Annotated in this window: 52 protein-coding genes and 1 pseudogene (1 of these 53 only partly in view); 27 read left to right on the top strand and 26 right to left on the bottom strand. The window is 64.8% G+C overall.

Annotated features, from left to right (window positions below):
* The 4 genes from AB4Y34_RS27170 to AB4Y34_RS27155 form a co-directional block, all read left to right on the top strand.
* Positions 1–152 carry the 3' portion of an SDR family NAD(P)-dependent oxidoreductase gene (locus AB4Y34_RS27170; RefSeq protein ID WP_176381477.1) on the top strand. Its footprint begins 577 nt before the window's first position, so 152 of the gene's 729 nt are visible here — the last part of the coding sequence; its start codon lies beyond the left edge, outside the window; the stop codon is at positions 150–152.
* Positions 153–237: 85 nt separating this feature from the next.
* Positions 238–1,095, top strand: coding sequence for an IclR family transcriptional regulator (locus tag AB4Y34_RS27165; protein WP_176381479.1), 858 nt, complete (start codon positions 238–240; stop codon positions 1,093–1,095).
* 146 nt (positions 1,096–1,241) lie between these two features.
* A complete protein-coding gene (locus tag AB4Y34_RS27160) occupies positions 1,242–2,285 on the top strand; it encodes a rod shape-determining protein (RefSeq protein WP_013091688.1) in 1,044 nt (347 codons plus the stop codon).
* 22 nt (positions 2,286–2,307) lie between these two features.
* Positions 2,308–2,826, top strand: coding sequence for an SLATT domain-containing protein (locus AB4Y34_RS27155; protein WP_176105924.1), 519 nt, complete (start codon positions 2,308–2,310; stop codon positions 2,824–2,826).
* Positions 2,827–2,867: 41 nt separating this feature from the next.
* Here AB4Y34_RS27155 and AB4Y34_RS27150 read toward each other — a convergent pair whose 3' ends face one another.
* Together AB4Y34_RS27150 and AB4Y34_RS27145 are read right to left on the bottom strand one after the other, a co-directional pair.
* Entirely contained in the window at positions 2,868–3,563 is a 696-nt protein-coding gene (locus tag AB4Y34_RS27150) for a YceH family protein (protein WP_176125735.1), read from the bottom strand.
* Between the two features lie 132 nt (positions 3,564–3,695).
* Positions 3,696–4,091 carry a PaaI family thioesterase gene (locus tag AB4Y34_RS27145; protein WP_368717764.1) on the bottom strand — a complete coding sequence of 132 codons (396 nt, stop codon included), beginning with the start codon at positions 4,089–4,091 and terminating at the stop codon, positions 3,696–3,698.
* Positions 4,092–4,230: 139 nt separating this feature from the next.
* Between AB4Y34_RS27145 and AB4Y34_RS27140 the strand changes: the two genes are divergently transcribed.
* The gene (locus AB4Y34_RS27140; RefSeq protein ID WP_176381482.1) at positions 4,231–4,485 is read left to right on the top strand and encodes a BON domain-containing protein; all 255 of its coding nucleotides are present in this window, start codon (positions 4,231–4,233) and stop codon (positions 4,483–4,485) included.
* A gap of 30 nt (positions 4,486–4,515) precedes the next feature.
* Here AB4Y34_RS27140 and AB4Y34_RS27135 read toward each other — a convergent pair whose 3' ends face one another.
* Positions 4,516–5,661, bottom strand: coding sequence for an acetate/propionate family kinase (locus tag AB4Y34_RS27135; protein ID WP_368717763.1), 1,146 nt, complete (start codon positions 5,659–5,661; stop codon positions 4,516–4,518).
* A gap of 10 nt (positions 5,662–5,671) precedes the next feature.
* Positions 5,672–8,065, bottom strand: coding sequence for a phosphoketolase (locus AB4Y34_RS27130; RefSeq protein ID WP_176381486.1), 2,394 nt, complete (start codon positions 8,063–8,065; stop codon positions 5,672–5,674).
* Between the two features lie 223 nt (positions 8,066–8,288).
* Here AB4Y34_RS27130 and AB4Y34_RS27125 point away from each other — a divergent pair, with 223 nt between their 5' ends.
* Positions 8,289–8,417 (top strand): hypothetical protein, encoded by a 129-nt coding sequence (locus AB4Y34_RS27125; protein ID WP_255208912.1) that lies wholly within the window; start codon positions 8,289–8,291, stop codon positions 8,415–8,417.
* A gap of 114 nt (positions 8,418–8,531) precedes the next feature.
* Complete coding sequence (locus tag AB4Y34_RS27120) at positions 8,532–9,071, top strand: ankyrin repeat domain-containing protein (RefSeq protein ID WP_368717762.1); 540 nt, start codon at positions 8,532–8,534, stop codon at positions 9,069–9,071.
* A 63-nt stretch (positions 9,072–9,134) separates the two neighbouring features.
* Here AB4Y34_RS27120 and AB4Y34_RS27115 read toward each other — a convergent pair whose 3' ends face one another.
* The 5 genes from AB4Y34_RS27115 to AB4Y34_RS27095 form a co-directional block, all read right to left on the bottom strand.
* The gene (locus tag AB4Y34_RS27115) at positions 9,135–9,833 is read right to left on the bottom strand and encodes an HAD family hydrolase (RefSeq protein ID WP_176125729.1); all 699 of its coding nucleotides are present in this window, start codon (positions 9,831–9,833) and stop codon (positions 9,135–9,137) included.
* Between the two features lie 36 nt (positions 9,834–9,869).
* Positions 9,870–10,904: a phosphogluconate dehydrogenase (NAD(+)-dependent, decarboxylating) gene (gene gnd, locus AB4Y34_RS27110; protein ID WP_368717761.1), complete on the bottom strand. Its 1,035-nt coding sequence runs from the start codon at positions 10,902–10,904 to the stop codon at positions 9,870–9,872.
* A gap of 216 nt (positions 10,905–11,120) precedes the next feature.
* A complete protein-coding gene (locus AB4Y34_RS27105) occupies positions 11,121–11,885 on the bottom strand; it encodes an MFS transporter (RefSeq protein ID WP_368717760.1) in 765 nt (254 codons plus the stop codon).
* Between the two features lie 235 nt (positions 11,886–12,120).
* The gene (locus tag AB4Y34_RS27100) at positions 12,121–12,564 is read right to left on the bottom strand and encodes a hypothetical protein (protein WP_176381495.1); all 444 of its coding nucleotides are present in this window, start codon (positions 12,562–12,564) and stop codon (positions 12,121–12,123) included.
* A gap of 76 nt (positions 12,565–12,640) precedes the next feature.
* The gene (locus AB4Y34_RS27095; protein WP_176381497.1) at positions 12,641–12,937 is read right to left on the bottom strand and encodes a DUF2628 domain-containing protein; all 297 of its coding nucleotides are present in this window, start codon (positions 12,935–12,937) and stop codon (positions 12,641–12,643) included.
* A 172-nt stretch (positions 12,938–13,109) separates the two neighbouring features.
* Here AB4Y34_RS27095 and AB4Y34_RS27090 point away from each other — a divergent pair, with 172 nt between their 5' ends.
* From AB4Y34_RS27090 to AB4Y34_RS27080, 3 genes are all read left to right on the top strand, one after another.
* Positions 13,110–13,430 carry a thioredoxin family protein gene (locus tag AB4Y34_RS27090; RefSeq protein WP_368717759.1) on the top strand — a complete coding sequence of 107 codons (321 nt, stop codon included), beginning with the start codon at positions 13,110–13,112 and terminating at the stop codon, positions 13,428–13,430.
* A gap of 13 nt (positions 13,431–13,443) precedes the next feature.
* On the top strand, positions 13,444–13,863 hold the full coding sequence (locus AB4Y34_RS27085) for a secondary thiamine-phosphate synthase enzyme YjbQ (protein ID WP_176125723.1): 420 nt from the start codon (positions 13,444–13,446) through the stop codon (positions 13,861–13,863).
* Between the two features lie 97 nt (positions 13,864–13,960).
* Positions 13,961–14,980: a class I fructose-bisphosphate aldolase gene (locus tag AB4Y34_RS27080; RefSeq protein ID WP_368717758.1), complete on the top strand. Its 1,020-nt coding sequence runs from the start codon at positions 13,961–13,963 to the stop codon at positions 14,978–14,980.
* A 119-nt stretch (positions 14,981–15,099) separates the two neighbouring features.
* On the opposite strand, the gene AB4Y34_RS27075 is transcribed toward AB4Y34_RS27080, so the two are convergent.
* Positions 15,100–15,387: a hypothetical protein gene (locus AB4Y34_RS27075; RefSeq protein WP_176381503.1), complete on the bottom strand. Its 288-nt coding sequence runs from the start codon at positions 15,385–15,387 to the stop codon at positions 15,100–15,102.
* Between the two features lie 153 nt (positions 15,388–15,540).
* Positions 15,541–17,685 carry a response regulator gene (locus AB4Y34_RS27070; RefSeq protein ID WP_368717757.1) on the bottom strand — a complete coding sequence of 715 codons (2,145 nt, stop codon included), beginning with the start codon at positions 17,683–17,685 and terminating at the stop codon, positions 15,541–15,543.
* Positions 17,686–17,951: 266 nt separating this feature from the next.
* On the opposite strand from AB4Y34_RS27070, the gene AB4Y34_RS27065 reads away from it, so the two are divergent.
* The 5 genes from AB4Y34_RS27065 to AB4Y34_RS27045 all read left to right on the top strand — a co-directional run bounded on the left by AB4Y34_RS27065 (position 17,952) and on the right by AB4Y34_RS27045 (position 24,379).
* Positions 17,952–19,571: an FAD-dependent oxidoreductase gene (locus AB4Y34_RS27065; protein WP_368717807.1), complete on the top strand. Its 1,620-nt coding sequence runs from the start codon at positions 17,952–17,954 to the stop codon at positions 19,569–19,571.
* Positions 19,572–19,610: 39 nt separating this feature from the next.
* Complete coding sequence (locus AB4Y34_RS27060; protein ID WP_184227466.1) at positions 19,611–19,784, top strand: hypothetical protein; 174 nt, start codon at positions 19,611–19,613, stop codon at positions 19,782–19,784.
* A gap of 140 nt (positions 19,785–19,924) precedes the next feature.
* Complete coding sequence (locus AB4Y34_RS27055; protein WP_368717756.1) at positions 19,925–21,121, top strand: HlyD family secretion protein; 1,197 nt, start codon at positions 19,925–19,927, stop codon at positions 21,119–21,121.
* Positions 21,118–22,707 carry a DHA2 family efflux MFS transporter permease subunit gene (locus AB4Y34_RS27050; RefSeq protein WP_368717755.1) on the top strand — a complete coding sequence of 530 codons (1,590 nt, stop codon included), beginning with the start codon at positions 21,118–21,120 and terminating at the stop codon, positions 22,705–22,707. The genes AB4Y34_RS27055 and AB4Y34_RS27050 overlap by 4 nt, the downstream gene beginning before the upstream one ends.
* A gap of 70 nt (positions 22,708–22,777) precedes the next feature.
* Positions 22,778–24,379 (top strand): efflux transporter outer membrane subunit, encoded by a 1,602-nt coding sequence (locus AB4Y34_RS27045; protein WP_368717806.1) that lies wholly within the window; start codon positions 22,778–22,780, stop codon positions 24,377–24,379.
* 46 nt (positions 24,380–24,425) lie between these two features.
* Here the strand turns inward: AB4Y34_RS27045 and AB4Y34_RS27040 are convergent, their stop codons facing one another.
* The 3 genes from AB4Y34_RS27040 to glgX form a co-directional block, all read right to left on the bottom strand.
* Positions 24,426–26,489: an AI-2E family transporter gene (locus AB4Y34_RS27040; protein ID WP_368717754.1), complete on the bottom strand. Its 2,064-nt coding sequence runs from the start codon at positions 26,487–26,489 to the stop codon at positions 24,426–24,428.
* 94 nt (positions 26,490–26,583) lie between these two features.
* Positions 26,584–26,760: a DUF2934 domain-containing protein gene (locus tag AB4Y34_RS27035; protein WP_176105945.1), complete on the bottom strand. Its 177-nt coding sequence runs from the start codon at positions 26,758–26,760 to the stop codon at positions 26,584–26,586.
* A gap of 161 nt (positions 26,761–26,921) precedes the next feature.
* Entirely contained in the window at positions 26,922–29,135 is a 2,214-nt protein-coding gene (glgX, locus tag AB4Y34_RS27030) for a glycogen debranching protein GlgX (RefSeq protein WP_176381513.1), read from the bottom strand.
* Positions 29,136–29,429: 294 nt separating this feature from the next.
* Between glgX and AB4Y34_RS27025 the strand changes: the two genes are divergently transcribed.
* A complete protein-coding gene (locus AB4Y34_RS27025) occupies positions 29,430–29,852 on the top strand; it encodes a PRC-barrel domain-containing protein (RefSeq protein WP_368717753.1) in 423 nt (140 codons plus the stop codon).
* A 44-nt stretch (positions 29,853–29,896) separates the two neighbouring features.
* Here AB4Y34_RS27025 and AB4Y34_RS27020 read toward each other — a convergent pair whose 3' ends face one another.
* The 8 genes from AB4Y34_RS27020 to AB4Y34_RS26985 form a co-directional block, all read right to left on the bottom strand.
* Complete coding sequence (locus AB4Y34_RS27020; RefSeq protein WP_368717752.1) at positions 29,897–32,158, bottom strand: xanthine dehydrogenase family protein molybdopterin-binding subunit; 2,262 nt, start codon at positions 32,156–32,158, stop codon at positions 29,897–29,899.
* Complete coding sequence (locus AB4Y34_RS27015) at positions 32,155–33,162, bottom strand: xanthine dehydrogenase family protein subunit M (protein WP_368717751.1); 1,008 nt, start codon at positions 33,160–33,162, stop codon at positions 32,155–32,157. Before AB4Y34_RS27015 ends, AB4Y34_RS27020 begins: the two co-directional genes overlap by 4 nt.
* Positions 33,159–33,719 (bottom strand): (2Fe-2S)-binding protein, encoded by a 561-nt coding sequence (locus tag AB4Y34_RS27010; RefSeq protein ID WP_368717750.1) that lies wholly within the window; start codon positions 33,717–33,719, stop codon positions 33,159–33,161. The genes AB4Y34_RS27015 and AB4Y34_RS27010 overlap by 4 nt, the downstream gene beginning before the upstream one ends.
* A gap of 150 nt (positions 33,720–33,869) precedes the next feature.
* Positions 33,870–34,187, bottom strand: a complete 318-nt coding sequence (locus AB4Y34_RS27005; protein ID WP_368717749.1) for a hypothetical protein — start codon at positions 34,185–34,187, stop codon at positions 33,870–33,872.
* Positions 34,188–34,273: 86 nt separating this feature from the next.
* Entirely contained in the window at positions 34,274–35,140 is an 867-nt protein-coding gene (locus AB4Y34_RS27000) for a glucose 1-dehydrogenase (RefSeq protein ID WP_176105952.1), read from the bottom strand.
* A 269-nt stretch (positions 35,141–35,409) separates the two neighbouring features.
* The gene (locus tag AB4Y34_RS26995) at positions 35,410–35,886 is read right to left on the bottom strand and encodes a response regulator (protein WP_176381529.1); all 477 of its coding nucleotides are present in this window, start codon (positions 35,884–35,886) and stop codon (positions 35,410–35,412) included.
* 443 nt (positions 35,887–36,329) lie between these two features.
* Complete coding sequence (locus AB4Y34_RS26990; protein WP_368717748.1) at positions 36,330–38,009, bottom strand: ATP-dependent DNA ligase; 1,680 nt, start codon at positions 38,007–38,009, stop codon at positions 36,330–36,332.
* A gap of 10 nt (positions 38,010–38,019) precedes the next feature.
* Positions 38,020–39,102 (bottom strand): ligase-associated DNA damage response exonuclease, encoded by a 1,083-nt coding sequence (locus tag AB4Y34_RS26985; RefSeq protein ID WP_176381534.1) that lies wholly within the window; start codon positions 39,100–39,102, stop codon positions 38,020–38,022.
* Positions 39,103–39,261: 159 nt separating this feature from the next.
* Between AB4Y34_RS26985 and AB4Y34_RS26980 the strand changes: the two genes are divergently transcribed.
* The 7 genes from AB4Y34_RS26980 (at position 39,262) to AB4Y34_RS26950 (ending at position 46,349) form a co-directional block, all read left to right on the top strand.
* On the top strand, positions 39,262–40,164 hold the full coding sequence (locus AB4Y34_RS26980; RefSeq protein ID WP_176381536.1) for a YihY/virulence factor BrkB family protein: 903 nt from the start codon (positions 39,262–39,264) through the stop codon (positions 40,162–40,164).
* A gap of 99 nt (positions 40,165–40,263) precedes the next feature.
* A complete protein-coding gene (locus AB4Y34_RS26975; protein WP_368717747.1) occupies positions 40,264–42,099 on the top strand; it encodes a thiamine pyrophosphate-requiring protein in 1,836 nt (611 codons plus the stop codon).
* Between the two features lie 230 nt (positions 42,100–42,329).
* Positions 42,330–43,430 carry a cell division protein ZapE gene (gene zapE, locus AB4Y34_RS26970; RefSeq protein WP_368717746.1) on the top strand — a complete coding sequence of 367 codons (1,101 nt, stop codon included), beginning with the start codon at positions 42,330–42,332 and terminating at the stop codon, positions 43,428–43,430.
* Between the two features lie 221 nt (positions 43,431–43,651).
* Positions 43,652–44,758: a hypothetical protein gene (locus AB4Y34_RS26965; RefSeq protein ID WP_176381543.1), complete on the top strand. Its 1,107-nt coding sequence runs from the start codon at positions 43,652–43,654 to the stop codon at positions 44,756–44,758.
* Between the two features lie 63 nt (positions 44,759–44,821).
* A complete protein-coding gene (locus AB4Y34_RS26960) occupies positions 44,822–45,280 on the top strand; it encodes a VOC family protein (RefSeq protein ID WP_368717745.1) in 459 nt (152 codons plus the stop codon).
* Between the two features lie 139 nt (positions 45,281–45,419).
* The gene (locus AB4Y34_RS26955; protein WP_368717744.1) at positions 45,420–45,716 is read left to right on the top strand and encodes a hypothetical protein; all 297 of its coding nucleotides are present in this window, start codon (positions 45,420–45,422) and stop codon (positions 45,714–45,716) included.
* 159 nt (positions 45,717–45,875) lie between these two features.
* Complete coding sequence (locus AB4Y34_RS26950) at positions 45,876–46,349, top strand: YbhB/YbcL family Raf kinase inhibitor-like protein (RefSeq protein WP_368717743.1); 474 nt, start codon at positions 45,876–45,878, stop codon at positions 46,347–46,349.
* Between the two features lie 9 nt (positions 46,350–46,358).
* Here AB4Y34_RS26950 and AB4Y34_RS26945 read toward each other — a convergent pair whose 3' ends face one another.
* Positions 46,359–47,330 (bottom strand): AraC family transcriptional regulator N-terminal domain-containing protein, encoded by a 972-nt coding sequence (locus AB4Y34_RS26945; protein ID WP_368717742.1) that lies wholly within the window; start codon positions 47,328–47,330, stop codon positions 46,359–46,361.
* Between the two features lie 95 nt (positions 47,331–47,425).
* Here AB4Y34_RS26945 and AB4Y34_RS26940 point away from each other — a divergent pair, with 95 nt between their 5' ends.
* Positions 47,426–48,259, top strand: a complete 834-nt coding sequence (locus tag AB4Y34_RS26940; protein WP_368717741.1) for an oxidoreductase — start codon at positions 47,426–47,428, stop codon at positions 48,257–48,259.
* A gap of 423 nt (positions 48,260–48,682) precedes the next feature.
* Positions 48,683–49,321: an alkyl hydroperoxide reductase gene (locus AB4Y34_RS26935; protein ID WP_184227453.1), complete on the top strand. Its 639-nt coding sequence runs from the start codon at positions 48,683–48,685 to the stop codon at positions 49,319–49,321.
* Positions 49,322–49,484: 163 nt separating this feature from the next.
* Here AB4Y34_RS26935 and AB4Y34_RS26930 read toward each other — a convergent pair whose 3' ends face one another.
* The 3 genes and pseudogenes from AB4Y34_RS26930 to AB4Y34_RS26920 all read right to left on the bottom strand — a co-directional run.
* Positions 49,485–50,543 (bottom strand): hypothetical protein, encoded by a 1,059-nt coding sequence (locus AB4Y34_RS26930; RefSeq protein WP_368717740.1) that lies wholly within the window; start codon positions 50,541–50,543, stop codon positions 49,485–49,487.
* Positions 50,540–51,799: an MFS transporter gene (locus AB4Y34_RS26925; RefSeq protein ID WP_368717739.1), complete on the bottom strand. Its 1,260-nt coding sequence runs from the start codon at positions 51,797–51,799 to the stop codon at positions 50,540–50,542. Before AB4Y34_RS26925 ends, AB4Y34_RS26930 begins: the two co-directional genes overlap by 4 nt.
* 132 nt (positions 51,800–51,931) lie before the next feature.
* Positions 51,932–52,486: pseudogene (locus AB4Y34_RS26920) on the bottom strand (chromate resistance protein ChrB domain-containing protein); the annotation flags it as partial.
* A gap of 204 nt (positions 52,487–52,690) precedes the next feature.
* Between AB4Y34_RS26920 and AB4Y34_RS26915 the strand changes: the two are divergent.
* On the top strand, positions 52,691–53,752 hold the full coding sequence (locus tag AB4Y34_RS26915) for a DMT family transporter (protein WP_368717805.1): 1,062 nt from the start codon (positions 52,691–52,693) through the stop codon (positions 53,750–53,752).
* A 279-nt stretch (positions 53,753–54,031) separates the two neighbouring features.
* Positions 54,032–55,162, top strand: coding sequence for an IS110 family transposase (locus AB4Y34_RS26910; protein WP_368717738.1), 1,131 nt, complete (start codon positions 54,032–54,034; stop codon positions 55,160–55,162).
* Positions 55,163–55,554 lie beyond the last annotated feature (392 nt).

The raw sequence follows: 55,554 nt of genomic DNA, 5'->3' as shown, positions 1-55,554 counted from the left end.
GCCGCTCGCAGGCAATTCTCGAGCGCACACCGCTGCGTCGCTGGGGCACGCCGGAAGAAGTCGCGCAGGTCGCGGTGTTCCTCTGCACGCCGGCGGCGTCGTTCATGACGGGCGCGATCGTTCCGGTCGATGGCGGATATCTCGTCGCGTGAGCGAGTCGTTGCGTGAAGCGGCGTCACCGTCGATTGGGGCCATCGATAAAGGCATAATTGCGTACCCCTGCCCTGCCTCTGTGTAATGTCCAGTTCCGCTTCCAAACCCTCTTCGCGCGCTGGCGCGGCCCGCCATGATGCCGTCCGGCACGCTGAAAACAAGACCGACTGCAAGGCCGTCGCCGGCGCCGCCGCGTTCTCGAAGTTCATCGCGGTGCTACAACTGATCGCCGATGCGCCAACTCCGCCCAACGTCGCGAAACTGAGCGCGGCGAGCGGCTATCCTCGCCCGACCGTGCATCGCATCGTCGCCGCATTGCAGGCCGAAGGGCTGATCATCGCGAGCGGCAGCGGCAACACCTTCGGCCTCGGACCGCGCCTGATCAATCTCGCGAGCCATAGCTGGGAGCGCTCGGACCTGCGGCTCGCGGCCGTCGATGCGTTGATGGCGTTGCGCGACCTCACGTCGGAGACGATCCACCTCGCGGTGCCGAGTCAGGGCGAGATGGTCTACATCGAAAAGCTCGAAAGCCCGCACGCGGTGCGCATGGCCTCGCGCATCGGCACGCGCGTGTCGCTGACGTCGAGCTCGGTCGGCAAGGCGTATCTGGCGACACTCACGTTGCCCGAGCGCGAGGCGCTCCTGAAGAACGCGCCACTCGCGCGTTTCACCGAGCACACGCTGACCGACCTCGACGCCGTGCGCCGCGAGATCGATGCGACCGCGCAACGCGGCTACGCGGAGGATCGCGAGGAGAACGAAGCATCGATCTACTGCTATGGCGCCGCGATTCTCGGCCCGGACGGCCGTGCAGCCGGCTGCGTGAGCATCAGCATGCCGACCTTCCGCCGTCGCGACGATGTGCAAGCTACTTACATCGAGCCGCTGCTTGCGGCATGCCGCACGATCGCGGCGCGGCTGGGCCCGGCGAGCGGCAGATAGCGGACGATAGTGCGGCCGCAGCCGTCGATAAACTGCTATTCTTGCTGTCGCGCGGCCGCTCTGGCCGCCCGCCGCGTGCAAGCGGCAGACCCCGACAAGCTCCCGGCGGCGCTCGCGCGCCCGCCTTCGCAAAGACAGGAATACGCATGTTCGGTTTTCTGCGCGGCTACTTTTCCAACGACCTCGCGATCGACCTCGGCACGTCGAACACGCTGATCTACATGCGCGGCAAGGGCATCGTTCTCGACGAGCCGTCGGTCGTGTCGATCCGCCAGGAAGGCGGGCCGAACGGCAAGAAGATCATCCTCGCCGTGGGCCGTGAAGCGAAGCAGATGCTCGGCAAGGTGCCGGGCAACATCGAGGCGATCCGGCCGATGAAAGACGGCGTGATCGCCGATTTCAACATCACCCAGCAGATGATCAAGCGCTTCATCCAGATGGCGCACGAGTCGCGGCTCTTTGCACCATCGCCGCGCATCATCATCTGCGTGCCATGCGGTTCGACCCAGGTCGAGCGTCGCGCGATCAAGGAGGCCGCGCATAGCGCGGGCGCCTCGCAGGTCTATCTGATCGAGGAACCGATGGCCGCCGCGACGGGCGCCGGCCTGCCGGTGTCGGATGCGACCGGCTCGATGGTCGTCGATATCGGCGGCGGCACCACCGAGGTCGGCGTGATCTCGTTAGGCGGCATCGTGTACAAGGGCTCGGTGCGCGTCGGCGGCGACAAGTTCGACGACGCCATCGTCAATTACATCCGCCGCAACTACGGCATGCTGATCGGCGAGCAGACCGCCGAGGCGATCAAGAAGGAAATCGGCTCCGCGTTTCCGGGCTCCGAGGTCATGGAGATGGAAGTCAAAGGCCGCAACATGTCCGAGGGCATTCCGCGCAGCTTCACGGTGTCGAGCAACGAAATTCTCGAAGCGCTGACCGATCCGCTGAATCAGATCGTATCGTCGGTGAAGATCGCACTGGAGCAGACGCCGCCGGAACTCGGCGCGGACATCGCCGAGCGCGGCATCACGCTCGCCGGCGGCGGCGCGCTGCTGCGCGATCTCGACCGTCTGCTGGCCGAGGAAACCGGCCTGCCGGTGTTCGTCGCCGAGGCGCCGCTGACCTGCGTCGTCCGCGGCTCGGGCATGGCGCTGGAGCGGATCGAGAAGTTCGGCAGCTCGTTTTCCTACGATTGATGTGCGTGCCAACCACTGAACGATGACGACCCTGCCCGCCTACGAGCCGCCCGTCGACGAAACCGAGTTGCTGTTGAAATGGATTCGCCGCGCGCGCGAATCGCAGATGAGCCATTACGACATGGCGGATCTACTGTCGGCGCGCGAGCGCCGCATGGGCTGGCTCGTAACCGCGCTGACCGCGTTCGTCGGCACGGCGGTGTTCGCGTCGTTGAGCGTGCCGCCGGTGTCGTTCGAGATGCGGATATTCGTTGGGCTCGTCAGCGTGACGGCGGCGATTTCCGCGGCGTTGCAAACGTTCCTGCGCTATGCGGAGCGTGCCGAGAAGCATCGCGCGGCCGGTGCGCGCTATGGCGCGGTGCGCCGGCGGCTCGAAGCGGTGTTTGCCGGCGACGCCGATGCGCGCGAAGCGCACTACCTCACCGGGATCCGTACCGAACTCGACCGTCTCGCAGAAGACTCGCCGAACGTGCCGCCGCGGATCTTCTATCGCACGCAGCGCACGTTGCTGGCGGACAGGCCGCGTCGGCGCGATGCGTGAAACGGGCGGCTTTGCGTTTCCGTTTCCGTCTGCAATTCAGATCACAAATCGTCCGCGCTGATACCCAGCTCGGCCGCCATGCGCCGCACGACGGCCTGCAGACGGCTGACTTCATCGGCGAGACGCTTCTGCTCGGCCTTCAGCGCCTCGAATGCGGACAGCGGCACGCTGTCGTCCTCGGCAACCGCCGACTGCGCGGCTTCGCTGATGCTGACCTCGCCGCACAACAGATGCATCCAGCGATTTTCGCGCTCGCCCGCCATGCGCGGCAGCCGGACGACGCGAGGCGGATCGTTCGCGGCCAGTTCGTCGAGAAACGCTTCGACCGACGAGATATCGGCGAAACCATGCAGACGCGCGCTGTTCAGGCGCAATTCGGCGGCCGTTTGCGGGCCGCGCAGCAGCAGCGTGGTCAACAGCGCGATCGACTGTCCCGGCAGTCCGAGCACGCGGTTCATGTTGTGCTCGAAGCGCGGCACGCGGCTGCTGCTGCCCTCGAACACGAGGCTCAGGCGTTTCAAGCCGTCGATGGCGGTCAGCACCTCGGCCTCGGTCGCGTTCATCACTGGCGCGCGGCCGGTCTTCTGATTGCAGCCGAGCGTCAGCGCGTTCAGCGATAGCGGATAACTGTCGGGTACTGTGTTCTGTTTTTCGACGAGCACACCGAGAACACGTCCTTCGAGCGCGGTCAGCGCGCGCAGCGAGGGTCGGGAAGGAGCGTCGGGAGTCGAATTCATGGGGATGCGAGGTCTCGTGGAAGATGCGCGCGCCGTTCGCGGCTGGACGGCGCGTTCTGTCAGGTGGCCACTATGATAAACGCGGCGCGGTTCACGCGGTGCGGGAATCTGCGCTGCCGGCGGCGTCGCGCGTCAGGCGGTCTTCGAATACTTGAAGGTGCCCTGCGCGCTCGCGATCAGCAGCTTGCCGTCCACCCACGCTTCGGCGCGCGAAAAGAAAATGGAGCGGCCCGACCGTTCGAGAAAGCCCTTCGCGGTGACCGTCGCGCCGAGCCCCTTGTCCAGATAGTTGGTGGTCAGCGACAGTGTGAAGCCGTGCCGCGCCGGTTGTCCCGGGTGCGCATACAGGCCCGCGTAGCCCGCGGCGGCATCGAGCAGCGTCGCGATCGCGCCGCCTTGCAGCACGCCCTGACGATTGAGTTTGCTCGCGTCGATCGGCATCAGCAGCTCAGCGTAGCCGTCGCGCCATTGCGTCAGACGCACGCCGAGCGATTCGAGAAACGGGTTGTCGATGGGAAAGTCGGACATGATTCGGGCGTGGGCTCGGTCGGAACGAACCGTGAGCATACCCTTGAAACGCGCGCGGCAGCGGCCAGGCGCGCACGCGGGCAAATTCCGCCGCATCTGCTAGTGTGAAGGGATGGACATTCTGTTTCGTGGAGACTCCATGCGCTCCGCTAGCTCGAAATCTGGCGAGCCTGCCCGCCTGACCGATGCGCAGATCGCCGCGGAAGCGGCACGCCGTCTCGCGTGGGACTCGGCCGTGCCGCCGCGCGCGGTGCGCGTGAAGGTCACGCGCGGGCGCATCACGCTGTCGGGTGAGCTTCAGCGCGAAGCACAGCGCATCGCGATGCTCGAAGACGTGACGCGGTTGTTCGGCGTCACCGGCATCGCGGACCGGACCGTCGTCAAATCGGCATAACGCGGTTCAAGCGGATCAGGCGCGTCAGCTCTAGCCCGCTAGCAGCAGTTCCCGGCAATGCCGCGCGATCTGCTTCTCCTCCTCGGTGTGCAGCACCCTCACCTTGCCCGCCGGATCGCCCTCGACGAGCCCAAGAAACGCAAGCCCGTCGCATACGCGCCGCCGAACCTCGGCGCTGTGCTCGCCGATCCCGCCGGTGAACACCAGCAGATCGATGCCGCCAAGCAGTGCCGCGTATCCGCCGATCGTCTTGCGCACTCCGGTCGCAAACGCATCGAGCGCGAGCGACGCGTGCGCATCGCCGGCCGCAGCGCTTTTTTGCAGCGCTTGCATGTCGCTTTCGCCGTCCGCGTAACCGGCCAGACCGCTCTGGCGATTGAGCAGCGTGTCCAGCGCATCGGCGTCGAGCCGTTCCGCGCGCATCAGATACAGCAGCACGCCCGGATCGAGGTCGCCGCTGCGCGTGCCCATCGGGATGCCGCCGGTCGGCGTCAGGCCCATCGTCGTATCGACCGAGCGGCCGTCGAGCAGCGCGCACAGGCTCGCACCGTTGCCGAGATGCGCGAACACCGCGCGCGACGGCAAAGCCGCGCCGAGTTGCTTGACCAGCGATTCGTACGACAGCCCGTGAAAGCCATAGCGGATCACGCCGGCGTCCGCATAACGGCGCGGCAGCGGGAGCCGCGCGGCGCGCGGCGGCAGCGTCGCATGAAACGCGGTGTCGAAGCACGCGTAATGCGTAGCGTCGCGGAAAATCTCCGTGGCTTCGTTGATCAACTCGAGTGCCGGCGGGATATGCAGTGGCGCGAAGTGCAGCGCGTCGAGCAACTGACGCCGCACGTCGTCGGTGATGCGCTGGTGCGTGCGCAGATGCGGGCCGCCATGCACGACGCGATGCCCCACCGCCGAGGGCCGCGCATGATGCTGCTGCACGAGCAGTTGCGAAAGCTGTTGCAGCGCCTCGGTCTGCGAGTCGAGCTTCTGGTCCTGCTGCAACAGCACGCGGCCATCGGCCGCCTTGATCCGCAGGCGGCCATCGGTGCGGCCGATGCCCTCGGCCGCGCCTTCGAGCAGCAGCGTTTCGTCGTCGGCCGAGGGTGCGAAAAGCCCGAACTTCAGCGACGAGGACCCGCTATTCAACACGAGGATCGTGCGTTCCTGATCGTGGTCGTGCATGGTGTCCCCCTCAGCCTTTCCACGTCCAGTTGCGGATTTCCTCCTTGTCGATCCCCTCCTCGTGCGCATACGCGAGATGCTCGATGATCTGCCCGCGCAGCCACTCCTTCGTATGATCGCCGACACCGCGCAGCGTCGGCACGCGATCGATCGCATCGATCGCCAGCGTGAAGCGGTCGACGCCGTTGATGATCGCGAGTTCGAGCGGGGTATTGATGTTGCCCCTCTCGTTGTAGCCATGCACGTGCATGTTGCCGTGGTTCTTGCGGTTGTACGTGAGCTTGTGTACGAGCGCCGCATACGCGTGGAAGTTGAAGATCACCGGCTTGTCGGTCGTGAACAGCGAATCGAAATCGCGGTCGGACAGTCCATGCGGATGCGCACGCTCGGGCATCAGGCGGAACAGATCGACCACGTTGACGAAGCGGATCTTCAGCGTCGGGCAGTGCTCCTTCAGGATCTGCACCGCGGCGAGCGCTTCCATCGTCGCGATGTCGCCCGCGCACGCCATCACGACGTCCGGCTCGGCGCCCTGATCGGTCGACGCCCAATCCCAGATGCCGATGCCCTTCGTGCAATGAATGACGGCCGCGTCCATGTCGAGATAATCCAGATGCGGCTGCTTGTCGGACACGATCACGTTGACGTAGTCGCGCGAGCGCAGGCAGTGGTCCCCAACGCTCAGCAGACAGTTCGCATCGGGCGGCAGATAGATGCGCACCACTTCCGGGCTCTTGTTCGTGACCACGTCGAGAAAACCGGGGTCCTGGTGCGTGAAACCGTTGTGATCCTGGCGCCACACGATCGACGTGATCAGCAGATTGAGCGATGGCACCGGCTGCCGCCAGCCGAGCTCGCGCTTGGATTTTTCGAGCCATTTCGCGTGCTGGTTGAACATCGAGTCGATCACGTGCACGAACGCTTCGTAGGTCGCGAAGAGCCCATGACGGCCGGTCAGGTTATAGCCTTCCAGCCAGCCTTCGAGCGTGTGCTCGCTGAGCATCTCCATCACGCGGCCGTCGGGCGACAGGTAGCCTCCGTCGGCGTCGCTCGGTTCGAGGGGATCGAGCCAGGTCTTGCCCGACACTTCATAAACCGCATGCAGCTTATTGCTCGACGTTTCATCGGGACCGAACAGCCGGAAGTTCGACATGTTCTTGCGCATCACGTCGCGCAGGAAGGTGCCGAGCACCGCGGTCGGCGACGTATACGCCGCCGCCGGTTTCTTTACGGCCACCGCGTAGTCGCGGAACGACGGCATGTCGAGCATCTTGCACAGCAGCCCGCCGTTCGCGTGCGGGTTCGCGCTGATGCGGCGCGCGCCTTCGGGCGCGAGCGCGCGCAGTTCTTCGACGAGCCGGCCGTTCGCATCGAACAGCGTTTCAGGCCCGTAGCTGCGCAGCCAATCCTCGACGACCTTCAGACTCTTGCGATTGGTCACCGCATCGGCCACCGGCACCTGATGCGAGCGCCACGAGCCTTCCACCTTGTGACCGTCCACTTCTTTCGGCCCGGTCCAGCCCTTCGGCGAGCGCAGCACGATCATCGGCCAGCGCGGCCGCGTGGTGTCGTTGTTCTGCCGCGCGTTCTGCTGGATCGCGCGAATTTCGCTGATGCATTGTTCGAGCGTCGCCGCCATCTGCTGATGCATCGTGTCGGGATCGTCGCCTTCGACGAAATATGGCTTGTGCCCGTAACCGACCATCAATGCTTCGAGCTCTTCACGCGGAATGCGCGCGAGCAGCGTCGGATTGGCGATCTTATAGCCGTTCAGATGCAGCACCGGCAGCACCGCGCCGTCGCGGATCGGATTCAGGAATTTGTTCGAATGCCACGAGGTGGCGAGCGGCCCGGTCTCCGCTTCGCCGTCGCCGATCATCACGGTGACGATCAGCTCAGGATTGTCGAACGCGGCGCCGTAGCCGTGCGACAGGCAGTAGCCGAGTTCGCCACCTTCGTGAATCGAGCCCGGCGTTTCGGGCGTGCAATGCGAACCGACGCCGCCCGGGAACGAGAATTGCCGGAAAAAGCGCCGCATGCCGTCTTCGTCCTCGCTGCGGTCCGGATAGACCTCCGAATAGGTGCCTTCCAGATAGCAGTGCGCGAGACTCGCCGGCGCGCCGTGACCGGGGCCGGACAGAAAGATCATGTCGAGATCGTGTTTGCGGATCAGCCGGTTCAGATGCACGAGCACGAAGCTCTGGCCGGCGTCGGAACCCCAGTGGCCAAGCAGCCGGTTCTTGATGTGCTCGGGCTTCAGCGGTTCTCGCAGCAGCGGGTTGTCGCGCAGATAGATCATGCCGACCGACAGGTAATTGCATGCGCGCCAGTAGCGATCGAGGTTGCGCAGCGTATCGGGGTCCAGAACTTGCGGTGGGGTGGGATGCGAGGTTGCTTCGGCCATGGCGTCACTCCTCGAAAAGAACTGTCAGGCTGGTTGGCGGATGATGCGGTGCAATCGAAACGAAGCCGGGGGGCACGGGTCGAATGTACTAAGCTGCTCAAACCGGGGGCGAATGATTTTCTACCCCTCGCAGTATCTCGCGCTGAATGTGGCATTCGTACTGCAATTGCCTTGCGCTGTCTGCTTTCTTTTCGTGATCCTCTGTCTCAGGTCAATGGCCGCCATGTCGAGATCTCCCAGTGCGCTCAAAGTGCTGAAGGTTCTGGTCCTTACGCTCGTGTTGACGTTCGTGGCGGTCGGAATACCGATAGGCGTATTCGGGCTGCTGGTCAAGCTGTTCAGCCACGCCTAGCACAGCGGCGCCGCTGTCGGCACGCGGACGCGAGCGCCGCGGAATGTGTATGCTCTTTGCAAGACCGGGCGTGACAATTGCGTCGCGCCGCTCATTCAACGCAAGGAGAGAGCCTTGGCCAACCGCAGCGACCACACCAACAACCCGGCGGCTTCGCAGCCCGATCCTGAATTGCAGGCGCTCGCCCGCGAAGTCTTCGACCTCGCGCGACGCGGCGATGCGACGATGCTCGCCGCCGTCATCGAAAAAGGCGTACCGCCGAATCTGCGCAACGAACGCGGCGACAGCCTGCTGATGCTCGCGAGCTACCACGGCCACGTCGACGCGGTGCGCACGCTGCTCGAACAGGGCGCCGATGCGAACCTGCGCAACGATGCAGGACAGACACCGATCGCGGGCGCCGCGTTCAAGGGCTTCGACAACGTGATCGAAACCTTGCTCGCGCATGGCGCCGACGTCGAAGGCGCATCGCCCGATGGCCGCACCGCGCTGATGATCGCCGCGATGTTCAACCGCACCGCAATCGTCGATCTGCTGCTCGCGCACGGCGCGGACCCCCATGCGCGCGACGCGAACGGCGTCAGCGCGGCCGATGCCGCTGCACGGATGGGCGCCGCCGATACCCAGGCGCGCCTGAAAGCGCTGGGCGCTTGATCTCGCGACTTCACCCGCGGCTTCACCCCTGAAGCGGTGCCCGCACATCGCGCGCGGCGCCGCCTAGTTGCCCTTCCCGCTACGCAACAGCGTCTCCACGTCGATCTCCGCCAACTCGCCGATTCGCCCGACGCTCACGTCCGCGGGCGGATTGTTCGCGATCTCCTTCGCATCGAACGCATAGTGTCCCTGGCGCGGAAACACGGTCGTCAGCTCCGTGCCCCATGCCTTCTTCATCGCGCCCAGAATCCGCAGCTTGTCGTCGACCATCACGTAATGGCGCGCCGGATAGCAATCCATCACCTGATCGAGCATCAACTCCTTGTGGATGTAGATCAGCACGCGCCCTTCGACTTCGTCCCACAGGCCCGAGCGCGAAATCTTGCGCGGCTGGAACACGACGTCGCCGTCCGACAGGATTACCGTCGGCCCGTACTTGCCCACATGCCGCAGCGCGTCGAGCGCACCCGGATAGAGCCGGTTCGCAAACGGATACTCGATCAGGAACGACGACATCAGCAGCAGGCGCGTGTCGCGCGGATGCTCGGTCCGGTAGCGCTGCAGCGCGCCGAGGTAGTCGGCGTAGCCGAGTTCGGTGCGCAGGTTCTCGAAGATTTCCCAATAGCGCGCACTGTTCTCTTCGCCGAACTGCCCCATCATGTGCGCGCGCAGATCCTGCAGCACGTGATCGTTGTCGAGTAGCGTGTTATCGCAATCGAATAGAAATACGACGTCGTGCGGCGTGGCGGAAGTGACTGGCATCGCGGTTCCTCTTGGCAGGTTCGTGGATCGCCTCGGCTACTTCAGCCCGCCGTCCGGCGCGACGGGTTTTTCCGCATGGCCGCCGAAATCGTGCCGCATCGCCGACAGCACGCGGTTCGCGAAATCGGCTTCTCCGCGCGAACTGAAGCGCGCGAACAGCGCCGCGCTGAGCACCGGCGTCGGCACGCCTTCGTCGATCGCCGCGGCGACGGTCCAGCGCCCCTCGCCCGAATCCGATACGCGGCCCGCGTAGCTTTTCAGCTCGGTGTCGCTGGCGAGGGAGCCGGCGATCAGGTCGAGCAGCCACGAGCCGATCACGCTGCCGCGCCGCCACACTTCCGCGATGTCCGCGAGATTCAGATCGTACTGATACTGCTGGGGGTGGCGCAGCGGCGACGTCTCCGCATCGGCTTCGCGCGCGTGGCGGCCGGCGTCGGCGTGGCGCAGCACGTTCAGACCCTCCGCGTAGGCGGCCATCAGCCCGTACTCGATGCCGTTATGAACCATCTTGACGAAATGCCCCGCGCCTTGCGGTCCGCAATGCAGAAAACCCTGCTCGGCGGTGCTCGCGCCCGCCACGCGGCCCGGTGTCGCGCTCTCAGTGCCGACGCCGGGCGCCAGCGCCGAGAAGACCGGTTCGAGCCGTTTCACGACCTCGGCCTCGCCGCCGATCATCAGGCAGTAGCCGCGCTCGCGCCCCGCCACGCCGCCGCTCGTGCCGACGTCCACGTAGTGAAGCTGGTACGCGCTGAGTTGCTGGCCGCGGCGGATGTCGTCGTGATAGTAGGAGTTGCCGCCGTCGATCACGATGTCGCCCGGTTCGAGCAGCGGCACCAGCTTGTCGAGCGTCGCGTCGACCACCGCGGCGGGCACCATCAGCCACACGGCGCGCGGCCTGGCGAGCTTCGCGACGAGGTCTTCGAGCGAGCTGGCGCCGGCCACGCCTTCCTGCTTCAGCCTGTCGACGGCCGCCGGCTGCACGTCGTACACGATGCATTGCTGAGCACCGCTGGTCAGGCGCCGCACCATGTCGGCGCCCATCCGTCCCAATCCAATCATGCCTAGCTGCATAGCTCGCTCCGAAAGATGCTGCGTTGCGCTGTCCGATTTTCTGGTCGCCGTGTTGCGGCGGCGTGGTTGCCCTTAAGCATAGGCGCTGTGTCGCGAGGTGCGCCGAATGGGTCGAAACAAGCCGCACTTTTTTGCGGAAGTGCGGCGCGGGTCAAAGTTCCGCGCGGCTGGAGGCGTGCCGCATCCGCACGAAGGCGGATGCGGCGGTGTCGCGCGTCATTCGCTGCGCTCGGGCAGGCGCGTGCCGCGGCGCGCGGCCAGCTTCGCGTATTGCTCGGCCGCGAAGCGCTTCACCGCGCGCCACATCACCGGATAGCGATAGCCGGGCACCGCGAACAGCACGAGCGCGCACAGGCCCAGCAGTCCGCAAAACAGGAACGTGCCGCGATAGCTGAACGCCTGCACGAGCAGCCCGGACAGCACGCCCGACAGGATCGAGCCGACCCGCGCCGCATTGAAGAACAGCGCGGTCGCGCGCCCGGGCGAATGCGGCATCAGATCCTGCACGTAGGTCATGCCGAGGCAGGAGGTCACGGCGACCACAAACGCGTTCAGCATCTGCATCGGGATCAGCACGCTGACGTTGCCGGCGAGCGACATCGCGACGAAGTACACCGCATGCACGGCCGCGCACGCGGCAAGCCAGTTCGGCTTGTGCAGCGACGACGACTTCGCGCCGAGCGCGAGCATCATCGGGATCTCGGTCAGCGCGCCGAGACCGAGCATCACCGACACGTCGAGATGCGTGCCGTTCAGCCCGTGCACGATGTAGAGCGGCAGCACGATCATCGTCGCGTTCGCGGCGATCAGCGTCATGAATACGCCGAGCCGGAACGGCGTCATGCCGGCGCGTTCGATGCCGAACAGAGACAGATACGGTGCGGTGAAGGACATCGCCACACCGAGCATCAGGGTGGCGGCAGCGAGCGGCTTGAAGCCAGGAATGCGAAGCAGGTCGAAAAAACGCGCAGTTTTCAACACGGGGACGGAGGGTCAGGTGGAGCGGGCCTCGCTGCGCTTCGATGCGCTCGACGGCACGATGGGCGTCGCGGGCTCGGGGCCAAAACGACCGGGGCATTATCGACCCGGAGCGCGGCTCGCGTAAACCCGCGCACGGCCGTCCCAAATGTGGAATGCGCGCGCATGTGCGTAGTGCTGCGCGCGCCGTGCCGCGCCGATGCGTGCGGTTAGCGGCAAGCTGCCGGCACGCTCGCCGCTATTTGCCCTCAGTTGCGCGCATTTGCTGCGCCTGCGCCTTGTAGTCGTAGGTCGGATAGAACTCGGTGTGATAGCCGCCCCACGCGGTCGATTCGATCGCACGGTTCACTTCGCGCAACCGGCTCGCGGGCACGCGCAGCGTCACGACCTGTCCGATGCCCATCATCACGTACCACGACACGACTTCGATGCCGGGCGGCGGAAAGGTCTTGAAGAAGCCCTGCTCGCGCAGTTGATCGTTGATCTTCGGCAGCGGCTTCGATTCGTCGTGGCGCAGGAAGATCGTCAGCAGGAAGGTGTCGTCGGCGGGAGCGGACACCGGTGTGGCGGGGGTGGCGGCGAGCGTAGCGGGGGGCGCCGTGTCGGCGGCGTGGGCGAGCGGCGCGATGGCCAACATTCCCAACGACACGGCGAGGCCAGCGACTGTCGATGCAATGAGCATGAAACGCCTCCATCACGGATTGAACTCAGCTTCGATCACACGTCCGCGCAGCAATCCCCGCTCCAGCGTGAACGCATCACACGACGACGTAGCCGCGCTGTTCGAGCGTCCAGCGATGCCAACGGTTGCCATACGCGCCGCACGCGAACGCGAACAGGATCGACAGCACGAAGCCGATCAGGTCGGCCGTCTCGCCCCACAGACCGATGCCGAGCAGAATCACGTTGATGCCCAGCATCACGAACGCGGCGAACCACATTCTTTTCGACAGCGCCCAGATGAAGCCGAGCAGGCACGCGCCCCAGCTGAAGCCGGTCGCGACCGCGATTGCGTCCTTGTGCTGCGGATGTTGCAGATAGATTCGGGCGTTCATGTTTTGCGAGGTTCCGTGCGATGACGCGGCGCGTCGATCGGTCGAGCACGTGCGCACCGCTTTTTAACATGCCGCGGCGACATCACGCGCATCGGCTGCATACGGCCGCTGCGCTGACGATCCGCAGCATAGCTGCTACCCTTGGCAGATCAAGATCAAGAGCGGAGCACGCATGACCTCCTCGACAGCTTATTCCCCGAAAGCCCCTTCCCGCGCCGAGCTCGACTCGCTGCCCGGCGCCACCGTCGTCGAATTCGGCACCGACTGGTGCGGCTATTGCCAGAGCGCGCAGGCCTCGATCCGGCAGGCGCTCGCGCCGCACGCGGGCCTGCGGCATCTGAAGATCGAGGACGGTCCCGGCCGCCCGCTCGGCCGCTCGTTCAAGGTCAAGCTGTGGCCGACGCTCGTGCTGATGCGCGACGGCGCCGAGGTCGCGCGCGTGGTGCGGCCGCGCAGCGCCGAGGACATCGAGGACGCGTTCGCGTCGCTCTGAGATTCGTTCCATCATGCGCCAGGTCATCCATCATCTGCGTGTCCAGGCCCGTGGCCGCGGCCTGGTCGAATTTACCGACGACGCGCGCCGCTTCGTCGACGATACGGACATCCGTACCGGTCTCTTGACGGTGTTTTGCCGGCACACGTCGGCATCGCTGCTGATTCAGGAGAACGCCGATCCATCGGTGCGGCGCGATCTGCAGCGCTACTTCGAGAGCCTCGCGCCCGAGGACGACACGCGCTACGAGCACGACACCGAAGGCCCCGACGATATGCCCGCGCATCTGCGCACGGCACTCACGCAGGTGCAGCTATCGGTGCCCGTCGAGCATGGAAGAATGGTGCTCGGCACATGGCAGGGGCTCTATCTGTTCGAACATCGGCGTCAGCCACAGCCGCGCGATATCGTGTTGCATCTGCTCGGCGAATAAAGTCCGCTTTCGTACCCACCCGTCACGCAAAGGAAACCGTCACCGGCACTTCTCCGCACACCGCATCGTACGGAGCCTACCCAAGGGAGCACACCTCATGGACACCCGTAGCGAGCTGCAAGCCACCGTCAAGGCGATGATTCAACCGGGCAAGGGTCTTCTCGCCGCCGACGAAAGCGGCCCGACCATCGCCAAACGCTTCAAGACGATCGGCCTCGAATCGACCGAAGAAAACCGTCGCGCGTATCGCAACCTGCTGCTGACGACACCCGGCCTCGGCGAGTTCGTGAGCGGCGTGATCCTCTACCAGGAAACGCTCGGCCAGAAAGCCGACGACGGCACGCCGTTCCCGCAAGTGGCCGCGGCGAACGGCATCGTGCCCGGCATCAAGGTGGACCTCGGCAAAGTGCCGCTCGCGCTCGCTCCGGGCGACGAGATCACCGAAGGCCTCGACGGTCTCGCTAAACGCTTCGTCGATTACAAGCGCCAAGGCGCTCGCTTCGCGAAGTGGCGCGCGGTCTACAACATCAGCGCGAGCCTGCCGAGCCGGCTCGCGATCGAGGCGAACGCCGATTCGCTCGCGCGCTACGCGGCAATCAGCCAGGAGGCCGGCATCGTGCCGATCGTCGAACCCGAGGTGCTGATGGACGGCGATCACGCGATCGAACGTTGCGCCGAAGTGACCGAGGCCGTGTTGCACGAGGTGTTTCATTCGCTGCATCGGCATCGCGTCGTGCTCGAACATATCGTGTTGAAGCCGAGCATGGTGCTGGCCGGCTCCGAGCATGAGCAGCAGTCGAGCACCGCGCATATCGCGGCGGCGACCGTGCGCGTGTTGATGCGCACCGTACCCTCTTCGGTGCCGGGTCTCGTGTTCCTGTCGGGCGGACAGTCGCCCGAGGAAGCTACCGCCAATCTCAGCGCGATGAACCGGCTCGGCGCGCTGCCGTGGAATCTGAGCTTTTCGTATGGGCGCGCGTTGCAGGAGCCGCCGTTGAATGCTTGGCGCGGCCAGCCGGGCAACGTAAAGGAAGCGCAGCAGGCGCTGCTCAAGCGCGCGCGTCTGAATGGCGCGGCCGCGCTCGGCAAGTACGACCCGTCGATGGAAAAGGATTGAGCGCTGGCGGGCGCAGCGCGAATCGCCCGTCAGCACGCTCGTGCACAAAAACGCAGGAGCCGACACGCCAGGGGACCGGCGCGTGGCTCCTTCTGCACTTCTGCCTCAATACGCGGCGCTTACTGCCCCTTCGTATCGCTGCTCGCGTCGGCGCCCGGCATATTCGTCGAGTCGGTCATGGGCTTCTTCGACTTCGAGTGCTTCTTCATGTGATGGTGGGTCGCAGGCGTAGCCGTCGTCGCCGGGCCCGCATCGCCGCCCTCGCGTGACGAGGTCGCGGCGTTGGTGTTCGGGTCGGTGCCGGCCGGCCCCCCGCCGCCACCGGCGCCACCGCCGGCACCTTGGGCCATCGCGAGCGACGAAGCCGCGAGCAAGGTGGAAACGAGCACTGCGTGTCTGATCTTCATGGCGATTCTCCTGGGTGTCGAGAGTGTCGAAACGAAGTGGGCGCACGGCAGCCGCACGCGCAAACCTCGCACGCTTGTGAGCAAGGGCTGTGCCGCACCACAGCACGACAGGAAAAGCCCATGCACGCAATGCGCGAACGGCGTGCCGCGGCTTCAGGTGCCGCACGCCACCAGCGCATGCAATTCGTCGATATTGAACGGCTTCGAGAGGATTGCGATGCCGAGCCGACGCGCGCGGTCGAGCTCGTCGGCGTAACCGGTCATCAACGCGATCTTCTGCGACGGCCACGCGCTGCGGATCTTCTCCGCGAGGTCGATACCGTTCAGCTTGCCCGGCATCTGGATGTCCGACAGCACGAGCTCGAAGCGCTCGCCGGCGCTCAGCACGTCGAACGCCTGGTCGGCGGTCGGCTCGTGATGGACCTCGCAGCCGAAGGTTTCGAGCACCGCGGTCACGCCGGCCGCGACGTCCTCGTTGTCCTCGACGAGCAGTATGACCCCGGCCGCGCTCGGCAACGGCTGGCGCGCATCGACGCCGGCCGTTGCGGCGCGCTCGCGATAGCGCGGCAGAAACATCCGTACCGTCGTGCCGCTGCCCAGCACGCTGTCGATCTTCGCGGTGCCGCCCGCCTGCTCGGACATCGACAGGACCTGGGCGAGCCCGAGGCCGGTGCCCGAGCCGCGCAGCTTGGTCGTGAAGAGCGGCTCGAACGCGCGTCGCGCGACCGATTCGGGCATCCCTTCGCCGTCGTCGGAGCAGGCGATCAGCACGTACTCGCCGTCCGGCAGCAGCGTGTCGCTGCCGACCAGCCGATTGTTCTGGCAGCGGATCACAAAGCGCCCGCCGCGCGGCATCGCATCGCGCGCGTTCATCGCGATGTTCACGATCGCGAACTCGAGGTCGGTCGGATCGACGAGCACCTGCCACAGGCCCTCCGGTATGCGCAGCGCCAGCTCGATCGTGTCGCCGAGCGCCGCATTGATCAGCGGCACGGCGGCCGGCAGCCAGCGTGCCAGCTCGACGGGCTCCTGCTTCAGCGGCTGCTTGCGCGCGACGCTGAGCAAACGCCGTGTCAGCGCTTCGGCCGTGGCGGTGGCACGCTCGACCGCCTGCACTTCCTTCTCGAGATCGTTGTAATGCTTGAGCCGCGCTAGCTCGGTATTGGCCGACACCACCATCAGCAGATTGTTGAAATCGTGCGCGACATTGGCGACCAGATTGCCGAGCGCGCCCATGCGCTGCAGTTGCCGGCTCGACGCCTCGGCCGACAGACGCATCGCGACCTCGCCCTGCCAGCGCTCCCACGCGCGCCGCTCCGCTTCGAGCTGGCGCAGCGAATACAGCACGAGCGCCCAGATCGCGATACAGGGCACCGCCGTCAGCGCCGCGATCAACAGAAAGTGCATGCGCCACGCCGCGACGATCGACGACGTCGCGTACGCGCTCATCACATACACCGGGTAGTCGCCGACGCGGCGAAATGCGAGCAGCCGCTCGACGCCGTCGACGCTCGAATTCAGACGCACGTGGCCGAACAGCTGTTTGTCGCGCAACGCGGACATGAACGCGCTGTGCATCGACGGCCGCGCGCCGGCCGGCCAAGGCGGATAGCGCACCAGCAGATTGCCGTCCTGCCGGTAGAGTGCGAGCGCGAGCGACGGATCGCCGTTGGTCAGTTCGTGATAGAAGCGCGAAAAATATTCGTTGCGCAGCGCGACCGTGACCGCCCCGAGAAACCGACCGTTCGCGTCCGAGCGGCCGATCGCGGTCGTGAAGACGTCGACCTTCGACAGTGGGCCGAAAATCGGCAGCGAGAAATACGGCTGCGGACGCATCGCCTTCGCGGCGAGAAAATCTTCGCGCTGGCCGATCTGCACCGCCGGAGCCGGATACGCGAGGCTCGACACGAGCAGCTCGCCGTTCACGCCGAGAAGTGCGATCGATGCGACCTGCGGAAAGTCGCCGCCGATGCTCTGCAGGCGCTCGTGCAATTCGCGCTCGCGCGCACGGATCTGCGCATCGTCGGAATCGCCGAGCAGCTCGATCACGCGCGAGGCCATCTGGCGGTTCAGATCCAGCACCTTGACGGCCTGCTCCTGCGCCACGCGCGCGAGGCGGTCGATCATATCGTTCGCATCGGAGATCCGGCGCTGGTAATCGAAGTAGCCATAGCCCGCGAGGCAGGCCAACGGAAACACGATCGACACGGCCAGCACGATCAGCAACATGCGCCGTGTCGCCGCGAAGTTGCGTGACGGCATCGGCACATCGACTGCGACACGTTCTGCACGCTGCACGTTCACCTGCTCCATCAAAGTTGCATACGGTCAGGGAAGGCATTGCCTGTAAATTCGCACACCGCTGTTCGCGTGCGAATTCCCCTGCCTCGAAATTTACCGCAACTCGGCCTATCTTCCCAAGCGGGTTCGCTGCATCACTTCGCCAGGCCGAGCGGGCACATCGATTGCTGCCTTATCGCTGCTCGATGGCCAGCCCACTTCCGTTCCTGCTCGCGACGCGCCTCGATGCGCTGCGCGAGCCTTTCCATGCGCGAGGCCTCACCATGTCGACGACTGCCCGCCGCGTTGCGCGGCTATCGGAATTGCCGGCGGAGCGTGCGGTGCGCGTCACCGTGGACGACACGCCGATCCTGCTCGTGCGCGACGGCGACACCGTGCACGCGTACTCCCCGGATTGCCCGCATGCGGGGGGCCCGCTCGAAGAGGGCGCGCTGTGCCACGGCCGCATCATCTGTCCGTGGCACAAGGGCACCTTCGATGTCGCGACCGGCAACGTGCTGGAGCCGCCCCCGCTGCTGCCGCTCGATCGCTACCCGGTCACGCTCGATGGCGACGACGTGCTCGTATCGGCGGAAAAAATCGCCGCGCCGGATGCGGCGGCGCACACGCCCGCGCTCGATGCCGCGCAACGCAAGCACTACGTGGTGATCGGCGCGGGCGCGGCCGGCGCCGCCGCCTGTGCCGCGTTACGCGAGTTCGGCTTCGAGGGCCGCATCACGCTGATCGGCGACGAAGCGCACGCGCCGTACGACCGCACCTCGCTGAGCAAATTCGTACCGTCGTTCGAAATGCCACCCGCCGACGTGCCGCCGCTGTTGCCGCCCGATTGGCTGCACACGCACGGCATCGAACGGATCGTCGCGAAGGTCGCGCGGCTCGACGTGCCCGCGCGCACGATCCATTTCGAAGCCGGCGCGGGTAATGGCGGGCAGAGCATCGAGCCGCTCAAATACGACACCGCGCTGCTCGCCACCGGCAGCGTGCCGAAAGTGCCCGACATTCCAGGCTGCGAACTCGGCGGCGTGCACGTGCTGCGGCACCTCGACGATGCCGCCGCGTTGATCGACGCGCTCGGCGACGATGCATCGCAAACCCGCGTCGCGATTCTGGGCAGCAGTTTCATCGGCCTCGAAGTCGCATCCGCGTTGCGCAAGCACGGCGTACCCGTCACCGTGATTTCGCGCGACAAGGTGCCGTTCGTGAAGCAGTTCGGCGAGCGCGCGGGCCAGATGTTTCGCGCGCTGCACGAAAGCAATGGCGTGAAGTTTTATCTCGACGCGAAGGTCGCCTCGCTCGAGGGCGAGGAAGGCAACGTGCATACGGTGATGCTCGCGGACGGCGAAGCCATCGCCGCTGATGTCGTGCTGCTAGGCACGGGGGTTGCGCCGGCTACAGGGTTCGTCGAGGGACTGCCGTTGCAGAAGGACGGCGGCGTGGTCGTCAATGCCGGCATGAGCGCCGCGTGCGGTCTGTATGCGGCCGGCGATATCGCCGTGTTCTCGCTGCACGAGAACCAGGAGCCGCTGCGTATCGAACATTGGCGCGTCGCGCAGCAGCATGCGCGCATCGCCGCGCAGAACATGTGCGGCTTGCGTACCCGCTATGCGGACGTGCCGTTCTTCTGGACCTATCACTACGGCAAGAACTTCGAATACCTGGGGCACGCGAGCGAGTGGGATGAGATCGTCGTCGATGGCGACCTCGATCATCACCAGTTCATCGCGCTGTACGTGCGCGACGGCAATGTCGACGCGGTGTTCGCCTGCGAGCGCGAAGCGCTGACCGCGCGGCTTTCGGACGCGATGCGCGGCGGGCTGTCGCGCGCCGACGCGCTCACGATGATCGGCGCGACGGCCGGCAGCGCGCCGCAAGCGGCGTCGTGAGCCATCGTCTTGCCGTTCAACCTTGAGGAAGGAGCCACCATGACGACACACAAGGAACAGCATCCGCACTCGGAAAAGAGCGAACAGCAGATCGACGAACAGGTCGAGGACAGCTTCCCGGCTAGCGACCCGCCTTCGACGGGCGGCACCACCAAGATCGAACCGGAGCAGGACAAGGCAAAGACCGGGCACGACAAGCCCGCCGGTCAATAGGCGCGTGGCGGCGCGCTGCGCGCTGCCCGTGCTTCCCGAGCGCCCGCGGCCTCGCGCATTGCTGTGATCACGGCGGCCGCGGGTGGCATCTATTGCACTCCCCCATTCTCAACCCACTGGAACGACGGAAACGACTCACCATGTCAGACGAGACCGGCTCGGCCAGCGCCGGGAAGGAAGCATCCGGGCGCGATGCGTCGCGCGGCGATGCGCGCCGCGACGGCAACGACGCACGCGATGACGGCGGCAAACGCGGCAACGACAAGAACAAGGACAACGGCGACGACGACGGCCAGCAGAAAAAGCCCGGCAAAAAACCGCTGATCATCCTCGGTGCGCTCGTGATCCTGATCGGCATCGTCGGCTTCGTCTGGTGGTTCGCGACCCGCAACGAAATAACGACCGACGACGCCTACACCGACGGCAACGCGATCACGATGGCGCCGAAAGTCTCCGGCTACGTGGTGACGCTGGCGGTCGACGACAACCTGTTCGTGCACAAGGGCGACCTGCTGCTCGTGATCGACAAGCGAGACTACCAGGCCCAGGTCGATCAGGCGAAAGCGCAGCTCGGTCTTGCGAAGGCGCAATTGAACGCCGCGCAGGTGCAGCTCGATATCGCGCGCGTGCAGTATCCCGCGCAGTACCGCCAGGCGAAAGCGCAGACTTCGTCGGCGGAAGCGAATCTGCGTGAGGCGCAAGCCGCCTGGCAGCGTCAGCACTCGGTCGATCCGCGCGCGACCACGCAGCAGAACGTCGATACCGCCGACGCGCAGCGCCAGTCGGCCGACGCGAGCGTCGCGCAGGCGCGTGCGCAGCAGCGCACCGCGAGCCTCGTGCCGCAGCAGTTGCGCCAGGCCGAGGCCAGCGTCGACGAACGCCGCCAGCAGGTGCATCAGGCCGAGGCGCAGCTCGAACAGGCGCAGCTGAATCTGTCGTACTGCGAGGTGCGCGCGCCGTCGGATGGCTGGATCACGCGGCGCAACGTGCAGCTCGGCAGCTTCCTCACCGCGGGCGTGTCGCTGTTCTCGATCGTCACGCCGCAGGTGTGGATCACCGCGAACTTCAAGGAATCGCAGCTCGAACGCATGCGCCCCGGCGACAAGGTCAAGGTCGACGTCGACGCGTATCCGAAGCTCGAGCTGCGCGGCCATGTCGATAGCGTGCACCTCGGCAGCGGCTCGCGCTTCTCGGCGTTCCCGACCGAAAACGCGACCGGCAACTTCGTGAAGATCGTGCAGCGCGTGCCGGTCAAGATCATCATCGACGAAGGTCTGCCGCGCGATCATCCGCTCGGGCTCGGCTTGTCGGTTAAGCCGAAGGTGTACCTGAAATGACGGCGTCCGATGCCGCGTCAGGCGACGCATCGTCGAACTGGAAGCCATCCGCGAATCCGTGGCTGATCGCGATCGTCGTCACGCTCGCGGCGTTCATGGAAGTGCTCGACACGACCATCGTCAACGTCGCGTTGCCGCATATCGCGGGCACGATGTCCGCGAGCTACGACGAAGCGACGTGGACGCTGACCTCGTATCTGGTCGCCAACGGCATCGTGCTGCCGCTCTCGGGTTTCTTCGGCCGGCTGCTCGGCCGCAAGCGCTATTTCCTCGTCTGCATCATTGCGTTCACCGTGTGCTCGTTTCTGTGCGGCATCGCGACCGATCTGTGGCAGCTCATCATCTTCCGCTGTTTGCAGGGCTTTTTCGGCGGCGGACTGCAACCGAACCAGCAGTCGATCATTCTCGACACGTTCGCGCCGCAGCAGCGCGGCCGCGCATTCTCGATCTCGGCGGTCGCGATCGTCGTCGCGCCGGTGCTGGGGCCGACGCTCGGCGGCTGGATCACCGACAACTTTTCGTGGCGTTGGGTGTTCCTCGTGAACGTGCCGTTCGGCGTGCTGACCTCGCTCGCGGTGATGCAGCTGGTCGAGGACCCACCGTGGAAACGCAAGGGCGACCTGCGCGTGTCGGTGGATTACGTGGGCATCGTTCTGATCGCGATCGGCCTCGGCTGCCTGCAGGTGATGCTCGATCGCGGCGAGGACGACGACTGGTTTTCATCGAACTTCATTCGCACGTTCGCGGTGCTCGCGGTGTCCGGCATCGTCGGCGCGATCTACTGGCTGCTGTACACGAAGAAGCCGGTCGTCGACCTGCGCTGTCTGAAGGACCGCAACTTCGCGCTCGGCTGCTTGACGATCGCCGCGTTCGCGACGATTCTCTATGGCAGCGCGGTGCTCGTGCCGCAGCTCGCGCAGCAGCAGCTCGGCTATACGGCGATGCTCGCGGGCCTCGTGCTGTCGCCGGGCGCGGTGCTGATCACGATGGAAATTCCGCTGATCAGCAAAATGATGCCGCACGTGCAGACGCGCTTGCTGGTGGCGACCGGCTTCGGGCTGCTCGCGTGCGCGCTCGCGTATTCGCATACGCTCACGCCGGACATCGATTACTTCACGCTAGTGAAGATGCGCAGTGCGCAGTCGCTCGCGATCGGCTTCCTGTTCGTGCCGATCACGACGCTCGCGTATCTGACGGTGCCGCCGCGACTCAACGACGACGCGTCCGCGCTGTTTACGATGTTCCGCAACGTCGCGGGTTCGATCGGCATCTCGCTGTCGACCGCGATGGTTCGCGAGCGCACCCAGGCGCGCATGGCGCATCTGTCGGAGTTCATGTCGCCGCTTTCGCAGAACTACAACGATACCTTGCAACGCAACGCGCAGAGGATCGCCGACATGAATGGCATGCCGCTTTCGCAGGCGCTGCAAACCGCAAATGGCCATCTGTACACCACGTACATCTCGCAGGCGACGTTCCTCGCCTATGTCGACGTGTTCGCGTTCCTCGCGATTTTCTGCACGCTTTGCATTCCGATCGCGATTTTCTTTTCACCGGTCAAAGCGTCCGGCGGCGGAGGACATTGAAGTGAAGCTTCGTTCGAGGCGCGGCGTTCTCGATTCCGCTACGGGTTTGATTGCGTGTGTCGTCGTCGGCATGCCCGCGCTGCTGCTCGCTTCCTGCACGGTCGGCCCCGACTTTCATGCGCCGCACGCCGACGTGCCGGCGCAGTGGCACGATACCCAGCGCACCGCTGCGAGCGATGCGGCCGCTAGCGGCGCATCATCCGCAACGGCGGCCAACGTCGCTTCGGTGCCGACGCTCGACACCGATCCCGACCCGCGCTGGTGGCGCAGCTTCAACGATCCGACGCTCGACGCGCTGATCGCCCGCGCGACGCTCGGCAACCTGGACCTGCAGCAGGCGGTGCTGCGCATCGTCGAAGCGCGCACCCAGGTGCAAGCGGCGGCCGCGCAAGGTTTGCCGAATCTGCGCGCGACCGGCAGCTATCAGCGCGAGCAGCTCGGCCTCAAAGGTTTTCTGGAGGAGAACGGCGCGTTCGATAAGGTCGATCAGCTCGGCGCGCCGAATTCGCCGGCCAACAGGATCGCACCGGGCGCGGGGGCCGCGCTGCAAAACGGCGCGAACAACCTCCTCGATCAGCTCACGGCGCCGGTCAATCTGTGGCAGGTCGGCTTCGACGCGACCTGGGAGCTCGATCTGTTCGGCCGCGTGCGTCGCTCGGTCGAGGCCGCGAACGCGCAAACCGAGGCCGCGTACGAAAGCCGCAACGACGCGTTGCTATCGCTCGAAGCCGAGGTCGCACAGACCTATATGCAGTTGCGCGGCGCACAGACCTTGCACGACATTGCGGTGAGCCTCGTCGAGCAGCAAGGCGAGACCGTCGCGTTGACGGAGAACCAGGCGAAGGTCGGACTCGCGAGCCAGCTCGATGTGCAAAGCGCCCGCGCCCAGCTCGCGCAAACGAAAACGCAGTTGCCGCAATACGATCAGCAGATCGCCCAGGCGCTGAACGCGCTCGCGTATCTGATCGGTGAGCCGCCCGGCGCGCTCGAAGCGCAGCTGAGCGCGCCGCAGACCGTGCCGCCCGTGCCGCCCGTCGTGCCGGTAGGCCTGCCGTCGACGCTTGCGCGGCGCCGGCCCGACATCCGCCGCGCCGAGGCGAACCTGCATGCGGCAACGGCGAGTGTCGGCGTCGCGGTCGCGCAGTTCTATCCGGACGTGTCGCTGACCGGCAAGGCCGGCACGCGCGCGACGAATGCGCGCGATCTCGCGCGCTGGTCGCACCTGTTCTATTCGTTCGGACCCACCGTGTCGCTGCCGATTTTCGAGGGCGGCGCGCTGGTCGCCAATCTGCGGATGTCGAAGGCCGAGCAGGCCGAGGCCGCGCTCGATTACCGCAAAACCGTGCTGAGCGCGCTGCGGGACGTGGACAACGCGCTCGTCGTCTATCGCACCGATCAGGCGCGGCGCGATGCGCTCGCCGACAGCGTCAGCGCGCAGCAGACCTCGTTCGATCTGTCGCGCGACAGCTATCGCAAGGGGCTCACGAGTTTCATCAACGTGCTCGACGCGCAGCGGCAACTCGCGCAGGCACGCGAGCAATACGCTCAAGGCACGACCCAGGTCAGCACCGATCTGGTGGCGCTGTACAAGGCGCTAGGCGGGGGCTGGCAGAGCGATGCGGATGCGGCGGGGGCGGCTGGCGCGGCGGCGCCGCCAGGCAGTGGCGGATAACCGGCCGCGATGCGGCGAGGCCGCAAGGCCGCAAGGCCGCAAGGCGTCAGCCATGCTCGAACTGCGGCTCCTCAATCACCGTTCGCGTCGCATCGAGATGACGGCACGCGGCTAGCATCTGCTGCAACGACGTCACCGCGCAATCCGCTTCCAGCGACTCTTGCTGTTCCGCGCTCCACTGCTGCCTATCCTCGGGCGCCCAAAGGCCGACCACGATCGACACGTTCGGCAAGCGCGCGCGGATGCGCCGGATCAGATTGCGCAGATGCGACGGAATGCCGTCGATCTGCAGATACAGAAGGCAGACGATGCCGACGTCGTCAGCCTCGAGGCGATCGATCGACGCGCGCGACACCGCCTCGTGCGGCAGCGAGCGCGCCGCGAAGCCGTGCTTGCCGAGCAACTGCAGCAGGATGATCGTCGCGAGCGCGTCGAGCGGACCACGGCCCGGCAGGCACAACACGCGGCTCGTCGGCGCATGCCACGCGAATACGGGCTCTACGACGGACGGTTCGCTGCCCGGCTCCTGCTGCGGGCCGTGGGTCTGCTCCGGCGTGACCGTCGCGGTGCTCATGCCACTATTCGCCGCGTCGACCGATCGTGGCATCGCCCCCGTGGCCCGCGTTTCGTCGGAGGGCGCGAGCGGCCCCGCCGCGCCCCAGTTCGACTGCGTCGCGAGCGGTGCGGGTTCGCGATCCTCGTAGCCGTCGAGGCCGTCGACCAGCTCGTTGGTCGTCGATTCGATGCGCGCGAGCTGTGCGCTCGTCACGCTGCCCCTCGTTACGTCGCTGGCCGCGAGCCGCAAGGCCCCAATCGCGACTTCATCGTAATAGGCCGACAACGAGCGATCACGCAGCAGCACTTCGGCCTGCTCGATCGGTTGATCCGGATCGCCGGCGAGCGCGCGTTGATAGAAGTTTTCGACCGGCGTCAGCGGCGGCTGATCGCCGAGCAGCACGTCGAGAAACTCGAGACGCCGCACATGCCGGCCGAGCACCAGCAGACACAGCGTCAACGGTGTCGACAGGATCAGTCCGATGGGCCCCCAGATCCAGCTCCAGAAGATTGCCGCGACCACCACCGAAAACGGCGACAGGCCCGTGCTGCGCCCATACAGCAGCGGCTCGACCACCTGCCCCACTGCGAGCTCGGCGACCACGAACAGCACCAGCGACCAGATCGCCATCTCCCAGCCGGGACTGACCGCGGCCGCGAGCGCGGTGGGCAGTATCGCCGCGATCCAGATGCCGACGTAGGGCACGAGCCGCAGCAGCGCCGCCAGAATGCCCCACAGGACCGGGCTCGGCACGCCGATCAGAAACAGCCCCGCGCCGATCACGACACCAACGCCGGTGTTCACGCCGAGCTGCGACACGAAGTAGCGGCTCAGGCGCCGCGCGGTCTCGTCCATCACCGTGGTCGTGCGATGCAGGTCGCGCGAGCCGAACAGACGGATCGCGCGATCGCGCAGGTCGTCGCGTTGCAGCAGGATCACGATCGTGACGACGAACACGATGAACGCGGTTTCCAATGGACTGATGGCCGGCGACAGCACGCGTCGCGCGAGCTCGAACGGCGTGGGCACCGGCTCGCGCACTTCGACCGGCACCGCCGTCGATGCCTGCGGGCTCGCCGCGGCCGCACCGTTCGGCGCTGGTAATTGCGGCGGCTCGATCGTCGCGGGCTGCAACGCCTGCCCTGCCTCGCTCGCGAAACGGTTCAGCTTGCCGATCGTCAGGCTGTGCACGGTATCGAGCTTGTGATGGATGGTCGCCTGATAGCGCGGCATGCCGGCGGCGAGATCGGTCAACTGTGTGGCGATCACCGCGCACAACAGCGCGATGACCGACACCGAGATCAGCACCGCCGCGCACACCGACGCGACATGGCCGAGTTTGAGCCGGGCCAGTGCATCGGCGAGCGGCGCGACGAGAAAGCTCAACAGGATCGCGAGCGTGATCGGAATCATCACCGCGCTCGCGAAGTACAGGCATGCGACCGCGATCACCGCGACGACGAATGTAACGAGGCCCTCGATACCGAATGCGGCGGTCGCTGCCTGAATACGCGCGGCGGGGCTCGTGGCGCGCGGCTCGGGTGTGTCGTTCATCTCGTGGAGGAAGATCGGGCATGGGAAAGCGGTCCCTGAGCCGCGCGCGATGCGCCGGCTCAGAGTCCCGTTACTCGCGAAGGCTAAGTAACGCCTATTTCATCGTGTCGCCCGACACCGGTCCGCTCTCGACCGGTGGTGCCTCCTTCTCGATCTCACTGCGCGCCTGCTCCCAGTATTGCTCGGGCGTGCCCTTCGGCTCGGCCGCCTGCTCCCACAGATAGTAGGCGCGCGTGCGGATCTGCTCGTCGACGCTCGGTTCCTGTTCCATTTGTTCACCCCAGCTTGGCTGTTTGCGTTCGCGCGTCTATCGTCGCGAAGATCGGAGACACGTGCGTGTCGTCAACCACAGAGGGAGCAAACCTTGTACCCGGCCTGCGGCCCGCTTTTACCACGGAGTGCGACGGAACTGGCGTCGCTCGCTCACCCGGACTAGCCTGGCGATGAGTCGCCTTCGTCGGAAGTCAACTGCTCTTCGAGGCGGTCGAATACGCGCTGCGTCGCGCGGCTCGGCGCTTCGAGCGCGAACAGCAGCAGCGAGCGGCCCGTCACCTGGTAGGCATCGCCCGCGCTGAATTGCGGCAGCTCGGCGCGCACCGGCATGTTGGTATCGACGAGGCAGGTCCAACGCTCGCCCTCGGGAATGTCGGGCAGCGTGAAATTGACGACGTCGTGATGCGCGTTCAGCACCAGCAGCAAGGTCGCGTCGGACGCGAGACGGCGAATGCCGCTCGCCTGCGCGCGGCCATCGATCACGAGGCCGAAGCAGCGCATCGCCGGATCGGCCCATTGCTCGGCCGTGATGTCGGTGCCGTCCGGCGATAGCCAGCGCGTGTCGGTCACGTCGAGCGTCTCGTTGTATTCGCCGGTCAGAAACCGGCCTCGCCGCAGCACCGGCAAGCGGTGGCGCAGCGTGGTCAGCTTGCGCACGAACTCGGTCAGCGCGCGGCCGTCGTCGTCGATCGCATCCCAATCGACCCAGCTGATCTCGTTGTCCTGGCAATACGCATTGTTGTTGCCCTGCTGCGTGCGGCCGAATTCGTCGCCGGCGAGGACCATCGGCGTGCCCTGCGACAGCAGCAGCGTCGCGAGCAGATTGCGCTTCTGGCGCTCGCGTTGCTGGCGGATGTCGGCGTCGTCGGTCGGTCCTTCGACGCCCATGTTCCACGACCGGTTGTCCGCATGGCCATCGCGGTTGTCCTCGCCGTTTGCGTCGTTGTGCTTGTCGTTGTACGAGACCAGATCGTTCAGCGTGAAGCCGTCGTGCGCGGCGATGAAGTTCACGCTCGCCCACGGCCGCCGGCCGCGGTGATTGAACTTGTCGCCCGACGCGGTGATGCGTGTCGCGAGATCCGCGGCGGTGCTTTCGTCGCCCTTCCAGTAGGCGCGCGCGGTGTCGCGGAAGCGATCGTTCCATTCGGCCCAGCCCGGCGGAAAACCGCCCACCTGATAGCCGCCCGGGCCGCAATCCCACGGCTCGGCGATCAGCCGGATGCTGGAGAGCACCGGGTCCTGGCGGCAGCTGTCGAGAAAGCCGCCGCCTTCGTCGAAGCCGTGATCTTCGCGGCCGAGGATCGTCGCGAGATCGAAGCGGAAACCGTCCACTTTCATTTCGGTGACCCAGTAGCGCAGACTGTCGGTCACCATCTGCAGCACACGCGGATGCGACAGGTTCAACGTGTTGCCGGTGCCGGTGTCGTTGATGTAGTAGCGCGGCTCGTCGGGCATCAGCCGGTAGTACGACGCGTTGTCGATGCCCTTGAACGAGATCGTCGGGCCGCGTTCATTGCCTTCGGCCGTGTGGTTGTACACGACGTCGAGTATCACTTCGAGGTCGGCCTGGTGAAAGCGGTCGACCATCTCCTTGAACTCGCCGACCGACTCGGTCGTTGACGCGAAGAAACGCGGATCGGCCGCGAAAAAGCCGATCGTGTTGTAGCCCCAGTAGTTCGTCAGGCCCTTGTCGAGCAGATGTTTGTCGTTGACGAAGGTCTGGATCGGCATCAGCTCGACCGAGGTCACGCCGAGACTGCGGATGTGATCGAGCACCGGCTGCTGCGCCAAACCCGCGAACGTGCCGCGCAAACGCTCGGGCACTTGCGGATGACGTTTCGTATAGCCGCGCACGTGCGTCTCGTACAGAATCACCCGCTCCCACGGCAGCGCGTTGCGCTCCGGATGACCCCACGAAAAATTCGCGTCGACCACCTTGCATTTCGGCACGAAGGGCGCGCTGTCGCGCTCATCGAATGACAGGTCCAGCTCTTCCGAATCGAGCGTATAGCCGAAAATTTCCGGCGCCCATTTCAGCTCGCCGATGTGCGCCTTCGCATACGGATCGAGCAGCAGCTTGTTCGGATTGAAGCGATGCCCGTTCTGGGGCTCGTAGGGGCCATGCACGCGATATCCATAGACGGCACCCGGTTTCAGATTCGGTACGAACACATGCCATACCTCGTCGGTGTACTCGGGCAGTTCGATGCGTTCGAGTTCGTGCTGGCCGGATTCGTCGAACAGACACAGTTCGACCTTCGTCGCGTGCGCGGAGAACAGCGCGAAGTTGACGCCGTTGCCGTTCCATGTCGCGCCGAGCGGAAATGGCGTGCCTTCGGAAATTCGCGTCGAGTAGCTGGCTGGGGATGACATAAGTGTTCTCAGTGGATGCAAGGAGGCTGGTATCTCGGGGGCATGCATGTGTTTTTTTCAACTGCCTTCCCACGTGTTCCGGGCTGCTCGCTATTGAAGTTTAGGCATTCGGGGCGAACGCGCCGGACATTGCACAGCGCGCGCCCAGCAGGCGAGTTCGAACAGCAACTTTTGGGCCTGACGGGCTTGCTTTCCCTCAGGTCAAAAGTCGCGGCATGAGATTTGCAGCATTTCGGCAAGGCGCACGCGTTCCGCGCCATCGAAAAGCCACGACAGCAATCAGGGAGAACACAGATGATGCGCAACACGCAGATCGAACCGCTGGCCGCTTTCGCATCGCTTCTCGCCGCCATTACGCTGATTTCCGCGTTGGGTCCGTGCGGCAACGCGCTCGCGCAAGGCGCTCCGCAAGCGATCACCGAAAAACGCACCGACGTCGTGCAGCTCGCGAGCGGATATCGCGCGTCGAAGCTGTCGGGCGCGGACGTGTACAACCGCAACAAGGACAATATCGGCACGCTCGACGATCTGATCGTATCGCCGGGCACCGAGCGCACCACCTACGCGATCCTGTCGGTCGGCGGCTTTCTCGGCGTGGGCAAGCATCTGGTCGCCGTGCCGTTCAATGATCTGCAGATCGACAACCGGCGTGTCGTGCTGCCCGACGGGACGAAGAAATCGCTCGAGGCGTTGCCGGAGTTCAAGTACGCGGATTGAGGGCGGCGCTGCCGCGTCGAATCGATCGACGCGGCTACGGACCGTCAGCCGAGCAGCTTGTCGGGTGTAATCGGCAAATCGCGGATGCGTTTGCCGGTCGCATGCCAGATCGCGTTGCAGACCGCCGCGGCCACGCCCACCACGCCGATTTCGCCGACGCCTTTGACGCCGAGCGGATTGACGATGTCGTCACGCTCGTCGACGAATAGCACGTCGATCTCGTGAATGTCGGCATTCACGGGCATATGGTATTCGGCGAGATTGTGATTCATCTGCCGTCCGAGCACGTGATCGAACTGGCCGTGCTCGTGCAGCGCCATGCTGATGCCCCACACGACGCCGCCCGCGATCTGATTGCCCGCCGTCTTCGGATTGACGATGCGCCCCGCCGCGACCGCGCTGACCACGCGCGTCACGCGCACGGTGCCGAGCGCTTCGTCGACCCGCACTTCGGCGAACACCGCCGAATGCGTGCCCATCGAATATGCCTGCTGCTTGACGTGCGGCTCCACGCTCGCCTGCTCCTCGAGTTCATCGAGTCCGGCGCGCTCGAGCAGCGTCGCGATCGCGATCGAGTCGTCCGCGTGCGGGCCGCACACGAGCCGGTTGCGCTCGCGCCGCACTGCTTCGCGATCCACCGACGCGAAGCGCGCACCGCCATGTTCGCGCGCGAGTTCGAAGAGACGATTGTGCAGGCGCGTGCAGGCCGCATCGACAGCGCTGCCCACCGACGACACCGTCCACGATCCGCCCTCGATCGGCGCCTTCGGCAGCCGCGTATCGCCGAGTTCGAAGCTGACGTCCGCGAGCGGCACGCCGAGCGCATCGGCGGCGATCTGCGTCATCGCGGTGTAGGTGCCGGTGCCGATATCGGCGGTCGAGCTCGACACCCTGACGCAGCCATCGGGCGTCAGCACCGCACGGGCGGCCGCTTTGTTCTGCATCGCGTCCCATGCACCGGTCGCCATGCCCCAGCCGATCAACTCGTTGCCTTCGCGGCGTGCACGCGGTTCGAGCGGCCGCCCGGCCCAGCCGAAGCGCGCCGCGCCTTCGCGATAGCAGTCGCGCAGCGCCTTGCTCGAAAACGGCAGGTTCTTGTTCGCGTCGCGCTCCGCGTAGTTGACGAGCCGCAATTCGAGCGGGTCCATCCGCAATGCCTCGGCGAGCTCGTCCATCGCGACTTCGAGCGGAAAGAGCCCTTGGGTCGCGCCGGGCGCGCGCATGTCGGCCGGCGTCGGCACGTCGAGCTTCGCGACCTTGTAGCCCATCGACACGTTGTCGCATCGATACAGCTGCCCGGCCCAGTTGACCACCACGTCGCAGAACTCCTCGTAGCGCGAAGTTTCCGACACCGCCTCGTGGATCACCGCCTGCAGGCGGCCATCGGCCGACGCGCCGAGCGCGACGCGCTGCACCGATTGCGGCCGATGCGCGAAGGTGAACATCTGCTGCCGGGTCAGCGTGACGCGCACGGGCTTCTTCAGTTCGCGCGCGGCCATCACCGCGAGCGCCAGATGATATTGCGGCCGCAAGCCGGAGCCGAACGCGCCGCCGACGAACGGCGACACCACCTGCACTTCGTCGTCTTTCAAACCGAACACGCGCTGCAGATAGCCCTTCGTATTGACGACGCCCTGAGTCTTCTCGTAGACGGTCAAGTGTCCTCGCGCATCGGGCACGACGGTGCAGCCGTGCATTTCCATCGGATTGTGGTATTGCGCGGGCGTGGTGTAGAACGCGTCTACGCGCACCTTGGCATCGGCCAGCGCTTTGCGCGGCTCGCCGCGCTCGGGCGGCGGCGGATCGAAGCCGCCCTTCTCCGCCGACGGCGGCACGGCGCTCATCAACGCCGCCTCGATATCGGTCTGATGAGAAGCGACCTCGTAGCGCACCCGCACCAGCGACGCCGCGTAGCGCGCGAGTTCGAGCGACTGCGCGACCACCAGAGCGACCGGCTGCCCGCTGTACCACACGCGCTCGTCCCACAGCGGTCTCAATGGCGTGCCGGCCGGCGCGATCATGTCCTTGAACGCATCGACGTCCGATGGCAGCGCCGGGCGCTTGCGATGCGTGAGCACGAGCAGCACCCCGGGCAGCGCTTCGGCGGCCGAGGTATCGATCGAGACGATCTTGCCCGAAGCGATCGTGCCCGACACGACGACGCCATATACGAGCCCTTCGGCGCAGAACTCGGCCGCATATTGCGCGGCGCCGGTCACTTTGGCGAGGCCGTCGACACGCGAGTGCGGCACGCCGATCGCGTGTTTCGTGCTGCCTGTCGATGGCAAGGTTTCGGCACGGTTCATCGTGCGGCCTCCTCGAACGAACGTTGTGTGGCCTCGCCGAAGGCGCGCACGATCACGCGCGCCGCGAGTTCGATCTTGAACGCGTTGTCGCGCTGGGGGCGCGCATCGCGCAGCAGCGCCGCCGCGAAATCGCGCAAGGTCCGCGCGTTCAGCGTCTCGCCGCGCAGTGCGGCTTCGGCGGCGGGATCGCGCCACGGCTTGTGCGCGACGCCGCCGAGCGCGCAACGCGCATCGACGATGCGCGAGTCGTCATCCAGTTCGACACCGACCGCGGCCGACGCGAGCGCGAACGCATACGATGCGCGGTCGCGCACCTTCACGTAGGCGTGATGCGCCGAAAAGCCTTGCGGCGGCAATTCGATCGCGGTGACGAGTTCGTCGTCGCGCAAGTTGGTATCGATATGCGGCGTGTCGCCCGGCAGCCGGTGAAAATCCGCGAACGGCAGCGTGCGTGCGCCGTCGTTGCCGATCAGATGCACGGTGGCGCCGAGCGCCGCCAACGCGACGCACATATCGGACGGATGCACGGCGATGCAGTGTTCGCTCGCGCCGAGGATCGCGTGAATGCGGTTCACGCCGTGCAGCGCCGGGCAGCCGCTGCCGGGTTCGCGTTTGTTGCACGGCGTGCCCACGTCGTAGAAGTAGTAGCAGCGCGTGCGTTGCAGCAGATTGCCGCCGACCGTCGCGACATTGCGAATCTGCGGCGACGCGCCGGCCAGGATCGCTTTCGCAAGCAGCGGGTAGCGCGCTGCGACGGTATCGTCATACGCGAGCGCGCTGTTCGTTACCAGCGCGCCGATCATCAGGCCGCCTTGCGCCGACGCTTCGATCCGCCTGAGCGGCAAACGGTTGATGTCAATGAGCACAGCCGGCCGCGCCACGTCTTCGCGCAGCAGGTCGACGAGATTCGTGCCGCCCGCGATGAACGCGGCGGCTTTGTCCGACCGATGCCGTTCGAGCGCATCCTGCACCGCCTCCGCGCGCGTGTACGAGAAGCGGTTCATGGCCGCGCTCCGCGTTGACTCGCGACCGCACTGGCTTGCCTTGCATCCTCGACGCCGAAATGCGCCGCGTCGAGAATCGCGGCGACGATATTCGTATATGCGCCGCAGCGGCACAGATTGCCGCTCATCTGCTCGCGCACGTCGTCCGCGCAGCGCGCATGGCCTTCTTCGAGCATCGCGTACGCCGAGCAGATTTGCCCCGGCGTACAGTAGCCGCACTGGAACGCATCATGTTCGATGAACGCTTGCTGCAATGGATGCAACGTATCGCCGTTCGCGAGACCTTCGATCGTCGTGATCGATGCACCGTCGTACATGACCGCGAGCGCGAGACAGGTATTGATCCGCTGACCATTGACGAGCGCCGTGCACGCGCCGCATTGGCCGTGATCGCAGCCCTTCTTGGTGCCGGTCAGGTGCGCATGCTCGCGCAGCAGATCGAGCAGCGAGGTCCACGCTTGAACGTCGAAGTGGCGCGTCTCGCCGTTGATCTCGAACGTCAATGCATGCGACGCGGGCGCGTCGGCCTGCGCGGTTTCAGCATCGGGGGTAGCCATCGGATTTCCTCCTCACAAGGCGTCGCGCAAGCAACGCGGCGCGCGACGAAACTCCATGCAACTCGAACCCATGCAAAACGGCGGCAGCGCGCGAGCGCGATGCCGCCGCGGCGTGCGGCGCGTCGCAGCTCGACGCGCCCGGCTGAACGCTTATTGCCCCGCCGCGCTACCCGCGCGCGGCGGCGTCGCGCCTTTGAAGCGCTTGTTGGTGGTGGTGCGGCCATTGCCGCCGCCGGCGACCCCATTGGTCGCGCCCCCCGACTCGCCGACGTTGCCGTTCGCGTCGTTCGCGCTGGTCGTATCCGGCGTGCGCGATTCTTCCAGACTTGCGCCGGGTTTTGCGGCGGACTTTCCGGGTTGCGTAGACGGATTGGATCCGGTCTGCGCGAAGCCCACCTGCGCAAAACCTAGCGCAAGGCAGCCCGACACGAGCGCGGCACCCAGTTTGACGGATACATCGATCTTCATGTCACTCTCCCTTATGACATTATGGAAACCACTGCGAGAAGCTGCTGCGCGGTCCATGGCAGCCTCGCCGCCTTCGGTTCGACAACCTAAATAATCGGCGCGCCGCCTGTCACGGCGATCGTCGCGCCCGAGATGTAGCTCGCTTCGTCCGACGCGAGCATCACATACGCGGCCGCGAGCTCCGCCGGTTGTCCGGGGCGCTTCATCGGCACCTGCTTGCCGAACTGCTCGACCTTGTCGGGCGGCATCGTCGATGGGATCAGCGGCGTCCAGATCGGCCCCGGCGCCACGCAGTTCGCGCGAATACCCTTTTCCGCGAGCAATTGCGCGAGGCCGCCGGTGAAGTTCTGAATCGCACCCTTGGTGGTCGCATAGGCGATCAGGCCGGGGTTCGGATGATCGGCATTGATCGACGACGTATTGATGATCGCGCCGCCCGGTTTCATATGGCGGACCGCCGCGCGCGTGATCCTGAACATCGCGCCGATGTTGGTATCGAAGGTCTTGTCCCATTCTTCGTCGCTGATCGCGTCGAGCGACGGATAGCTCATCTGATACGCGGCGTTGTTGACCACCACGTCGAGCCGGCCGAAAGCCTCGATCGCCTTGTCGACGATCGCATCGCAATGCTGGCGATCGCGGATATCGCCGCCGACCAGCACCGCCTTGCGACCGGCGTCCTCGACCCAGCGCGCGGTCTCGCGCGCATCGTCTTCTTCGTCGAGATAGGCGATCAGCACATCGGCGCCTTCTCGCGCGAACGCGATCGCGACCGCGCGGCCAATGCCGCTGTCGCCGCCGGTCACGATCGCTGCCTTGCCAGCGAGACGCCCCGAACCTTCGTAGGTTTTCTCGCCGTGATCCGGTTGCGGGTTCATGCCGGCCGTGCGGCCGGGCGTCTGGTCCTGCTGCTGTTCAGGAAACGGCGGTGCCGGGCGTTGCTTGTCGCTCATGTCTGATCTCCCTCGTTGCAAATGACCCTCGGCGGCGCGCACGAGCGCGCCGCGTCATCGGTCTTTCAGCAACGAGTGGGCCTGCGTGTGCGAGCGAAGTGAAACCCCTGCGTGAACTGCAACGTGGGGGCTCGCATGGCTAAGGAAGCTGCGGCGGATAGAACGGTGGCAGCCAGATGGCAGAAAAATGACAAACGGATTCGCACCGCGCCGAGTGCGATTTCCGACGACGACCCTGCAGAAATGACAGAACGGTCAGCAAGTTTTCGCTAACAGCCTGATTCAGATGATGGCTCCGCCGCATGCAACGCGGCCGCCGATTCGAGCACGCGCAACAGACGCTCGGGCGTCAATGGTTTCGCGCAATGCGCGTCGAAGCCAGCCGCCTTGGCGAGCGCGCGATCCTCACGCGACGCGAACGCGGTACACGCAACCAGCAACATATGCGCAGTCTGCGGATGCGCGCGCAGACGCCGCGCAAGTTCGAGCCCGTCGAGCCCCGGCATCTTGATGTCGAGCAGCACCGCAAACGGCTGCCACTCGCACGCGGTCTGACACACGGCATACGGATCGTCGAGCGCACGGCACTCGAAGCCGTCGGCTGTCAGTAGCATTTGCAGCGCGTCCGCTGCTTCCCGGTAATCGTCGACTACCAGAACGCGACGATGCGCGGCCATCGCATAGCGGATCGGCCGCCATACGAGCACGTCGTCGCTGCTGTCCACGCTGTCGTTGAACACAGTCATTTTTTCTCGCCCTTTTACATTCGCCCTGAAGGGCATCTCGCGCCACGCGCGCAAGATTCGATCCCATTGCGTCTGCCGGACTACAACCAGGTTTTTGTTATTTCCGCTTCATTCGGACGATGCGCGACCGGCACGCGTCGTCCCGCACTCCAGCGTTGCAATTACCTGGTATGCGGGATTCAGCGTGCCCATACATCACGGCGTTTGAATGACGGCGACTGCGATGTGCGTGCTGCGCAACATCGTTTAACGCACTGTCCTTGTGCGATCCGCCTCACTCAGGGGCGTCGCACGACATCGGTATTCCAACGGATAGAGGGGGCCACGCAATGCATGCCGCGAGCGCTCTTATGGCGCGAATCGATGACGCGGTCATAAACAAAGCATAAGCGACGATGCCGATAAAAAAATGCTCGACGTGTTAGGGGTTTGTGCTCTGCGGGTTATCCCGCACGATTATCGATAAAGCCTTTCAGCATCGCGAGCGTGTCGGCGTCGTCGATATGCTTGTCGGTACGCCAGCGCAGCATGCGTGGAAAACGCACGGCCACGCCTGACTTATGGCGCGAACTCGCTTGTATCCCTTCGAAGCCGATCTCGAACACGAGCGTCGGCGTTACGCTGCGCACCGGGCCGAATTTATCGACGGTGGTCTTGCGCACGATCGCATCGACGCGATGCATCTCTTCGTCGGTAAGCCCTGAATAGGCCTTCGCGAACGGCACGAGCGTGCGCACGCCGTCGGCTTCGTCCCACACCGCGAAGGTGTAGTCGGTGTAGAGACTCGCGCGACGGCCATGACCGCGCTGCGCGTACACAAGCACAGCGTCTACCGCATAGGGCTCGATCTTCCATTTCCACCACGTGCCCGATGCCTTGGTGCGGCCGACGCCATACATCGATTCGCGCTCCTTCAGCATCAAGCCTTCGACGCCGCGCGCGCGGCTCTCTTCGCGCAAGGCCGCGAGCGCGCTCCAGTCCGCGCCGTGGACGAGCGGCGATACGCGCAGCAGACCGCGCGCGAGCGTGCCATCGACCGAAGCGCTCAACGCATCGAGCCGCGCGCGCCGATCAACGAGCGGGCTCATGCGCAGGTCCTGGCCGTTCGCTTCGAGCAGGTCGTACGCGAGCAGCGCTGCCGGCGAATCCGCAAGGATCTTGCGAGTCAGCGTCTTGCGCGCGATGCGCGGTTGCAGCCGCGCGAACGGCAACGGCGCGGCCGCGCCGGGTTCCCAGGCGAGAATCTCGCCATCGATCACATAACCATCGGGTAAGGACTCGCCCAATGCCGCGACCTCGGGAAAACGATCGGTGATCAGATCCTCGCCGCGCGACCACAACCACACGCGCCCGCCGCGTTTGACGAGTTGCGCGCGTATGCCGTCCCACTTCCATTCGATCAGCCAGTGCGCGGGATCGCCGAGCGTCGCCGGATCGCTCTGCAACGGATGCGCGAGAAAGAACGGGTACGGCAGACCCAGGTCGCTATCGTGTTGACGCGCATGAGCTTGCGCTTGCGTATCGTCGTCGGTCTGCGGCGCGATCAGACGCAGATAGCGCGCCGCATCGGGCTTCTGTCGCGAATCGGTCCAGCCGACCATTCGTTGCGCGATCCGCTTGTGATCGACGCCAGCCACTTCGGCGAGCGCGCGCACCACCAGTTGCCGCGCGACGCCGACACGAAAGCCGCCGCCGATCAGCTTGGTCAGCAGGAAGCGGCCGCCCCAGTCGAGTTCGTCCCAGTAACTGAGTAGACGCGTGCGCAACTCGTCGGGCGGCAGGCCGCGCAACGGCAGCATGCGTTGCTCGATCCATTGCGTGAGGCCTAGCTCGGAGTCGCGCGACGCGGGCGGCAGGATATGCGCGATGGTTTCGGCCAGATCGCCCACCGCGTGATACGACTCCTCGAACAGCCACTCAGGCAAGCCGGCGCGCTCGCGCGCGATGTCGGTCAGCAAACGCGTCGGCACCAGTTGACGCGGTTTGCCGCCCGCGAGGAAATACGACGCCCATGCCGCGTCTTCCGGCTCGGCCACCGAGAAATAACTGGTCAGCGCCGCGAGCTTGTCGTGCGTCGACGTGGTCGCATCGAGCGCGGTGTAGAGGGCCGCGAAGCGTTTCATACGGTGTCCGTCATGATTCGCTCGCCGCCGGCGCTTCGTCGGCGCCGGCCGCATCGGCTTCGACGGTATCGTCGCCGTATTGCGTGTCGAACGCACTCGCCTGCAGGCCCTGCTCGTTGAGCCAGCGCACCATCGGTTCGATCGAGCCATGCGTGACGATCACACGCGAGGCGCCGCTTTCGCGGATCGCCGTTTGCAAACCCGGCCAGTCCGCGTGATCGGACAGCACGAAGCCGCGATCGACGCCGCGCCGGCGCCGCGCGCCGCGCAGGCGCATCCAGCCCGACGCGAATGCATCGCTGTAATCGCCGAAGCGCTTGAGCCACGCGCTGTTCTGCGCGGACGGCGGCGCGACGATCAGCGCCTGTCTGAACACGGCCTTGTCTTTCGCGGCGATCTCGCTGACGAGATTGACCGGCGGCAGACGCACGCCCGCGTCGCGATACGCGCGATTGAGCGGCTCGAGCGCGCCGTGGCAGAAGACCGGCCCGATCGCGGCATCGACGCTCGCGAGCACGCGTTGCGCCTTGCCGAACGAATAGCAGAACAGCACCGACGCGCGCCCTTCGGATGCGTTGTGACGCCACCATGAATCGATCGAATCGAACACGCTTTGCGGCGTATCCCAGCGATAGATCGGCAGACCGAACGTCGATTCGGTGATGAAGGTATCGCAATGCACCGGTTCGAACGCGGCGCAGGTCGGATCGGCTTCGAGCTTGTAGTCGCCCGATGCGACCCATACGCGGCCCGCGTGTTCGATGCGCACCTGTGCCGAGCCGAGCACGTGCCCGGCCGGATGCAGCGACACGCGCGCCGCGCCAACCATGAGCGGCTCGCCGTAGTCGAGCGTGTGCAGTGCGATGCCGGGCAGCCGCGCCAGCAGCACGCTCGCGCCCGCGCGCGTCGCCAGATAGCGCTGATGACCAAAGCGCGCATGGTCGGAATGCGCATGCGTGATCACCGCGCGTTCGACCGGCCGCCATGGGTCGATGTAAAAATCGCCGGCGGGGCAATACAGTCCGTCGGGCCGCGCGACCACCAGATCATTGGCTTGCGGCGCGGTGTTGTTCTGACGGGGCGGCTGATCCATCGGCTGTCCTCGGGAATGGCGGGCGATCTTCCGAACGCGGCCAAGCAATCTGTATGCCGCGCCATTGATGGCCCCGTTTCTGCTTACGGTATATAAAGCACACAGGCGTGTCGAGAGCGGCTGCCATCCGGCAGCGCCCGGCGCGCACCGCGAGGCCTCATGCCGATCCTGCTCGACCATCATGCGCTGTTTATCGCCAGGCATCCCGGGCGCTTCCTGCTGCAAACTCTGAAAGCGTTTCGCGCGAACCAGGGGCTGCTGCTCGCAGGCGCGGTCGCATACTACGCGTTGCTGTCCATCGTGCCGCTGCTGATCCTGGTCGTCATCGTGCTGTCGCGCGTGGTGCCGCAGCAGCTGGTGCTCGAAGCGCTGTCGCATCTGCTGCGCTGGCTCGTGCCCGGGCAATCGGCCGCGCTCGTGCGTGAGCTGTCGAACTTTTTGGAGCATCGCGCGGTGATCGGCTGGGTGTTGCTGCTGACGATGCTGTTCTTCAGCTCGCTCGCTTTCACCGTGCTCGAAAACGCGATGTCGCTGATCTTCGTGCACCGCGTCGTCGTGAAGCGGCGCCACTTCCTGGTCTCGGCGTTGCTGCCCTACTGCTACATCATGTTTCTCGGCGTTGGCCTGCTGATTGTCACGTTCGTATCGAGCGCGCTCGACACGATCGGCGCCGAAGGTCTGCAACTGTTCGGCCTGCATGTGTCGTTGCAGGGCTTCACGCGAGTGCTGCTGTATCTGCTCGGGCTCGCCGGTGAAATCTTCGTGCTGACTTCGGTGTATCTGGTGATGCCGGTCGGACGTCCGTCGCTCAAACATGCTCTGATCGGTGGCGTGGTGGCCGGCGTGCTGTGGGAGGTCACGCGGCACGTGCTGGTCTGGTATTTCGCCACGCTGTCGCAGGTGAGCCTCGTCTATGGCTCGCTGACGATGGCGATCGTGATCCTGCTGAGCTTCGAATGGCTCGCCACGCTGCTGCTGTTCGGCGCGCAGGTGATATCGCAGTACGAGCGCTTCGGCACCGAACCGCTCGACGCGCCGCAGCCGAAGATCAAGACCGGCTGAGCAAGCCAGTCGCAAGGAACAGCCCTTGCTCGTTCGATACCGACCAAAGCCGCCCATTCCACGCGGCGGCATCGACTGGATATCGAGGGAGCGAGGATCATGGCTGAAACCGTTGGCGATTTCATCATCGGGCGGCTGCATGCGTGGGGCGTGCGGCGTATCTATGGCTATCCGGGCGACGGCATCAACGGCGTGTTCGGCGCGTTGAACCGCGCGCAGAGCGAAGCGAAAAAGCGCCATAGGGGCACGGATCAGCCGGGCCCGATCGAATTCATCCAGGTCCGCCACGAAGAAATGGCCGCGTTCATGGCCGCCGCGCATGCCAAGTTCACCGGCGAACTCGGCGTGTGCATCGCCACCTCGGGGCCCGGCGCTTCGCATCTGCTGACGGGCCTCTACGACGCCCGCATGGATCACATGCCGGTGCTGGCGATCGCCGGTCAGCAGGCGCGCGCGGCGATCGGCGGACACTATCAGCAGGAGCTGGATCTGCCGGCGATGTTCAAGGACGTGGCCGGCTCGTTCGTCGGCTTTGCGACGATGCCCGCGCAGGTGCGTCATCTGGTCGATCGGGCGGTGCGTATCGCGCTTGCCGAGCGCGCGGTGACCGCGCTGATACTGCCGAACGATCTGCAGGACATTCCGTATGAACCGCCGGGGCGCAAGCACGGCACGCTGCATTCGGGCATCGGTTACGCGCGTCCGCGCGTGGTGCCGGGCGACCAGCAGTTGCGCCAGGCCGCCGACGTGCTGAACGCCGGCCGCAAGGTCGCGATCCTGGTCGGCGCGGGCGCGCTGCACGCGACCGACGAAGTGATCGCGGTCGCCGAGAAACTCGGCGCCGGCGTCGCCAAAGCGCTGCTCGGCAAGGCGGCGCTGCCCGACGATCTGCCGTGGGTGACCGGCTCGATCGGCCTGCTCGGCACGAAGCCGAGCTACGACATGATGACCCATTGCGATACGTTGCTGATGATCGGCTCCGGCTTCCCGTACTCGGAGTTTCTGCCGAAGGAAGGCGACGCGCGCGGCGTGCAGATCGACATCAAGGCCGACATGCTGAGCCTGCGTTATCCGATGGAAGTGAACCTCGTCGGCGATAGCGTCGAGACGCTGCGCGCGCTGCTGCCGCTCATCGAGCAGAAGCAGGATCGGCTGTGGCGTGAGCGCATCGAAGGCTGGGTGTCCGACTGGTGGAAGACGCTGGAAAAACGCGCGCACGAACCCGCGAAGGATGGCCTGAATCCGCAGCTGTCGGTATGGGAGCTGTCGAAGCGCATACCGTCGAACGCGATCGTCACCAGCGATTCGGGTTCGGTCGCGAACTGGTACGCGCGTGATCTGCAGGTGCAGCGCGGCATGATGTGCTCGCTGTCGGGCGGGCTCGCGTCGATGGGCGCGGCCGTGCCGTATGCGATCGCCGCGAAGTTCGCGTACCCCGAGCGGCCCGTGATCGCGCTGGTCGGCGATGGCGCGATGCAGATGAACAACATGGCCGAGCTGATCACGGTCGCGAAGTACTGGCAAGGCTGGAGTGATCCGCGCTGGATCTGCATGGTGCTCAACAATGGCGATCTGAACCAGGTCACGTGGGAGCAACGCGTGATGGAAGGCGATCCGAAGTTCGAGGTGTCGCAGGGCATTCCTTCCGTGCCGTATCACCGCTTTGCGGAGTTGATCGGTTTGAAGGGCATCTATGTCGACAACCCCGAGCAGATGGCGACCGCCTGGGACGACGCGCTCGCGTCGAATCGTCCCGTCGTGATCGAGGTGAAGTCCGATCCGAACGTGCCGCCGCTGCCGCCGCACGTCACGCTCGCGCAGGCCAAAGCGTTTGCCGAGACCTTGCTGAAGGGCGATCCCGATCAGGGCAACGTGGTGGTCGAGACGGCCAGGCAGGTGCTCGGTGCGGTGTTGCCGGGGCATCACGACAAATGATGCGGTAGCCGTTCGACGACGTGTGCGCGCGCCAACGGTTCGACAGAGCACGTGACTGGTAAAATGGCGCGCGCTTCGTGCACGCGCTCATTGGGCCTGCTTCAGCGCAGCCCATCACGCCGCCCCTTATCTCATGCTCACACACGTCCTCGCCGTTTTCGCGGTGGCCCATTCTGCGTCATTCGCGCAAGTCGCATCATTTGCATCACCTGGCATGGACGCTCTCGCCCATGCTTGACGAAACCCGCATCGCACGCGCATTGACCGCGCGCGGCATCACGCCCGATCCGCGCCAGCGTGAGGCAATCAGCGCGCTCGTCGGGTTGCTCGGCGCGCAGCAGCGGGCACGGCGTGCATGGTCCACCGCCGCGTTCGGGCCGCAAGGCGTCTACTGTCACGGCTTGCCGGGGCGCGGCAAGAGCCTCGTCGTCGATACGCTGTTCGAGCTCGCGCCGTGCCGCAAACGGCGCCTGCATTTCCACGAGTTCCTGCGCGAGGTGAACCGCCGGCTCGTCCAGGCGCCGCGTGGCGAGGACCGGCTCGGCGACGTATCGCGGCAATGGCTCGACGGTATCGAGCTGCTGTGCTTCGACGAATTCCATGTGCACGATATCGCCGACGCGTTCCTGATGGGCCGCTTTCTCGACACCGCGATCAACCTCGGCACGCGGATCGTGCTGACGTCGAACTACGCACCGGACGATCTGCTGCCCGACTCCGAGTTTCACGAGCGCTTTGTGCCGACCATCGCGCAGATCAAACGCGCTTTCAAGGTGATCCATTTCGACGGCGCGCGCGATTACCGCTTCGGCGGCGAAGCGGCCGAGGTGCCGCGCTTTTTCGCGCCGCTCGATGCGTCGAGCGAGGCCGCGTTGCGCGAGATCTTCACGAGCCATGAAAGCGGCGCTGCGATCGAACCGGTCAAGCTGAGCGCGGCGGGCCGCCCGCTCGTAGCGCGCGCGGCGGGCAGCGCGCTGCTGTGGGCTGACTTCGAGCAGCTATGCGTCGCGAGCCGCTCGCACCTCGACTACCTCGATCTCGCCGAGCAATGGCAAGGCTTGATCGTCGATCGTCTGCATTCGGACGCACTGAGGCAGTCGCATACGCTGCAGCGCCTCGTGTGGCTAATCGACATCTTCTACGACCGCAAGCGCGCCCTCTTCATCGCGTCCGACCAGCCGATCGAGACCGCGTTGATCGGCCTCGAAGGCGCGCATGATCTGTCGCGTACGCTGAGCCGGCTCGCCGAGATGCAATCGCGCGCGTATCGCAGCGCGCTCGAGCGAGGCGGCGAGGACCAAGCGCAAGACGGCGTCGACGCCGAAGCTTGAAAGCCGGCATCCACCCTGCGCATTCTGCAATTGTTGCAAGGCAGCGGTAAAGCGTGCCAACGCCCTTTCGCGGCGACGCACGTGCGACGCCGCCGCGCGCTGCGCCGGAGCGACAACGAAGCGCCCCCCTGACCCGGCCCGCCGCTTGCGCGGGAATGGGTTCTGCTAACGCCGAGCGCAGACCCCATTGTTCAGCGGATTACCGCCGCTCGCGCCCGCCCATGCTCAGAACCGCTTCCGTAGCCGCCACGTTGTGCGCGGCCTGCCTCACGTCCGCCTGCGTGCATATCGGCCCCTCGCGTCTGAAGGCCGATCAGGTCGACTATGCGCGCGCGCTCGGGGACGCGAAGAAGCGCGCAATCCTCGCCGCCGTGATCGGTCTGCGCTACGGCGATGCGCCCGCGTTCCTGACCGTCAGCAGCATCATCGCCGCCTACACGTTCGATACCACCGGCGGCGCGACGCTCAACGCCGGCTCGGGCACCATGCCGAACTACGCGCAGGCGACCGGCAGCGTGTCGTACTCGAACCGGCCGACCTTCACGTTCACGCCGACCACCGGTGAAGCGTTCGCGTCCGCCTATATCCGGCCGCTCGCGCCGGCGCTCGTGTTGCCGCTCGCCGAGGGCGGCGTGCCGATCGATCTGCTGTTGCGCATCACCGCGCAATCGATCGGCGGTCTGCGCAACGGCGATGTGCTCGGCGGCAACAACAGCGCGGGCGCGCCGGGCTTCTTCGAATTGCTGCAGGCGTTGCGTCGTCTGCAATTGGCGGGCGAACTGAACGTCGAGACACGTCAGCTCGATGTGAAGGCCGATCTCAAAGGCGGCCAAAGCCCCGCACTGGCCGTGTTCCTGTCGATCGGCGCGACCACCAGCGGCGAGTCGCCGGACACGGCCGCGGATGTCGCGCGCGTGCGCAGGCTGCTGCGTCTGTCTACGAAGACACGTAGCTATGAGGTCGTGTATGGGCCGTCGTCGACTTCCGCGAAGGGCGAGCACATTACGATGGTCACGCGCTCGGTGCTCGGCATCCTCAGCGATCTCGGCGCGCAGGTGCAGGTGCCGCAGGAGCGCATCAGCGACGGTTCGACGAAGCCGACCGTCGGGTTGGTCGGCGGTGAGACCCGGCCGACGATCATCGTACACTCGGGCAAGGTCGCGCCGGCCGATGCCTATGTGTCGATCGCATATGGGCCTTCGGTGTATTGGGTCGAGCGCAATGACTTCGACTCCAAATACGCGTTTACTGTCGTGCAGAATCTGATGGCGCTCGCGGAGTCGGATACGAGCAGTAAGGCGCCGGTGGTGACGATTCCGGCGAATTGACGAGCGAATGTAAGCCGCTCACCCGCCGCTCACCCGCCGCTCTTTCGCGGCAAAGGAGAAGCCATGGAAAAGATCCCAGTTACCACCGCCTTATTCATCGCAGGCTTTGGCCCGATCGTGACCGAGGCCCAGCCAAGCCGCGATCTCTATGGCCGGGCCTTCGGTATCCCCTTCAAGGAAGAGAACGGCGGCTATCTCCATACGGAGAGTCTGAACGGCGCAAACTCTTTCGCGTTGTGGCCGCTCTCTCACGCGTCTCAGTCTTGCTTCGGCACCGAATCGTGGCCTCCCGACGTACCCATCCCGCAAGCCTGGATCGAGTTCGATGTCGACGACGTCGAAGCGGCAACGGCAGAACTTGAATCGCAGGGGTATCGAATGCTGGTCAGAAACCGGACTGAGCCATGGGGCCAGACTGTCAGCCGCTTTATCGGGCCGGAAGGATTGCTGACCGGAATCACGTATACGCCCTGGCTGCGGGACGAGGACGAGCGCGCACCGAATTGCCCGGTTAATTCCTGAAATCGATATTCACCATTGTGAATAATGCGCATAACTATCAGCCTTCGCTTTCCTAAACTTGGAGTTTCGCGACCCTGACGCAAACGTACGTGAGCATCGTTTGCGTCGATATCGCAATCCATTAAAGGAGAAGGGCTGCATGAACAAGGCAACCAGCACATTGATCGCGGCCGTCGCCGCACTGATGCTCTCGGGCGGCGTATATGCCCAAAGCAACAACACGCTGGCGACTCCGTCCACGAAGTCGCCGGCCGCTCCAACGAGTGGCTACGGCACGCCTGGTGCCACCGGCTCGGACAGCGGCTCGGCATCGCCGAACTCTGGCCAGCCGATGAGCACGATGAGCAAGGACAGTAGCTCCACGTCCCGCCAGCCCGCTTACGGGGTCAACAACTCACTGGCGACCCCATCCACGAAGTCGCCAGCCGGCCAATAAGCGCAAGCTTGGCTGGCAACCCCGCGCGGTAAATCGAACGTCGCCTCTGCCCCGGGCATGCGGTCGTTCGATCCGCGAATGCGTGCACTCGTCGCGCGCGACTTCGGTGGACGCTGACCTAGAATAAAAGCATGGTCGCGACCCAACGAGGAGGCTGCCATGACACTCACGCTAACGTCGCAAGCCTTCCGACAGAGCGGCGAGATTCCGGTGCAGCATACCTGCGAGGGGGCCAATGTATCCCCGCCGCTCGCGTGGTCCGGCGTACCCGCAAACGCAAAAAGCCTGGCGCTGATCGTCGACGACCCCGACGCGCCGGACCCCGCCGCGCCGAGAATGACCTGGGTGCATTGGGTGCTCTACAACATCCCGCCGACAGCAACCGGGTTACCCGATGGCGCTGATGCACAGCCTTTGCCGGGCGGCACGCTCGAAGGCACCAATGACTTCAAGCGTGCCGCTTACGGCGGCCCGTGTCCGCCCGTGGGACGCCACCGCTATTTCCACAAGCTGTATGCGCTCGACACCGTACTGCCCGATTTGAAAAGCCCCAGCAAGGCCACTCTCGAGAAGGCCATGCACGGGCACGTACTCACGCAGGCCGAACTGATCGGCACCTATCAGAAGCGATGAGCGCTGGCATCAGTGCGACGACACATAAGCCGTATCGGCGAATACAGCCGGGATCGCGAAGCTCTCGCGCATCCGCTTAGCCTCCGCTGCCGGCGTCAAGCCAAACAGACGCCTGAATTCCCTGCTGAACTGGGACGGGCTCGCGTAACCCACAGCGTGTCCCGCCGCCTCCGCGGTCAGGTCCTGGCGCACCATTAACAGGCGAGCCTGATGAAGGCGCGTCGACTTCACGTATTGCATCGGCGACACCTGTGTAATGGCCTTGAAGTGGCTGTGGAAACTCGGAATGCTCATACCCGCTTCGTCGGCCAGTCGCCTTACGTCGAGAGGCTGCGCATAGCTTGCATGAATCACGCGGAGTGAGCGGCCTATCTGGCCGAACTGTCCTCGCATCGCCAAGGCCTCGCGCAACGCGCTTCCCTGGGCCCCGGTGAGCACCCGGAAATACAGCTCACGCAGCAGCCCGGCACCCAACACAGCAGCTTCGAGTGGCCGATGCATCGCCTCGAGAAAGCGCAGCACGGACGCTTGCATCGCGTCATCCATCGGCGTCGACATCATGCTCCGAGGTGCTGGTGTGCGCTCAGCCACCCCTTCGCGGTCGATCCGCTCAGCAAGTTCGGCGGCCAAGGCGAAATCGAGGTGCAGATACAGCGCGAGCAGTGGTCGCTCCTCGGTTGCGTCGGTCTCCATGCTGAATGGCACTGGCACGGACACGGCCAGATAGTGATGCTCGTCGTACAGGTACAGCTGGTCGCCGAAATAGCCTCGCTTGCGGCCCTGGCAGACGATCACGATACCGGGGTCGTACAGAACGGGCGTGCGCGATAGCGCCCGGTTCGACCGCAAGATGCGGACGCTCGGCAGCGCCGTCAGGTTGTAGCCCTCGTTGGGCGCCAACGTGCGCAGCAGCGCAACCATGCGTTTCTGGCTGCGCGAGGATAGAGCTGGGTGCTGGGTCGAAGCGCGTAGTGTGCTCATAGTTTTGTGCAAGAAACTCAGCGGAATGCGGCTTATTTTGGCTCCTTTGTCAGAATACTATGCACTCTCCAATCGACATTCGGGAGAAGCTTCAAATGGCATCCAGCAAAACTCTGCTCATCACCGGCGTCAGCAGCGGTTTTGGCCGCGCGCTCGCACAGGAAGCGCTGGCGACGGGTCACAAGGTCGTCGGTACGGTGAGAACTGCCCAGGCCAAGCGCGAATTCGAGTCCCTGTCCGCGAACGCCGCTTGGGGACGTGTGCTCGACGTGACCGACTTCGACGCGATCGACGGCGTGGTGGCGGAAATCGAGGCCAGCGTCGGACCCATCGATGTGCTGGTCAACAATGCCGGCTACGGTCACGAGGGCATCATGGAGGAATCGCCGCTCCCGGAGATGCGCCGACAGTTCGATGTGAACGTATTTGGTGCGGTCGCGATGATGAAGGCCGTCCTGCCATTCATGCGTGAGCGCCGCCGCGGTCACATTGTGAATCTCACATCGATGGGCGGTTACATCACGATGCCGGGAATCACCTATTACTGCGGCAGCAAGTTTGCGTTGGAGGGTATCTCCGAGGCGCTCGGCAAAGAGGTCAAGCCGTTCGGTATTGCCGTGACGGCGGTGGCTCCGGGCTCGTTTCGCACAGACTGGGCGGGTCGCTCGATGACGCGGACACCCCGCTCGATTCCGGATTACGACGATATTTTCGATCCCATCCGCCGTGCCCGCGAGGAAAAAAGCGGCAAGCAATTGGGAGATCCCAGCAAAGCGGCGCGCGCAATGCTGGCCGCCATCGCAGCGGAACATCCGCCCGCGCATCTTTTGCTCGGTAGCGACGCACTCGGTCTCGTTCGAGACAAGTTGTCGGCGTTGAACGCGGAAATCGGTGCGTGGGAGGCTATCAGCGTTTCGACGGATGGCTGATGAACGCCGTCTTGTTGACGCGGTCGGGCGGCCTCACTGTCAGGCGGCGTCGATTGGGCTTTTTCGCAGCTGCGACCCGGAACGTCCACTTCGCTTTCTGACAATTTGCGCACTGGAACCCGGCCAGTCATACGTCATCGAGCTTTGAAGATCAGTTGCGCTTCGGACGCTTCGGTGGCATTGTCACTCTCGACGCTGGCCGAAATTGCCGCCGAAGCAGGCACGGTGACAAGCATTGGAGGTAATTCGCGAACGCTTTGAATGTGTGCGATAGCGCACCAAATCGTCCCGACATTCGGGGGGAGCATTGCGAGGCACCCTCTACCCACCGACCGGCGCCGCCGGTTGTGGGCACTCGCGTGTTGTTGTGGCGTTAGGCTCCTCACATAACCCTGTGCAGGTTGCTACGGAATCGAAATTCAAATGCTGAACATCGATCTCAGGTCACAACTGCAGACGTATTTGCGAAACCTTCGCAGACCCGTCGAATTAATCGTGTCGCCGGGCGGTAGTCAAACATCGCACGAAATGCTGGCGATGCTGAACGAAATTGCGTCGTTGACCGACCTGGTCACGGTCGTCGAAGAGCAGCACGGCGACGAGCGCAAGCCATCGTTTTCAATCAGGCAGGTGGGAGCAGATGCCTGCATTCAGTTTGCCGCCACCCCAACAGGGCCTGAATTTTCGTCCCTTGTCCTTGCAATACTCCAGGTTGGAGGGCATCCCGTCGTAGCCGACAGTACGACCATCGAACGGATTCGAACACTGGAACGTGACTATTATTTCGAAACCTATATTTCGTTGTCGTGCGGAAGCTGTGTGGACGTTGTGCAAGCGCTGAACATGATGGCGGTGATCAATCCACGGATTCACAACGTTACGATCGACGGCGGAATTTTTCAAAGTGAGCTGTCCGCGCGTGAAATTAGCGTCGTGCCGACGATCTACATGAACGGCGAGGTCTTCGGCGAGGGGCGCAGCAGCTTCGTGGAGCTCGGCGCAAGACTTCTCGACATAGAAATGAGCATGAGAGCGGCACTGCGTGCGGCGAGCAAGTCGTAACCGAGCCGTCGCACAGAAAACCAACCTTTGATGAAACCTCGCGCGAAGCCCATTTCATGGATCGCGAGCAGCATCGTCATGCCCTCGCTCGCGAGATCGCGTACGATCAGATTGATCCACGCGCCACCGAAATGAGCTTCGAGGAGCGCCGACCCAAGCACAGCTACCGCGATCCCGTGGATGCAAGCGCCATGATGCGAAGCACGGGCCGACCATCGACGTTCTTCAGCGGGAAGTAAGTGCGGTGTGTCGCGGGATCGACGCCGACGACATGGGCGTTGGGTCCTACCCTGCCCTCACCTGCTTTCGATACGGCAGACCCCGAGACGCGGAACATCGACACGATGCCGGCTTCGCCGGCCACGTAAAGCAGATGCGCGCCCGGATCGTAAGCGAGCACGTCGGGCCCGCCGCCGACGTCGAAAGTCTGAGTGACGCGCCTCGTCAGCAGGTCGAGCACGATCAGCTTGTCGTTGTCTTCACACGCGACGAACGCGAGATGCAATCGAGGGACGATGGCGAGGCCGTGGTTGCCTTTCGCACCAGGCAGATCGATCCGGCTGATAATCGTGTCGGTCGACGGCTCTATTTCGACGAGCTGCCGCCGCGTCTGCACATTGACGAAGACATGGTGCGAGTCGGGGTCGTACTGCGTGTTGCCCGCTTCTCCACCCAACTGGATCGTGCTCTTTCGCTGGTTGGTGTGCGTATCGATCACGGTTACCGTGCCGCCCGTCTCATCCGACACATAAAGTTTCTGGAAGTTGGGCTCATATGCGATGCCGTCGGGGTAGACACCGCCCGGCACACGCGCCACCACATGCATGCTGGCCTCGTCGATCGCGACGACCTCGTTGGTGCCGGTCGCCGATGCATACACCCGCCCGAGTTCCGGCACGGCCAGTACCCCATGTACTGACGCAATGTCGGCGACGCGGGAAACAACGCTCGACTTGAGCATATCGAAGACCACGACTTCACTGTCGCCAAGATGAGCGATGAACAGCAGGTGCCGGTCAGCGTCATGGCTTACGTAGTCCAGACGCGTGGCGCGGCCCGGCAACGGGACGTCGGCGATGTGATCGAGCGGCAGGCGGGCCTCCGACTGCGCGGCGCGCGCTGGTGAAATGACGTGTAGCAGAATGCCTGCCGCCGCCGACACCACGAGCAGGATGACGTAAAGCGATAGGGCTGGGGGCCCGCAGGGGCGCGTGCGCGTCATGGCGACCCTCCTTCCGGTTCGATGTGGCGAAACGCTGCGAGCAGCGAAAGATCGTAGGCGATCTTGAGCACGCCGCAAGCGACAAGCGGAGCGCCCAGCCATCCGAAGCCGAGCAACGTACCCGACAGCACAGGCGCGAGCGCTGCCGCAAGACTTCGCGGGACGGCGGTGAAACTCGCGGCGGCAGGACGTTCCATGGGCGTCACTACCGACATCACATAGGCGCTGCGGGTCGGCACGTCCATCTGCGACAGCGCACTTCTCGCGAGAAGCAGCGCCAGAGTCAGTGGGAGCGACGGCGAGAACGCGGCCGCGATCAGGCAGACGCTGGATGGCATATGCGTGAACACCATCGTGTTCAGCAGACCAATCCTTCGCGAAAGCGGCGCCGCGACGAGTTGGGACGCAGCGCTCAACATGCCTGCCCAGAAGAAGAACTGGCCCACTGCGCCGGGCGAAAGCCGGAACCGCTGGATCAGCCACAGCGCGAGCAGCGAGTTGACGAGAAGACCGCCCGCGAACGCGTCGACACTGAACAGCAGTGCGAGGCGAATCACGATCCCCCGTGACGGTCCGAGCGGCGCACGCACAACACGCGCCTGCGGCACGCGAGCGGGCAAGCGCAGGTAGAGAAGCCAGATGGCAAACCCCATCAGCGCATAGACCACGAACATGGCTCGCGTCGCGGACAGTGACGAGACGGCCAGACCCGTAGCGATCCTGTCCGGCAGTGCGGCAGCGAGCGCGCCCACCGCCGCCGACAATGCGCCGATCAGGCTATAGCGTGCAAAGAGCGAAGTACGCGCGTCGCCACTAGCGGATTCCGCGAGCCGTGCATGTTCCAGTGGAAGGAACAGGCTTACGTCACCGGAACCCGGATTCAAGGTTCCGATAAAAGCGACGACCAGCAGCGGCCACAGCGAAGAAAGGCTGGCGAACGCGAGACCTGTACCTGTCATCAGCGCCGCGGCAAACAGCAGCAACAAGCGCAGGGCGACGCGATTGCCGACAAAGCCGATCAGAACCGTGGCCAGAGCAGAACCGAATAGCGTTGTGGTGCTGATCAACCCGACAGTCAGTTGGCCGAATCCGAGCCGGAGAAGATAGACAGGCAGCAGCACCGCGACGAATCCATCGCAGATACCCCGCAAACCGCGAGCCGCAAGCAGTGTCAACGCGCCACCTTCCACGCCGCCCGGCAGAACCAGACTGGAGAGCCGGGAGTGAAGCGTCGCCGATGAGACGTTGCATCGCATGACAGTGCTATGCGCGCGTCGCTGCCTTTAGCCGCGAAGCCGCGTTCCCAGTTGGTGATGTTGAAAAGCTGGCTGACGTACTGGCCATCTGACCACGCGTATAGCCGGGCACGTGTGCGCTCGTCGTCGTGCTCATGGGCGCCTTCCCGTATCGCTGCCTTTTTCACTGGCCGCGAAATGCGTGTACATCGCGTCGAGCACCAGGCTCATCGCGGTGAGCAACTGGTCGTCGTCAGCCGTGCGCTCGCGCGAGCCGACCATGATCGCTTCGAACCCGATGGCTTCCGGCACGCTCACACCGCCGACGTCGAGTGCGTGAACCATTGCGCCGAGCCGCACGAGCGCCGGATTCTTGTCCAGACCGAAGCTCGCCAGCAGTACTTCGAACGTGACGCGTTCTCCGGCATGGGTAATGGCGGCGCCATCGAAATCGAAACCGAGCGCGTCTGGCGGACAGGCTTCGGGTGACGGTAACCAGATCAAACGCGCGTCGCGGTCGATGAAACGGCGGATCAGCCATGCGCTCGCCACACGGTCGACCCACATGCGTCGCCGGGTCGCCCAACTCCGTCCTTGATAGTCCTCGACAGAAAGCGAGCGGATTGCGCGGGTTGCCGCGTGTGGCTCGCCAGGCGACAGCACCGTGTCGACGTGCGCGAGAAAATCCTGCCAGGCGGCCTCGGCACGCCTCACGCATCCGCGCGGTGGCGTTCTCTGTCGGAAGAGTCAGCACCAGTAGCAACCAGGTTGAAAGCGTGCTCATGTAGATTACGTTACGTCGCAGTAACGATTCCTACAAGCACGCTTTTGGCTGCCTGCTGCGAGTTTGATCCGTCACCCCAGCAATGGTCTGTAAACTGTCCCTTCTGCTGCGAACATGAGGTTGAAGTTGTGAAATCAGGATACGCCGCGATATTCACCGCATTGGCCGCCGCGGCGCTGTTCGGCGCCGCGACACCGTTGGCCAAGGCGCTGCTCGGCTCGGTCAGCCCGTTCATGCTCGCAGGCCTGTTTTATCTCGGTAGCGGCCTGGGGCTTGGCGTCGGCATCGCGTGGCGCACCTTCCGATCGCGCGGGCGTCAGTCCGGCGCGCACCACCGCATCATCAAAGGCGAGCTACCCTGGCTGATCGGGGCAATAGCGATGGGCGGCGTCGCCGGGCCCGCATTCCTGATGCTGGGCCTGTCCACCACACCAGCGGCAACGAGTTCGTTATTGCTCAACCTCGAGGGCGTGTTGACCGCAGTGATTGCCTGGGTGGTCTTCCGGGAAAATGTCGATATTCAGGTTTTTCTCGGGATGGTGGCGATCGTTGCGGGCGGCGTGCTTCTGTCGTGGCATCCGGGCCAGACAGGCGTGCCGGTAGGTGCGTTACTGATCGTCGGCGCGTGTCTGTGCTGGGCAATCGACAACAATCTGACGCGCAAGGTCTCTGCGAACGACGCGATGGTGATCGCGTGTCTCAAAGGGTTGGTGGCCGGTCCCGTGAATCTCGGCATCGCGCTCGCGGCTGGCGCTTCGCTTCCTTCAGCAGGAACCATGGCGGCGGCGATGCTGACCGGGCTCAGCGGTTACGGCATCAGCCTCGTCCTGTTCGTTATCGCGCTTCGGCATCTCGGTACGGCGCGTACAGGCGCGTACTTTTCTGTAGCGCCGCTTTTCGGTGTGATCCTTTCGCTGATCATATGGCCCGCCCTGCCCAACCTGTCTTTCTGGATTGCCGCGGCCCTGATGGCGCTGGGTATCTGGCTGCATGTGCGCGAGCGGCATGAGCATGAGCACAGTCATGAGTTTCTCGCACACACGCACCGGCATCGTCATGACGAGCATCATCAGCACGAGCATGATTTTCCTTATGCCGGTGACGAGCCGCACACGCACCCTCACGTGCATCTGCCTGTTACCCATTCGCACGCGCATTTCCCCGATATTCATCATCGGCATCAGCACTAGCGGTGCGCATGGCTTGAAGACTTGATATGGCTCCCACGCCAGGTATCGGCAACCGGACGTTCAAGGTCGGATCGAGGCGGACGCTGTGGGGCTTGGTGCGGCCAGTTGCCGCCATTCGCCATCGCCGTCACAAGGTCATTCGACCGGTTGAGGCAGTATGACTTTCCGTGAGGTGGTGGCTGGCCCGCCGTGAGAAACCAGACGCGGGTTAGCATTGCTGCCAGAGCCGCATGGTGTGCACGAGGGCGACACCCGGCGATTTCCAGCACGGAGGCCAGCATGGGACACGATAGCACGGTGTACGTCGGTCTGGATGTCCACAAGGAATCCATCACGGCAGCCTACGCCGTCGGGATAGGCGCGGTGGAATTGCTGGGCAAGATCGGCACTTTGAAGACTGACATCGACCGCCTGTGCCAGCGCATGCAGTCCAAGGCGACTCACGTTCGCATCGTCTACGAAGCAGGGCCATGCGGCTATGGTCTATACCGGCAACTGGTGCAGAAGGGATTCGACTGCATGGTATGTGCCCCGTCGCTGATTCCGAGGAAACCAGGCGAGCGGGTCAAGACCGACCGCCGCGACGCCCTCAAACTCGTGCGCTCGCTGCGCGCAGGTGATCTCTCGTCAGTCTACGTGCCGGGCGTCGAAGATGAGGCATTCCGGGATCTGGCCCGGGCGTGGGCTACAGCCAAAGCGGATCTCAAACACGCGCGTCAGCGGGTCAAGTCCTTTCTGCTCTCCCACGGTGTTCGTTACACCGGCAGCGCCAACTGGGGTCCGGCACATCGAAGGCGGATCAGCACCTTTGCGTTCCCCAACCACTGGCAACAACTGGCCTTTGACGAGTGCCGCCGTGCCATCGAAGACAGACTCGCACAATGCGACCGCCTCGAGGCAGCACTACGCGAGGCTGTCGTCAACTGGCGCTTCTATCCGGCGGTACTGGGCCTGCAGGCAATGCGGGGCATTCAGTTCACCACGGCCGTAGGCATGCTCGCCGAACTCGGCGACCTGTCGCGATTCGAGCATCCGCGTCAGCTGATGGCCTGGCTCGGGGTGACGCCCTCCGAACACTCTTCAGGAGACCGGCGCCGTCAAGGCAGCATTACAAAAAACGGGAACAGCTATGCAAGAAAGCTGCTCGTGGAGGCTGCGTGGAGTTACAGATACCCCGCTCGGGTGAGCCCGGACATTCAACGCCGCCATGAAGGAATCCCGAAACCGATCATTGACCGCGCATGGGATGCCCAACTGCGGCTATGCCGGCGATATCGCAAGCTCGCAGCGCGCGGCAAGAATGTAAACACCAGTGTGGTTGCCGTTGCGCGAGAACTCTCAGGGTTCATCTGGGACATCAGCAGACTGGCGATGTCCCTCGGCATACCGAAAGATGCCAGGCCGGTCTGACACTCCATCATCTTAACGAGGGCACTGAGGGCACTGAGAGTTTCCTGAAGGCGGCGTAGCCCGGCACCCGAGTAACCCGCGAGCGGATTATGCAACACATCTAATGCGATTTACGACTTGAGGCAGCGGCAGGCTCATAGGGCGGACCACAGTAATGCGGTAACCAACCCGCGGATATCAGTGTGACCCACCGTCGAGACGTACTGCTACGTCGCCCTCAGGAAATTTCAGATGAACCAAAACCGAGAACCGATCGCGATTGACACGGAAAATGGAATGAACGCCTCCCGCCGGAGATGGCGGTGGAAACAAAGAAGGACGGCGGATTCTCATCTGGCGGATCATGAGGGTTCATAGGCCAAACCAACCGGAGGCTTCAAATGAAACTCACG

Origin of the sequence: Paraburkholderia sp. BR10954 (genome assembly GCF_040965775.1) — a bacterium.
GTDB classification, from domain to species: Bacteria; Pseudomonadota; Gammaproteobacteria; order Burkholderiales; family Burkholderiaceae; genus Paraburkholderia; species Paraburkholderia youngii.
The sequence above is the reverse complement of the archived record's forward strand: the minus strand, read 5'-3'. Positions and strand labels throughout refer to the sequence as shown.

What these genes read in the sequence shown, in the direction of transcription:
- AB4Y34_RS27045 (WP_368717806.1), top strand. Translation starts at nt 22,778, where the DNA reads ATGCCCGCGCTGCTGCTCGCTTCCTGCACGGTCGGCCCCGACTTTCAT.
- AB4Y34_RS26950 (WP_368717743.1), top strand. Translation starts at nt 45,876, where the DNA reads ATGACACTCACGCTAACGTCGCAAGCCTTCCGACAGAGCGGCGAGATT.
- AB4Y34_RS27090 (WP_368717759.1), top strand. Translation starts at nt 13,110, where the DNA reads ATGACCTCCTCGACAGCTTATTCCCCGAAAGCCCCTTCCCGCGCCGAG.
- AB4Y34_RS27115 (WP_176125729.1), bottom strand. Translation starts at nt 9,833, where the DNA reads ATGCCAGTCACTTCCGCCACGCCGCACGACGTCGTATTTCTATTCGAT.
- AB4Y34_RS27005 (WP_368717749.1), bottom strand. Translation starts at nt 34,187, where the DNA reads ATGAAGATCGATGTATCCGTCAAACTGGGTGCCGCGCTCGTGTCGGGC.
- AB4Y34_RS26975 (WP_368717747.1), top strand. Translation starts at nt 40,264, where the DNA reads ATGGCTGAAACCGTTGGCGATTTCATCATCGGGCGGCTGCATGCGTGG.
- AB4Y34_RS27055 (WP_368717756.1), top strand. Translation starts at nt 19,925, where the DNA reads ATGTCAGACGAGACCGGCTCGGCCAGCGCCGGGAAGGAAGCATCCGGG.
- AB4Y34_RS27010 (WP_368717750.1), bottom strand. Translation starts at nt 33,719, where the DNA reads ATGGCTACCCCCGATGCTGAAACCGCGCAGGCCGACGCGCCCGCGTCG.
- AB4Y34_RS27150 (WP_176125735.1), bottom strand. Translation starts at nt 3,563, where the DNA reads ATGAATTCGACTCCCGACGCTCCTTCCCGACCCTCGCTGCGCGCGCTG.
- AB4Y34_RS26930 (WP_368717740.1), bottom strand. Translation starts at nt 50,543, where the DNA reads ATGACGCGCACGCGCCCCTGCGGGCCCCCAGCCCTATCGCTTTACGTC.
- AB4Y34_RS26990 (WP_368717748.1), bottom strand. Translation starts at nt 38,009, where the DNA reads ATGAAACGCTTCGCGGCCCTCTACACCGCGCTCGATGCGACCACGTCG.
- AB4Y34_RS26995 (WP_176381529.1), bottom strand. Translation starts at nt 35,886, where the DNA reads ATGACTGTGTTCAACGACAGCGTGGACAGCAGCGACGACGTGCTCGTA.
- AB4Y34_RS26955 (WP_368717744.1), top strand. Translation starts at nt 45,420, where the DNA reads ATGAACAAGGCAACCAGCACATTGATCGCGGCCGTCGCCGCACTGATG.
- AB4Y34_RS26985 (WP_176381534.1), bottom strand. Translation starts at nt 39,102, where the DNA reads ATGGATCAGCCGCCCCGTCAGAACAACACCGCGCCGCAAGCCAATGAT.
- AB4Y34_RS27165 (WP_176381479.1), top strand. Translation starts at nt 238, where the DNA reads ATGTCCAGTTCCGCTTCCAAACCCTCTTCGCGCGCTGGCGCGGCCCGC.
- AB4Y34_RS27040 (WP_368717754.1), bottom strand. Translation starts at nt 26,489, where the DNA reads ATGAACGACACACCCGAGCCGCGCGCCACGAGCCCCGCCGCGCGTATT.
- AB4Y34_RS26910 (WP_368717738.1), top strand. Translation starts at nt 54,032, where the DNA reads ATGGGACACGATAGCACGGTGTACGTCGGTCTGGATGTCCACAAGGAA.
- AB4Y34_RS27080 (WP_368717758.1), top strand. Translation starts at nt 13,961, where the DNA reads ATGGACACCCGTAGCGAGCTGCAAGCCACCGTCAAGGCGATGATTCAA.
- AB4Y34_RS27020 (WP_368717752.1), bottom strand. Translation starts at nt 32,158, where the DNA reads ATGAACCGTGCCGAAACCTTGCCATCGACAGGCAGCACGAAACACGCG.
- AB4Y34_RS27015 (WP_368717751.1), bottom strand. Translation starts at nt 33,162, where the DNA reads ATGAACCGCTTCTCGTACACGCGCGCGGAGGCGGTGCAGGATGCGCTC.
- glgX (WP_176381513.1), bottom strand. Translation starts at nt 29,135, where the DNA reads ATGTCATCCCCAGCCAGCTACTCGACGCGAATTTCCGAAGGCACGCCA.
- AB4Y34_RS27145 (WP_368717764.1), bottom strand. Translation starts at nt 4,091, where the DNA reads ATGTCCGACTTTCCCATCGACAACCCGTTTCTCGAATCGCTCGGCGTG.
- AB4Y34_RS26935 (WP_184227453.1), top strand. Translation starts at nt 48,683, where the DNA reads ATGCTGAACATCGATCTCAGGTCACAACTGCAGACGTATTTGCGAAAC.
- AB4Y34_RS26980 (WP_176381536.1), top strand. Translation starts at nt 39,262, where the DNA reads ATGCCGATCCTGCTCGACCATCATGCGCTGTTTATCGCCAGGCATCCC.
- AB4Y34_RS27140 (WP_176381482.1), top strand. Translation starts at nt 4,231, where the DNA reads ATGCGCTCCGCTAGCTCGAAATCTGGCGAGCCTGCCCGCCTGACCGAT.
- zapE (WP_368717746.1), top strand. Translation starts at nt 42,330, where the DNA reads ATGCTTGACGAAACCCGCATCGCACGCGCATTGACCGCGCGCGGCATC.
- AB4Y34_RS27125 (WP_255208912.1), top strand. Translation starts at nt 8,289, where the DNA reads ATGTCGAGATCTCCCAGTGCGCTCAAAGTGCTGAAGGTTCTGGTCCTT.
- AB4Y34_RS27135 (WP_368717763.1), bottom strand. Translation starts at nt 5,661, where the DNA reads ATGCACGACCACGATCAGGAACGCACGATCCTCGTGTTGAATAGCGGG.
- AB4Y34_RS26925 (WP_368717739.1), bottom strand. Translation starts at nt 51,799, where the DNA reads ATGCGATGCAACGTCTCATCGGCGACGCTTCACTCCCGGCTCTCCAGT.
- AB4Y34_RS27085 (WP_176125723.1), top strand. Translation starts at nt 13,444, where the DNA reads ATGCGCCAGGTCATCCATCATCTGCGTGTCCAGGCCCGTGGCCGCGGC.
- AB4Y34_RS27035 (WP_176105945.1), bottom strand. Translation starts at nt 26,760, where the DNA reads ATGGAACAGGAACCGAGCGTCGACGAGCAGATCCGCACGCGCGCCTAC.
- AB4Y34_RS26960 (WP_368717745.1), top strand. Translation starts at nt 44,822, where the DNA reads ATGGAAAAGATCCCAGTTACCACCGCCTTATTCATCGCAGGCTTTGGC.
- AB4Y34_RS26965 (WP_176381543.1), top strand. Translation starts at nt 43,652, where the DNA reads ATGCTCAGAACCGCTTCCGTAGCCGCCACGTTGTGCGCGGCCTGCCTC.
- gnd (WP_368717761.1), bottom strand. Translation starts at nt 10,904, where the DNA reads ATGCAGCTAGGCATGATTGGATTGGGACGGATGGGCGCCGACATGGTG.
- AB4Y34_RS27060 (WP_184227466.1), top strand. Translation starts at nt 19,611, where the DNA reads ATGACGACACACAAGGAACAGCATCCGCACTCGGAAAAGAGCGAACAG.
- AB4Y34_RS27095 (WP_176381497.1), bottom strand. Translation starts at nt 12,937, where the DNA reads ATGAACGCCCGAATCTATCTGCAACATCCGCAGCACAAGGACGCAATC.
- AB4Y34_RS27025 (WP_368717753.1), top strand. Translation starts at nt 29,430, where the DNA reads ATGATGCGCAACACGCAGATCGAACCGCTGGCCGCTTTCGCATCGCTT.
- AB4Y34_RS27100 (WP_176381495.1), bottom strand. Translation starts at nt 12,564, where the DNA reads ATGCTCATTGCATCGACAGTCGCTGGCCTCGCCGTGTCGTTGGGAATG.
- AB4Y34_RS27065 (WP_368717807.1), top strand. Translation starts at nt 17,952, where the DNA reads ATGTCGACGACTGCCCGCCGCGTTGCGCGGCTATCGGAATTGCCGGCG.
- AB4Y34_RS27130 (WP_176381486.1), bottom strand. Translation starts at nt 8,065, where the DNA reads ATGGCCGAAGCAACCTCGCATCCCACCCCACCGCAAGTTCTGGACCCC.
- AB4Y34_RS27160 (WP_013091688.1), top strand. Translation starts at nt 1,242, where the DNA reads ATGTTCGGTTTTCTGCGCGGCTACTTTTCCAACGACCTCGCGATCGAC.
- AB4Y34_RS26940 (WP_368717741.1), top strand. Translation starts at nt 47,426, where the DNA reads ATGGCATCCAGCAAAACTCTGCTCATCACCGGCGTCAGCAGCGGTTTT.
- AB4Y34_RS27050 (WP_368717755.1), top strand. Translation starts at nt 21,118, where the DNA reads ATGACGGCGTCCGATGCCGCGTCAGGCGACGCATCGTCGAACTGGAAG.
- AB4Y34_RS26945 (WP_368717742.1), bottom strand. Translation starts at nt 47,330, where the DNA reads ATGAGCACACTACGCGCTTCGACCCAGCACCCAGCTCTATCCTCGCGC.
- AB4Y34_RS27075 (WP_176381503.1), bottom strand. Translation starts at nt 15,387, where the DNA reads ATGAAGATCAGACACGCAGTGCTCGTTTCCACCTTGCTCGCGGCTTCG.
- AB4Y34_RS27155 (WP_176105924.1), top strand. Translation starts at nt 2,308, where the DNA reads ATGACGACCCTGCCCGCCTACGAGCCGCCCGTCGACGAAACCGAGTTG.
- AB4Y34_RS27000 (WP_176105952.1), bottom strand. Translation starts at nt 35,140, where the DNA reads ATGAGCGACAAGCAACGCCCGGCACCGCCGTTTCCTGAACAGCAGCAG.